The 57671-nt window shown below is 71.3% G+C and carries 39 protein-coding genes and 2 pseudogenes; 31 read left to right on the top strand and 10 right to left on the bottom strand.

Features of this window, described 5'->3' with window-relative positions:
• Window positions 1-5 precede the first annotated feature (5 nt).
• Window positions 6-758, top strand: a complete 753-nt coding sequence (locus tag IH68_RS0140340; protein WP_030946135.1) for a molybdopterin-dependent oxidoreductase — start codon at window positions 6-8, stop codon at window positions 756-758.
• The gene (locus IH68_RS0140335; RefSeq protein ID WP_030946134.1) at window positions 742-1368 is read left to right on the top strand and encodes a cytochrome b/b6 domain-containing protein; all 627 of its coding nucleotides are present in this window, start codon (window positions 742-744) and stop codon (window positions 1366-1368) included. Before IH68_RS0140340 ends, IH68_RS0140335 begins: the two co-directional genes overlap by 17 nt.
• Here IH68_RS0140335 and IH68_RS0140330 read toward each other — a convergent pair.
• The 5 genes from IH68_RS0140330 to IH68_RS0140310 form a co-directional block, all read right to left on the bottom strand.
• Window positions 1306-2448, bottom strand: a complete 1143-nt coding sequence (locus IH68_RS0140330; RefSeq protein WP_159403809.1) for a hypothetical protein — start codon at window positions 2446-2448, stop codon at window positions 1306-1308. The genes IH68_RS0140335 and IH68_RS0140330 overlap by 63 nt on opposite strands.
• Window positions 2449-2557: 109 nt before the next feature.
• A complete protein-coding gene (locus IH68_RS0140325) occupies window positions 2558-3586 on the bottom strand; it encodes an L-idonate 5-dehydrogenase (protein ID WP_030946130.1) in 1029 nt (342 codons plus the stop codon).
• 14 nt (window positions 3587-3600) lie between these two features.
• Window positions 3601-4359, bottom strand: coding sequence for an SDR family oxidoreductase (locus tag IH68_RS0140320; protein WP_030946128.1), 759 nt, complete (start codon window positions 4357-4359; stop codon window positions 3601-3603).
• A 10-nt stretch (window positions 4360-4369) separates the two neighbouring features.
• Window positions 4370-5767, bottom strand: coding sequence for a GntP family permease (locus tag IH68_RS0140315; protein WP_030946123.1), 1398 nt, complete (start codon window positions 5765-5767; stop codon window positions 4370-4372).
• Window positions 5768-5818: 51 nt separating this feature from the next.
• Window positions 5819-6346, bottom strand: coding sequence for a gluconokinase (locus tag IH68_RS0140310; RefSeq protein WP_030946121.1), 528 nt, complete (start codon window positions 6344-6346; stop codon window positions 5819-5821).
• 149 nt (window positions 6347-6495) lie between these two features.
• Between IH68_RS0140310 and IH68_RS0140305 the strand changes: the two genes are divergently transcribed.
• Entirely contained in the window at window positions 6496-7197 is a 702-nt protein-coding gene (locus IH68_RS0140305) for a FadR/GntR family transcriptional regulator (protein ID WP_030946119.1), read from the top strand.
• Between the two features lie 11 nt (window positions 7198-7208).
• On the opposite strand, the gene IH68_RS54220 is transcribed toward IH68_RS0140305, so the two are convergent.
• Window positions 7209-7634 carry a YchJ family protein gene (locus IH68_RS54220; protein ID WP_078912834.1) on the bottom strand — a complete coding sequence of 142 codons (426 nt, stop codon included), beginning with the start codon at window positions 7632-7634 and terminating at the stop codon, window positions 7209-7211.
• A 374-nt stretch (window positions 7635-8008) separates the two neighbouring features.
• Here IH68_RS54220 and IH68_RS0140295 point away from each other — a divergent pair, with 374 nt between their 5' ends.
• Genes IH68_RS0140295 through IH68_RS0140200 form a run of 20 tightly spaced genes read left to right on the top strand, consistent with a single transcriptional unit; the run spans window position 8009 to window position 38029 of the window.
• Window positions 8009-9871, top strand: coding sequence for a phage tail sheath subtilisin-like domain-containing protein (locus tag IH68_RS0140295; RefSeq protein ID WP_030946114.1), 1863 nt, complete (start codon window positions 8009-8011; stop codon window positions 9869-9871).
• Between the two features lie 34 nt (window positions 9872-9905).
• Window positions 9906-10430 carry a phage tail protein gene (locus tag IH68_RS0140290; RefSeq protein WP_004003113.1) on the top strand — a complete coding sequence of 175 codons (525 nt, stop codon included), beginning with the start codon at window positions 9906-9908 and terminating at the stop codon, window positions 10428-10430.
• A 32-nt stretch (window positions 10431-10462) separates the two neighbouring features.
• Complete coding sequence (locus IH68_RS0140285; protein WP_030946107.1) at window positions 10463-11191, top strand: hypothetical protein; 729 nt, start codon at window positions 10463-10465, stop codon at window positions 11189-11191.
• Complete coding sequence (locus IH68_RS0140280) at window positions 11184-11912, top strand: hypothetical protein (protein ID WP_030946102.1); 729 nt, start codon at window positions 11184-11186, stop codon at window positions 11910-11912. The genes IH68_RS0140285 and IH68_RS0140280 overlap by 8 nt, the downstream gene beginning before the upstream one ends.
• A gap of 49 nt (window positions 11913-11961) precedes the next feature.
• Window positions 11962-12837, top strand: coding sequence for a DUF4255 domain-containing protein (locus tag IH68_RS0140275; RefSeq protein ID WP_030946100.1), 876 nt, complete (start codon window positions 11962-11964; stop codon window positions 12835-12837).
• Window positions 12838-12869: 32 nt separating this feature from the next.
• Window positions 12870-15032: an ATP-binding protein gene (locus tag IH68_RS0140270; protein ID WP_037886084.1), complete on the top strand. Its 2163-nt coding sequence runs from the start codon at window positions 12870-12872 to the stop codon at window positions 15030-15032.
• Window positions 15023-15319: a hypothetical protein gene (locus IH68_RS0140265; RefSeq protein WP_030946095.1), complete on the top strand. Its 297-nt coding sequence runs from the start codon at window positions 15023-15025 to the stop codon at window positions 15317-15319. The genes IH68_RS0140270 and IH68_RS0140265 overlap by 10 nt, the downstream gene beginning before the upstream one ends.
• Window positions 15316-21744, top strand: coding sequence for an eCIS core domain-containing protein (locus IH68_RS0140260; protein ID WP_030946092.1), 6429 nt, complete (start codon window positions 15316-15318; stop codon window positions 21742-21744). Before IH68_RS0140265 ends, IH68_RS0140260 begins: the two co-directional genes overlap by 4 nt.
• On the top strand, window positions 21731-22951 hold the full coding sequence (locus IH68_RS0140255) for a hypothetical protein (protein ID WP_159403808.1): 1221 nt from the start codon (window positions 21731-21733) through the stop codon (window positions 22949-22951). Before IH68_RS0140260 ends, IH68_RS0140255 begins: the two co-directional genes overlap by 14 nt.
• A 19-nt stretch (window positions 22952-22970) precedes the next feature.
• A complete protein-coding gene (locus IH68_RS0140250) occupies window positions 22971-23657 on the top strand; it encodes a hypothetical protein (RefSeq protein ID WP_030946086.1) in 687 nt (228 codons plus the stop codon).
• Window positions 23658-23667: 10 nt separating this feature from the next.
• Window positions 23668-24021 (top strand): hypothetical protein, encoded by a 354-nt coding sequence (locus IH68_RS0140245; protein ID WP_030946083.1) that lies wholly within the window; start codon window positions 23668-23670, stop codon window positions 24019-24021.
• A complete protein-coding gene (locus IH68_RS0140240) occupies window positions 24014-25153 on the top strand; it encodes a hypothetical protein (RefSeq protein WP_030946081.1) in 1140 nt (379 codons plus the stop codon). Before IH68_RS0140245 ends, IH68_RS0140240 begins: the two co-directional genes overlap by 8 nt.
• A 44-nt stretch (window positions 25154-25197) precedes the next feature.
• Window positions 25198-25734 (top strand): phage baseplate assembly protein V, encoded by a 537-nt coding sequence (locus IH68_RS0140235; RefSeq protein WP_030946080.1) that lies wholly within the window; start codon window positions 25198-25200, stop codon window positions 25732-25734.
• 21 nt (window positions 25735-25755) lie between these two features.
• Window positions 25756-26091 carry a hypothetical protein gene (locus tag IH68_RS0140230; RefSeq protein WP_030946078.1) on the top strand — a complete coding sequence of 112 codons (336 nt, stop codon included), beginning with the start codon at window positions 25756-25758 and terminating at the stop codon, window positions 26089-26091.
• On the top strand, window positions 26088-26477 hold the full coding sequence (locus IH68_RS0140225) for a GPW/gp25 family protein (RefSeq protein WP_030946074.1): 390 nt from the start codon (window positions 26088-26090) through the stop codon (window positions 26475-26477). The genes IH68_RS0140230 and IH68_RS0140225 overlap by 4 nt, the downstream gene beginning before the upstream one ends.
• Entirely contained in the window at window positions 26474-29590 is a 3117-nt protein-coding gene (locus IH68_RS0140220) for a putative baseplate assembly protein (RefSeq protein WP_030946072.1), read from the top strand. Before IH68_RS0140225 ends, IH68_RS0140220 begins: the two co-directional genes overlap by 4 nt.
• Window positions 29587-33366: a putative baseplate assembly protein gene (locus IH68_RS0140215; RefSeq protein ID WP_030946069.1), complete on the top strand. Its 3780-nt coding sequence runs from the start codon at window positions 29587-29589 to the stop codon at window positions 33364-33366. The genes IH68_RS0140220 and IH68_RS0140215 overlap by 4 nt, the downstream gene beginning before the upstream one ends.
• Window positions 33366-35528 (top strand): hypothetical protein, encoded by a 2163-nt coding sequence (locus tag IH68_RS0140210; protein WP_030946067.1) that lies wholly within the window; start codon window positions 33366-33368, stop codon window positions 35526-35528. The genes IH68_RS0140215 and IH68_RS0140210 overlap by 1 nt, the downstream gene beginning before the upstream one ends.
• 54 nt (window positions 35529-35582) lie before the next feature.
• A complete protein-coding gene (locus tag IH68_RS0140205; RefSeq protein WP_030946064.1) occupies window positions 35583-37136 on the top strand; it encodes a DUF6519 domain-containing protein in 1554 nt (517 codons plus the stop codon).
• Window positions 37136-38029, top strand: a complete 894-nt coding sequence (locus tag IH68_RS0140200) for a peptidoglycan-binding protein (protein WP_030946063.1) — start codon at window positions 37136-37138, stop codon at window positions 38027-38029. The genes IH68_RS0140205 and IH68_RS0140200 overlap by 1 nt, the downstream gene beginning before the upstream one ends.
• Window positions 38030-38047: 18 nt before the next feature.
• On the opposite strand, the gene IH68_RS0140195 is transcribed toward IH68_RS0140200, so the two are convergent.
• Both IH68_RS0140195 and IH68_RS0140190 read right to left on the bottom strand, forming a co-directional pair.
• Entirely contained in the window at window positions 38048-39418 is a 1371-nt protein-coding gene (locus tag IH68_RS0140195; RefSeq protein WP_030946059.1) for a M1 family metallopeptidase, read from the bottom strand.
• 77 nt (window positions 39419-39495) lie between these two features.
• Window positions 39496-43362, bottom strand: a complete 3867-nt coding sequence (locus tag IH68_RS0140190; protein WP_030946056.1) for a Pls/PosA family non-ribosomal peptide synthetase — start codon at window positions 43360-43362, stop codon at window positions 39496-39498.
• A 585-nt stretch (window positions 43363-43947) separates the two neighbouring features.
• Between IH68_RS0140190 and IH68_RS56710 the strand changes: the two genes are divergently transcribed.
• From IH68_RS56710 to IH68_RS59970, 4 genes and pseudogenes are all read left to right on the top strand, one after another.
• Window positions 43948-44427, top strand: coding sequence for a hypothetical protein (locus IH68_RS56710; protein ID WP_030946053.1), 480 nt, complete (start codon window positions 43948-43950; stop codon window positions 44425-44427).
• Between the two features lies 1 nt (window position 44428).
• A complete protein-coding gene (locus tag IH68_RS0140180; RefSeq protein WP_030946050.1) occupies window positions 44429-48424 on the top strand; it encodes a TIR domain-containing protein in 3996 nt (1331 codons plus the stop codon).
• Window positions 48325-48795: pseudogene (locus IH68_RS59975) on the top strand (DUF4231 domain-containing protein); the annotation flags it as partial. The gene IH68_RS0140180 and the pseudogene IH68_RS59975, both read left to right, overlap by 100 nt.
• Before the next feature lie 113 nt (window positions 48796-48908).
• Window positions 48909-49193, top strand: a pseudogene (locus tag IH68_RS59970) (DUF4231 domain-containing protein); the annotation flags it as partial.
• A 153-nt stretch (window positions 49194-49346) separates the two neighbouring features.
• Here the strand turns inward: IH68_RS59970 and IH68_RS0140170 are convergent.
• Entirely contained in the window at window positions 49347-50915 is a 1569-nt protein-coding gene (locus tag IH68_RS0140170) for an MFS transporter (protein WP_051833973.1), read from the bottom strand.
• Window positions 50912-51331: a hypothetical protein gene (locus IH68_RS58625; protein ID WP_030946045.1), complete on the bottom strand. Its 420-nt coding sequence runs from the start codon at window positions 51329-51331 to the stop codon at window positions 50912-50914. The genes IH68_RS0140170 and IH68_RS58625 overlap by 4 nt, the downstream gene beginning before the upstream one ends.
• 405 nt (window positions 51332-51736) lie before the next feature.
• On the opposite strand from IH68_RS58625, the gene IH68_RS0140160 reads away from it, so the two are divergent.
• The 4 genes from IH68_RS0140160 to IH68_RS0140145 all read left to right on the top strand — a co-directional run.
• Window positions 51737-53029 (top strand): NAD(P)/FAD-dependent oxidoreductase, encoded by a 1293-nt coding sequence (locus tag IH68_RS0140160; protein ID WP_037886064.1) that lies wholly within the window; start codon window positions 51737-51739, stop codon window positions 53027-53029.
• Window positions 53030-53062: 33 nt separating this feature from the next.
• Complete coding sequence (locus tag IH68_RS0140155; protein WP_030946039.1) at window positions 53063-53329, top strand: acyl carrier protein; 267 nt, start codon at window positions 53063-53065, stop codon at window positions 53327-53329.
• Entirely contained in the window at window positions 53313-54224 is a 912-nt protein-coding gene (locus tag IH68_RS0140150; protein ID WP_051833972.1) for a thioesterase domain-containing protein, read from the top strand. Before IH68_RS0140155 ends, IH68_RS0140150 begins: the two co-directional genes overlap by 17 nt.
• Before the next feature lie 70 nt (window positions 54225-54294).
• On the top strand, window positions 54295-57671 hold a 3377-nt coding region (locus IH68_RS0140145), incomplete at its 3' end, for a type I polyketide synthase (RefSeq protein ID WP_234341754.1).

Raw genomic sequence — 57671 nt, 5'->3', positions numbered from 1 at the left:
GATACGTGAACTCCGAACCACCCGAGGAGCCGGGCACACCGCAGCCGCCTCCGGAGCGCGGCACTCCGGTCGGCCGCCGTGTCCTGCTCGGCACCATCGGCCTGGGCGCCCTCGGCGTGCTCGCCGCGCCCACCCTGCAGCGCGCCCTGGAGGGCTTCCTCGGCGCGGCCGCCGACAAGGACCCCACCGGCCTGACCGGCCTGCTCCCCAACGGCGGCGGCTTCCGCTACTACTCGGTCGCCTCCTCCGTACCGCACAAGAACGCCACGAACTACCGCCTCACCGTCGACGGCCTCGTCGACCGCCCGAAGACCTACACCCTTGACGACCTGCGTGCCCTGCCGCAGACCCGGCTGGTCAAGGACGTCCAGTGCGTCACCGGCTGGCGGGTCCCGGGCACGCCCTTCGAGGGGGTGCGGCTGTCCCGGCTGCTGGACGCCGCGGGAGTGCGCTCCACGGCCGGGGCGGTCCGCTTCTCCTGCTTCGACGGCACGTACACCGAGAGCCTCACCCTCGACCAGGCCCGCCGCTCCGACGTCCTGGTCGCGCTGCGCATGCAGGACAAGAACATCGGCCACGACCACGGAGGCCCGGTCCGCCTCTACGTGGCGCCCATGTACTTCTACAAGTCCGCCAAGTGGCTGTCCGGCATCACCGTCACCGAGCACGTGAAGCCGGGCTACTGGGAGGACCGCGGCTACGACGTCGACGCCTGGGTCGGCCATTCGAACGGGCGGGACGATGAGCCTACGAGCTGAGGCGCACACGCCGCCGGTCAACGAGATCCGCCGGTTCGGGCCCGTCCAGCGCTGGGTGCACCGCACGACGGCCGCGCTGATGGGCGTGTGCGTGGTGACCGCGGCCTTCCTCTACATCCCGCAGTTCGCCGAACTCGTCGGCCGCCGCGAGCTGGTGGTCCGCGTCCACGAGTGCGCCGGGCTCGCCCTGCCGGTGCCCGTCCTGGTGGGCCTGGTCTCCCGCCACTTCCGCGCCGACCTGGGGCATCTGAACCGCTTCGGCCCGCACGACAGGGTCTGGCTGCGGGCGGCTCTTCGCCGGGACAAGCGGCGGTCCTCGCGTCCGGCGGCGAAGTTCAACGCGGGGCAGAAGGTCTACGCGGCCTGGATCGCGGGGGCGTCCCTGGTGATGCTGGGCACGGGGCTGGTCATGTGGTTCACCCATCTCACGCCGCTGATGTGGCGCACCAGCGCGACGTTCGTCCATGACTGGCTGGCCCTGACGATCGGGATCGTGCTCGCCGGGCACATCGGTATGGCGATCGCGGATCCGGAGGCCCGCGGCGGGCTACGGACCGGGAGGGTGAGCCGGGAGTGGGCCGAGCGGGAGCATCCCTTGTGGCGTCCCTGAGGGTGCCTCCGGCGAGGGCGAGGGGGCTGCGGCGGGTGCCGCCACCGTGAAGGCGTCTTTGAGCTGTGCCTCGGTGTTTCCGTAGCGGACGACTACGTCGACGGTGCGTTCGTCTGCGGCGCCATCGTGGCTGGTCGCGCAGTTCCCCGCGCCCCTGGAAGCCGCTGCCTGCCCGCACAGTGCGTTGCTGAGGTCGTCCAGGGGTGGTACCACGGCGGTCAGCACCAGCAGGTCCCCCGTCTGTGACCGCAGTACGGGCGGCCCGGCCGTCTGCTGGCCGCCGATGAACACGCTCCCGAACCGCAGCAGTTCGGCGGGGTCGAAGAAGGTGTCCCGTAGGTCGATGGTGATCGTGTCGCCCGGTTGTGCCTTGCCGTCGCCGCCCGTGTCCACGCCTGCGATGCGGTAGGCGCAGGCGGGGGTGCCGCCCGAGGTGGGCTTCAGCTGCACGGTGGTGCCTGGGTGTCGGCGGTGGAAGTCCAGGAGGCCGCCGAGCACGGCGTAGGTGGCGCGCCCCTTGCAGGTGTCTGCCTTGTCCGCCAGGGAGGCGTACTCCTTGGCCGCCATGGCCCAGCTGCCGCCCCTGCCCTGCACGGCCAGACAGGCGGTCGCGAGGGCGCGGAGCAGTCGCCACTCCGGATCCGCGGAGACCGTGGGGATCACCTTGAGAGCGGCCCCGCACTGGCCCGTGTCGCGGAGTCGGTCGTAGACGCTCGACGGGTCCGGTACGGCGTCGGCGTTCGGCGAGACGGGGCCCGGAGGCAGCCAAGTGGGGCTCAGGAGGGGCCTGTTGCCTGCGGAAGGACTGGGGGAGGCGCTGCCCGCGGGCGGCGTGGTGGTGGCGGTGTGGCGCGGGCCGCTCGGCAGTGCGGTGCCGCTCGCCTCCCCCGCAGGTGACTGCCGAGGAGTGGGCGTCGCGTGGGACCGGGCGCCGTTCGACGGCCCCGCGGTCGCGATCGAGCTGCCCTCGCCCGGGCTGTCCGGCGTACCACTCCCGTCACCGGTGAAGGCCGCGACGGCCACCGCCACCGCTCCGACCACGAGCAGCCCCGAGATACGCATCCCGAGGGAAACCGCCATGCCGCCCCCCGACCCCCCGCGCCCCTGGAGGCCGTGTCCAGGGATCCCCTCATCATCGGGCCCACCCCGGCGCCGGGGAAGCCGACTCGGGTTGATCCTTGGGGAAAATTCAGGATCGGAAGTCCAGCAGCACCTTGCAGGAACGGCTCCGGTCCGCGGCCAGCGCGAACGCCGACTCCGCCTCCCGGACGGGGACCACCGCGTTGACCAGCGTGTCGAAGGCGGGCTCGGCGGCGAGCAGCCACAGCGCCTCGTCGAACTCCGTGTCGAAGCGGAACGCTCCCCGCAGCTCGATCTCCCGGCTCACGACCAGGTTCCCGGCAAACGGACTCGGTCCCGGCGGCAGCATCCCGAGCTGCACGACGACCCCGCCCCGCCGCACCAGACGCAGACAGGTGTCGAGCCCCGCGGCCACCCCGGACGCCTCCACGGCCACATCCACCTCGGACAGCCGACCGGCATCTTCCGGATCGTCGGCCCGTACGAGGGTGTCGGCGCCCGCACGACGCGCGTACTCCAGGGCCGCCGGGAGGAGGTCGGTGACCGTCACCCGCGCGGCGCCCGCCGCCTTCGCCGCCGCGACCACGAGGCAGCCGATGGGCCCGGCGCCGGTGACCAGGACGTGCCTGCCGCGCACGTCCCCGGCCCGGCGGACCGCGTGCAGGGCGACGGAGAGCGGCTCGGCGAGGGCGGCCCGCCGCAGGCCGAGCCCCTCCGGCAGCGGCCTCAACTGCTCGGCCGGTACGACGACTTGGGCGGCGAACCCGCCCTGCACGTGCGGGAAGCGGGCCGCGCTGCCGAGGTAGCGGGTGTCCCGGCAGACGTTGCGGCGTCCCTCCAGACATTCCGGGCACATGTCGCAGGGAGTAGCGGGGTGCACCGCAACCGCCGTGCCCACTGCCGGGCCCGATGCGGCCGGGGAGCCGTATGCGACGACCGTCCCGACCACCTCGTGGCCCAGCAGCATCGGCTCCTTCAGGTGGAAGTCGCCGACCCCGCCGTGTTTCCAGTAGTGCAGGTCGGAGCCGCAGACGCCGCCGTAGCGGACGGCGACCAGCGCCTGGCCGGGGCCGGGCTCGGGCACCGGCAGCTCCTCGACGCGCAGGTCGTCCTGGCCGTGGATCACACAACCGAGCATCTGAGCAGCCCCTTTCACAGCACGCTCGTCATGCCGCCGTCGACGTACAGCACCTGCCCGCTGACGAAGTCCGCGGCGGGCGAGGCGAGGAACAGCACGCCGCCCACCAGGTCCTCCGTGCGGCCCCAGCGGCCGGCCGGGGTGCGGCGGCGCACCCAGGCGCTGAACTCCTCGTCCTCGACGAGGGGCTGGGTCAGTTCCGTCTCGATGTAGCCGGGGCCGAGGCCGTTGACCTGCACGCCGTGCGGGCCCCAGTCGGCGCACATGCCCTTGGTGAGCATCTTCAGGGCGCCCTTGGTGGCCGCGTAGGGCGCGATGCCGGGGCGGACCACCTCGCTCTGCAGCGAGCAGATGTTCACGATCTTGCCGTGGCCGCGTTCCGTCATCCGGCGGGCCGCCTCGCGGCCGACCAGGAACGCGCTGGTGAGGTTGGTGTTGAGGATGCGGTGCCAGTCGCTGTCCGTGAACTGAAGGAGCGGGGCGCGCAGTTGCATCCCGGCGTTGTTGACCAGGATGTCCAGCGGGCCGACCCGCTCCTCGACATCCGCTGTGCCTGCGGCCACCGACGGGCCGTCGGTCACGTCGAACACGGCCGTGTGCACGTCGCCGGGCAGCTCCGCGGCCGCTTTGGTGAGGCGGTCCGCGTCGCGACCGTTGAGGACCACCGTGCAGCCGGCCTCCGCCAGGCCCCGGGCCAGGGCGAGCCCGATGCCGCGGCTGGAGCCGGTGACCAGGGCCCTGCGGCCGCTGATGTCGAAGAGCGGGTGACTCATTTCCGTACCCCTAGATGACCAGCGAGAGGAGGAGGACCAGACCGCCCGCGACCACCGAGATGATCGTCTCCATGACGGACCAGGTCTTGATGGTCTGGCCGACGTTCAGGCCGAAGTACTCCTTGACCAGCCAGAATCCGGCGTCGTTGACATGGCTGAAGAAGAGCGAGCCGGCGCCGATGGCCAGGACGAGCAGGGCGGTGTGCGTGGTCGACATGTCGGCCGCGAGCGGGGCCACCAGGCCGGCCGCCGAGACCGTCGCCACCGTCGCCGAACCGGTCGCGAGGCGAATGCCCACCGCGATCAGCCAGGCCAGCAGCAGCGCCGGGATCGACCAGTCCTTGGAGATGTCCAGGATCATCTGGCCCGCGCCGGTGTCGATCAGCGTCTGCTTGAAGCCGCCGCCCGCGCCGACGATCAGCAGGATGCCGGCGATGGGCGCGAGGCCCTTCTCGACCAGCGGAGTCAGCCGCTCCCTGCCGAAGCCCGCGGGCCGCAGCAGCGTGAAGATGCCGACGAGCACGGCGGCGAGCAGGGCGATCAGCGGGGAGCCGATGACGTCGAAGACGCGCTGGGTGAGGTTCGTGGGGTCGTCGATCACTATGTCGACCAGCGCCTTGGAGAGCATCAGGACGACCGGGAGGAGGATCGTGGCCAGCGTGGGGCCGAAGCCGGGGCGCTTCTCCAGCTCCTCGGAGGCGCGCTGGGGGATCATGCGGTCCGGGGCCGGGACGTCCACCCAGCGGGCCGCGTACCGGGAGAACAGCGGACCGGCGATGATCACCGTCGGGATGGCGACCAGGACGCCGAGGGCCAGCGTGACGCCCAGGTTGGCCTTGACCGCGTCGATCGCGACCAGCGGGCCGGGGTGCGGCGGGACCAGACCGTGCATCACGGACAGGCCTGCGAGGGCCGGGATGCCGATGCGCATCAGGGAGTAGTTGCCGCGCTTGGCGACCATCAGCACGACCGGGATCAGCAGGACGACGCCGACCTCGAAGAACAGCGGCAGTCCGATCACCGAGGCGATCAGCACCATCGCCCACGGCATCGCCCGGCCGCCCGCCTTCGCGAGGATCGTGTCGACGATCTGGTCGGCCCCGCCGGAGTCGGCAAGCATCTTGCCGAGGATCGCGCCGAGCGCGATCAGCACGCCCACGCCGGCGACCGTGGTGCCGAGTCCGGTGGTGAAGCTGGTGATCGCCTTGTCGAGCGGCGCTCCGGCGATCGCACCGAGGGCCAGCGAGCCGATGGTCAGGGACAGAAAGGCGTGCAGCTTGAACTTGGTGATGAGCAGGACGATGACGGCAATGCCCGCCAGAACGGCGAGGCCCAGCTGAGCGTGGCCGGCCGAGGTGATCGGCGCCGGTGCGTCCGCTGCCAGCATCTCAACGCTGAGTCTGGTCACGGGAGTTCCCTTGCAGGTACGGGGATGGGGAGGGAGTGCGGGGGGTGGGTGTTACGCGGCCGGGTGGGGCAGGGCGTCCAGCGCCTTCACGGCCCGGGCGGTGATCTCCTCGGGGCTCCCGGTGACGTCCACCGCGACGCCCGCCTCGTCCGGCTGGAGCGGCTGGAGCGTGGCGAACTGGGAGTCGAGCAGCGCCGTGGGCATGAAGTGACCCTGCCGGTGCGACATCCGGTCCTCGATGAGGGCCCGGTCGCCCGTCAGGTGCACGAAGACGACACCGGGGGCGGCGGCCCTGAGCCGGTCGCGGTACGACCGCTTCAGCGCCGAGCTGCTGACCACCCCGCCGAGCCCGGCCCGCCCGTGCGCCCAGGCACCGATGGCGTCGAGCCAGGGCCACCGGTCCTCGTCGTCGAGCGGGACGCCGGCCGACATCTTGTCGATGTTGGCCTGCGGGTGGAAGTCGTCGCCCTCGGCGTACGGAACGCCGAGCCGGGCCGCGAGCAGGGGACCGATGGTGGTCTTACCGGTGCCCGCCACGCCCATGACCACGACGACATGGGGGGTGCGCAGCTGCTGCATGGTGCTCTCACTGTCTTCTTCGACATCTGGACGCCGACCGTTCAACCGACGCCGACGACACTGAAACCGATTAGGTACGACGAATTCAAGACCCTGTGACATATAAGTCTGACTTTTTGTTCCCGTGACCCGCCCCGTACGCTGAGTGCATGACCACTCCGGGCCGGGGTCTGCACGGCCATGTACTGGACTCCCTCGGCCCCGCGATCACTGCGGGCGAGTACCCGCCGGGCAGCGTTCTGCGCACCGACGAGCTCGCCCAGCGCTTCGACGTGTCACGCTCGGTGATGCGCGAGGCGGTCCGGGTGCTCGAATCCATGCACCTGGTCGAGTCGCGCCGGCGGGTCGGCGTCACCGTGCGCCCGAAGGCCGAGTGGAACGTCTACGACCCGCAGGTCATCCGTTGGCGGCTGGCCGGCGCCGACCGCCCCCACCAGCTGCGCTCGCTGACCGTCCTGCGCTCGGCCGTCGAGCCGGTCGCCGCGGGCCTCGCCGCCAGAAACGCGTCCGCCGAGCAGTGCGCCGAACTCACCGAGCGCGCGATCGGTATGGTCGCCAACTCCCGCGGCCACAAGCTGGAGGATTACCTCGTCCACGACATGGCCTTCCACCGGGTGATCCTCGTGGCGTCCGGCAACGAGATGTTCGCCAGGCTCGGTGACGTCGTCGCCGAGGTCCTCGCGGGGCGCACCCACCACGAGGTCATGTTCGAGGACCCCGACCCGGCCGCCGTCACCCTGCACGTCCAGGTCGCCGAGGCGGTCCGCGAGGGCGATGCGGCCCGCGCGGAGAAGCTGACCCGGGAGATCACGGTGGGCGCCCTGCAGGAGCTCGACATCCTGGCGCCCTAGCCCCGCGCCGCCTACGCCTCGGGGAAGTCCCCGTCGACGTACACCCATGCCCCGTCGACCCGCTCGAACCGGCTGCGCTCGTGCAGTGAACCGCCCTTGAACGAGGCGCGGAAGGTCACGGTGCCGGTGGAGTGGAAGGCCGAGCCGTCGGTCGTCTCCAGGATCTCCAGGCCCGTCCAGCGCATGCCCGGGTCGAAGTCGACCTGTGCGGGGCGCGTTCGCGGGTGCCAGGTCCGCAGCAGGTAGGCCTCGTCGCGCTTGACGAAAGCGCTGTAGCGCGAACGCATCAGTGTCTCGGCGGTCGGGGCCGCGGTCTCACCCCGGTGGAATCGGCCACAGCACTTTTCGTACGCCTCCGCAAGACCGCAAGGGCAGGAGGGGTTGTGAACTGGGGCGGAGTCGTGCTGCCGCCGGGATTGCGAGGTACGTCGGGACATGCGCTCCATTCTGCTGCACCACGGGCTGTGTGAAATCTGTGAAGCGCCTGTTCCGACACGCGCACATCCGGTGCGAGTTGTGCACGCCCGCCTTCATCGAACCTCCTTTCGGACTGGCGTGAACCCGCCTTGTTGACTCAACCCCCAACTCACCATGGTGGGCACAGCACTTGAGCATCAGGAGTCACAAGCGTGCGTGCTTGACCCGGGCGGCCGTCCGTCCGGGGCATTGACGGGGGAAGCTGAAACGGGGTGTGCGGACCGGCGCGGCAAGGGCGCGTCGGGGGACTGCTGCGCGCCGCCGTGCCCGAACCTCTCCCCTCTGCCGCCTCTTGGTGCCTTTCACCGGTGCCTGAGAAGGGATAGGAGGGGGAATGCCGACGAATGCCGCGGCCGCCAGGCCGACGTATCCGGGCGTCTACGTCGAAGAGCTTCCCAGCAGCACCCGCACCATCTCCGCCGTGACCACTTCGGTGACCGCATTCGTGGGGCACACCCGTCGCGGCCTGCTGAACGAGCCGGTGCGCGTCACCGGATTCGCCGACTTCGAGCGGCGCTTCGGCGGGCTGAGCGCGCAGAGCCCGCTCGCCTACGCCGTCCACCAGTTCTTCGGCAACGGCGGCTCCGTCGCCGTGATCGTCCGGGTCGCCAAGGCCGGCAGCGGCAAGGCCGCCTGTGTCGTCCTGGAGTCCACCGAGGGCCACAGCGAGAGCCGTGTCCTGGAGGTCCACGCCAAGGAACCCGGCGTGTGGGGCAATGGCCTGCGCGTCGCCGTCGACTACGACACCCCGGACTGCGAAGCCACCTTCAACCTGCGGGTCTACGACGCCAAGGGCGACGCCCGCGAGAGCTTCACCGGCCTGTCCATGGACGCCGGCAGCGGAACCTACGCGCCCACCGTGATCAACGCGGGCTCCCGGCTGATCCGGGTCGAGGCCGTCGGCGAGGGCCGCCCCGACCCGTCCGGCACCGTCTCCAAGCCGTTCGGCCACGAACTGCCCGACCTGGCCGTCGACCTGACGGTGAAGATCGGTGACGTGGAGCGCGAGTTCAAGCTCTACGACCCCGACTGCGACGGCGAAGCCCCGTCCTCCGTGGCCGAGTTGGCACTGCTCCTGGAGCGCAAGCTGCGGGCGCTGCCCGACGCACCCGGCAAGCACGCCTTCGCGGGCGTCGAGGTCACCGCCTTCGGCCGCCGTATCCAGGTGGTCGCCGGTTCCACGGACCCCGAGGACGTCGTCCGCTTCCTCGGCGAGTGCGCCAACGACCTGGGCCTGGAGGCCTCGGTCAACCCGCCGGTGTTCCCGCTGGAGGGCGGCGAGGACGGCGAGGCCCCCGGCCCGCGCGACCTCATCGGCTCCGAGGCCGGCAAGACCGGCATCCAGGCGCTGCGCGGGGTGGCCGACGTCAACCTGCTCGCGCTGCCGGAGCTGGCCTCGTACGAGAAGACCGATGACGCGCTCACCGTCGTGTCCGCAGCTCAGCGGCTGTGCGAGGAGCGGCGGATCTTCCTGCTGGTCGACGCGCCCAGCACCTGGGTGAGCGTGGACAGCGCCCGCGCCGGGCTGTCCGCCTTCGACCCGGTGCGCGGCAACCACGCCGGCCTGTACTTCCCGCACATCCAGCTCACCGACCCGCTCACCGGGCGGCTGCGCGCCTTCCCGCCGTCCGGCGCGGTCGCCGGGGTCATCGCGCGCACCGACTCCGAGCGCGGGGTCTGGAAGGCACCGGCCGGTACGGAGGCGCAGCTCGTCGGAGTGCACTCGCTGACCGTCGACCTGACGGACCGTGAGACCGGGCTGCTCAACCCGCTCGGGGTCAACTGCCTGCGCACCTTCCCGGTCACCGGACCGCTGGTGTGGGGAGCGCGCACGCTGCAGGGCTCCGACGCCCTCGACAGCGCCTGGAAGTACGTGCCTGTGCGGCGGCTCGCGCTGCATGTGGAGGAGAGCCTCCAACGCGGCCTGCAGTGGGTCGTGTTCGAGCCCAACGACGAGAGCCTGTGGCAGCAGATCCGGCTGTCCGCCTCCTCGTATCTGCACACGCTCTTCCGCCAGGGCGCCTTCAAGGGCAGCACCCCGCGCGAGGCGTACTTCGTCAAGTGCGACAGCGAGACCACGACGGACGAGGACGTCGCGAACGGCGTCGTCAACGTGCTCGTCGGGATCGCGCCGGTGCGGCCGGCCGAGTTCGTGGTCGTCAGGATCCAGCAGACGTCCGGGCAGTTCGCTCTCTAGCGGCCCGTCAATCTCGGAGAGCTGAAGGAAATCGATGGCTGAGTTCACGGTCAACGCGCATCGCTTCGACCCCTACAAGAACTTCAAGTTCCTGGTCCTGTGGGACGGTCGGACGGTCGCCGGCATCAGCAAGATCAGTCCGCTGAAGCGGACCACGGAGGTCGTCAAGCACCGTCACGGCGGCGACCCCTCCTCCCCGCGCAAGTCGCCGGGCCGCTCCGAGTTCGAGGGCATCACCCTCGAGCGCGGGGTCACCCACGACCCCGAGTTCGACCGCTGGGCCAACAAGGTCTGGCAGGTCGGCGCGGGTCTCGGCTCCGAGGTGTCCCTCGCGGACTTCCGCAAGGACATCGTGATCCAGGTCCTCAACGAGGCCGGTCAGGTCGCCGTCTCGCACAAGCTCTACCGGACCTGGCCCAGCGAGTACCAGGTCCTCGGCGAGCTGGACGCCAACGCCAACGCGGTGGCCATCCAGTCGCTGAAGCTCGAGTGCGAGGGCTGGGAGCGGGACTACGAGGTGCCCGAGCCGGAGGAGCCCTCGTTCCTCAACCCGGCGTGACCAAGGGGTAGTCGGGGGAAACGGGGAGGGACATGGCGATCACCGGGGCGGCCGAACTGCTGGCCGCCTGGGAGGCCGGGCTCGGCCAGGCACCGGTCGGACGGGCGCTGCTGCTGCACCGCACGGCACGGCCCGACGTCGACACCGGGAGGCTGCCGCAGCTTCCGGTGGGCGAGCGCGAGGCGGACCTGTTCGCGCTGCGCCGGGCGCTGTTCGGCGAGCGCATGCAGGTACGGCTGGAGTGCGCGGCGTGCGGGGCGGACATGGAGTTCGACCTGGACGCCGGGCAGCTCGCCGGGTCGCTGGGCGGCCTGGGCGAGTCGGTCGTACGGGTCCAACAGGACGGCTGGGACGTCGAGTTCAGGCTGCCCGGGGTCGCCGACCTGCAGGCCGCGGCCCGGGCGGCCGACCCGCGTACGGCGCTGCTCGCCCGGTGTCTGGTCTCGGCGACCCGCGACGGGACAGCCGTAGCGGCGGGGGAGTTGCCCGTGCCGGTGCAGCGCCGGATCGCCGAGGCCGTCGAGGCGGCCGACCCGGGCGCCGACCTGGTGATCGACGTCGCCTGCCCGGAGTGCGGCGAGGCCACCCGGGCCGAACTCGACATCGCCTCCTACCTGTGGACCGAACTGGACGCCTGGGCACGGGACGTGCTCCTCGACGTCCACCTGCTCGCCACCGCCTACGGCTGGAGCGAGCCGGAGATCCTGGCGCTCAGCCCGACGCGTCGCCGCTACTACCTGGAGCTGTGTGCCGATGTCTGACACCCAGGGTGCGCCGGACTCCCCCGACTTCCTCGACCGGCTGCTCGCACGGCACACGGCCCCGCGACCGGCCGCGGTGCGGGTACGGCCCCGGCTGCCCGGCCCGTTCGAGCGGGTCGAGGCGGTACGGGCCGCCGCACCCCCGCCGGAGGAGGACACGCTGCTGTGGCCCGCGACCACGCCGGCCGCCGTCGCACCGCCGGATGCGCAGCGTCCGTCGGCCACTGGGACGCGCACGCACACGGAACGGGAGCGGACCGTCGTACGCACCGAACGGGAACCCGTCGCACCGGCCCCGCAGTCGTCCGGGCCGGCCCGCGCCGAGGCACCCCTGCTGCGTCCCGTCGCGCCCGTCGCGCCGGGGCTGCGGCCGCTGCCCGAGGCCGGGCGGCGCGCGGCCGGGCGGGGGCGTGCAGAGCCAGGAGCGTCACAGACCGCGGTGTCCGTGCCCATCCCCCCGGGCACGGAAGCCGCCCCCCAGGCCGTGTCGGCGGCGCTGCGACCCAGCGCCGCCGACACGGCGGCAGCACGCGACGCCGTACGGCAGGCAGCGGCCCGTCGGCCGTCCAAACCCACCGAGCAGGTGGTGCAGGTGCAGATCGGACGGCTGGAGGTGACCGCAGCCAGTGCCGCGGACGGCGCCGGGCAGCGGCGGAAGGCGGCGGAGCGGCCCGGGACGGCCCTGAGCCTCGCGGACTACCTGGCACGGGGGCGCGAGTGAGCCGCCACGCACACAGCAGCAGGACGAGAGGAACCGAGGAACTGACGTCATGAGCAACGCACTTGCCATCGCCCATGTCACCCAGGCTCTCGCCCTGCTGATCGAGAACAACGTGGGGCCCGAGTTCGGCGAGGCCGTCAAGGTCGAGCCGCGCAAGCCGCCCGCCGACCCGCAGCTGGAACAGCCCACGATCTCCGTGTTCCTCTTCCAGGTCACGCCCAACACCTCGCAGCGCAACAACGACCTGCCGACCCGCGCCGCCGACGGCACGCTGGTCAAGCGGCCCGCCGCGGCACTCGACCTGCACTACCTGATCAGCGCGTACGGCGACGAGCGGGAGCTGGTCGGGCAGCGGCTGATCGGCTCCGTGGTGCGCACCCTGCACGAGATCCCCGTCCTCCCGAAGGACGTCATCGAACAGGCCGGAGAGCGGCCGTACCTGGCGGGCAGCGACCTTGCCGAGGCGGCGCAGCGGGTGCGGTTCACACCGACGGTGATGGATGTCGACGAGACGTCGAAGCTGTGGGGGATGCTCTACCAGACCCCGTACACGCTGTCGGTGGTCTACCAGGCGACGCTCGTCCTCATCGACGGCCGCGAGAGCCCGGTGCCGGGCAGGCCGGTCGAACGGCCCCAGGTGCGGGTGCTGCCGTTCGGGGCGCCGGGGGCTCCGGTCCCTCCGGGGGCGGAGCCGCGGGTGGAGGGGCCGTCAAGTGACGCCCCCTCCAAGGAAATCGTGAAGGCGGAAACCGAGGTCGCGGCCGCTCCGTCCGCCAAGAAACCGGCGAAGGCCCCGGCGAAGGCCGTCACCAAAACCGCCGCCAAGGCTCCCGCCCGTACGCGCAAGGCGGCACCCCGTGTCACCAAGTCGGCGCAGCCCGAAACCCGGAACGCGGACCGCGGCGACGACGGCACGGAGAACTGAACGACATGGAAGCGGCGGGGGCAGGTGACGACATGGGGATGACCGAGCAGGGCGCACAGGCGGGCAGGCCGACGCTGACCGCGGAGATCCGACGCGTCCTGTCCCGCGTCGACGCACACGCGACGCGCTCCGCGGCCGGGGCTCGGGGTGCCGCCGGGGCGTCCGCGGGCTCGGGCGGGTCCGGCGCCGGGGCTTTCGCGCCGGGCGAGGGTGCTGCTGGCTCTGGTGAGTGGGCTGTCGAGGAGTCGGCGCAGGCGGCGCGCTCCGCGGCGGGGGCTCGGGGTGCCGCCAGGGCTTCTGCGGGCTCGGACGGGGCTTTCGCGCCCACGGGCGGGGCTGCTGCCGAGGCGGTCGTGGCCCCCGGTGAGTCCGCCGAAGCTGCCCTTGCCCCCCTCCCCGGCCCCGGCACCGCCCCCCTCGACGCCCTGGTCGCCTGCTTCAGCTTCACCTCCTTCGAGCGCGACCTCGTACTCCTTGCCGCCGCCCACGAGTTGGAGCCCACTGCCGCCGCCCGGTGTGCCGCGGCCTGCGGCGACCCGGAGCGGGCGTACCCGACCTTCTCCCTCGCCCTGGCCGCCCTCGCGGAGCCGCACTGGAGCGCGCTCACGCCGGTCGCGCCGCTGAGGCGGTGGCGGATCGTCGAGCTGGACGACGAGTCACGGCTGACGACGTCCCGGCTGCGGCTGGACGAGCGGATTCTGCACTTCCTGCTGGGCTCGCCCTATCTGGACGCCCGGCTGCACGGGCAGTTGCGCCGCACCCCGGTGCCGAAAACGCTGACACCGTCGTACGACCTGGCGGCCACCCGGCTCGCCGAGGGCTGGACGAACGCGACCGAGGCACCGCTGGTCGAGATCACCGGCGGCGATCTGCGCAGCCGGGCCGACATCTCGGCGGCCGCGGCGGCCCGGGCGGGCCTCGGCCTGTATTCCATGAGCGCCGAGGACGTCCCGTCCGACCCGGCCGACCGCGACCGGCTGGCCCGGCTGTGGCAGCGCGAGGCGATCCTGCTGCCCGCCGCGCTGCTCGTCGAGGCGGGCGAACTGGACCGCGACCAGCGGGCGGCGACGGAGTCGTTCCTGGCCGGGGCGGCCGTACCGGTGGTGGTGTCGAGCGAGGACCCGCTGCGCTCGGAGCGCTCGTACGGGGCCCGGGTGGTCGTTCCGCGGCTGGACGACGACGAACAACTCGGCCTGTGGGCGGGCGCTTTCGAGGAGATCGGCCTGGGCGAGGGTGAACTCCGCTCGCTCGTCGCCCAGTTCCAGCTGCCCCCGCACGTCGTGCGGGCCGCGGCCGCCGCCGTGCACCGTCGGCTGCCGCACGAGGACGAGCTGGACGCCGGTGAACTCGCCTGGCGGGCCGGGCTCGACGAGGCGCGGATCGGCATGGACGAACTCGGGCGGAGGATCGCCCCGCAGGCCGGCTGGGAGGACCTCGTGCTGCACGAGCGGCAGACCAGCGTGCTGCGGGAGATCGTCGCGCACGTCCGGCAGCGGGCAACCGTCCACCAGGAGTGGGGATTCGCCGCCACCCTGCGCCGCGGACTCGGCGTCACCGCGATGTTCGCGGGCGGCTCCGGCACCGGCAAGACCCTGGCCGCCGAGGTCATGGCGAAGGAACTCGGCCTCGACCTGTTCGTGATCGACCTCTCGCAGGTCGTCAGCAAGTACATCGGCGAGACCGAGAAGAACCTCCGCCGGGTCTTCGACGCCGCCGAACGCGGCGGCGCGCTGCTCCTGTTCGACGAGGCCGACGCCCTGTTCGGCAAACGCAGCGAGGTCAAGGACAGCCACGACCGGTACGCCAACCTCGAGGTCAGCTATCTGCTGATGCGCATGGAGGCCTACCGGGGCCTGGCCATCCTCACCACCAACATGAAGAACGCCCTCGACACGGCGTTCCTGCGGCGCATCCGCTTCGTCGTCGACTTCCCCTTCCCCGCCGAGCACGAGCGCGCCGAGATCTGGCGACGGGTGCTGCCGGCGCAGGCCCCGGTCAAGGACATCGACCCCGCGCTGCTCGCCCAGCTCACCGTCGCCGGCGGTTCGATCCGCAACATCGCCCTGTCCGGGGCCTTCCTCGCCGCCGAGGAGGGCGACCGGCTGCAGATGCGGCACATGCTCGCCGCCGCCCGCACCGAGTATCTGAAGCTGGAGCGCTCGCTGACGCCCACGGAGGTCCGCGGATGGGTGTGAATTCCTCGCGGGACCGGGAGCCCTCGGCGATCCGGATCGAGGTCGGCGAGCTGGTGCTCGACGGCTTCCGGGCCGACCCCGAACGCGTCTCGGCAGCCTTCGAGAGCGAGCTGACGCGCCTCGTACGGCAGCACGGTGTGCCGCTGGCCGCGGAAGGCCCCCTCGCCGTGGACGCGCTGTCCGGTCTGCCGCCGCTGCCCGCAGGGCTCTCCGCGCGGCGCCTGGGCCAGGAGCTGGCGCGTGCCGTGCACGAGGGGCTGAGCGGGCACGGGGAGGTGAGCCGATGAGTTCCCAGACGCAGGACTCCCGTTCGGAGCAGGCCGCCGAACAGCGGCGCCGCAAGCGCAAGGAGAAGGCCGCCAAGTCCCGTACGCCCGAGCCGAAGAACATCGTCAGCGGCGCCGGACAGCCCCTCGACCCCGGCCTCAGACGCGAGCTGGAGGAGCAGCTCGGGCACGACCTCGGCCGGGTACGGCTGCACACCGGCCGGGACGCCGGGCAGCTGACCGAGCTGCTGGGCGCGGACGCGGTCGCCGTAGGCCAGGACGTCTTCTTCCGCGAGGGTGCCTTCCGGCCCGGCACCGACGAGGGCCGCCGGCTGCTCACCCACGAACTCCAGCACACGGTGCAGAACCCGCACGGACTCGGCGCCCTGCGGGCCGGCCGCGAGCTCGGCGCCGTGAGCCTGCCGCAGCAGGCCATCGAGCGGGAGGCGGAGCAGACCGCGCAGCAACTCGTGGGGCCCGACCCGGAGTCCGCCCCGCAGGTCGAGGAGGGGCAGGCCACCCCCGGCTGGCTGCGCTACGCCACCGTCGACGCCGACCGGATGCGTGCCGAGGCCGTCGACCCGGCAACCCTCGTGGACCGCCTCGCGGGCAACGTACTGCGCTCCCTGCGCGGGGATCCCACCGACGCCTCCGGCCGCGTACGACTCCAACTGGCCCGAATGTCGGAGGAGTTGGAGGGCGCGGTCGTCGAGCGGCTGGAGAACCGGCTGCTGACACCCGAGTACGACCGCCTGCTGGAGATCGCCGACCAGGCCCGCCCCGGTCCGGTCGAACTCCAGCCCAGCGAGGCACCGCTGCCCGAGGTCGACCTCTTCGAGGAACTCGGCGTCGAGCGCGTCCAGTGGCAGAAGAAGCAGGAGTCCGAGCGCGGTTCGGGTGACAGGCGTGCCGCCGACGCCCGCGAGGAGCAGAAGGACGCCAGGGCTCGCGACGAGAAGAGCGGCAGCGACCGCAGCCGGGCCGGCGCGGACGCCGCCACCGAGGAGCAGGACGCCGCGCAGCGCACCGAGCAGGAGGACGAGCGCAACGCCTCCCGGCAGCAGGCCAAGGAGGAGGAACAGCAGAAGGACGAACAGGGCGCCGCCGACCGCAAGCGCACCGACCAGGCCGCCGACCGGCGCACCCAGGGACAGCAGCAGGGTGCCGAACAGGCCAAGGAGGAGCGCAAGGAACAGCGCGAACGCGAGGAGGCCGACCCGCAGCAGGCGAGTGCGCCCGGCGCAGACAAGCGCAAGCAGCGGGACGACCAGACGCAGCCGGGCGCCGGCTCCAGGAACGAGCAGCCGGACCCGAAGCAGAAGGCACAGCCCGGACCCGTACGCCCCGAGAAGGTCGACGAACGCGCCGAACAGCCCGACTCCGCGCTGTCCGAGCACGGCCTCAACGAGAAGGACGAGGACGGCGGCGCCGAGGCCGAACCCCGCGAGGAGGAGCGGCCGCTCGGCCTCGAAGCGGGCGCCGACCAGGAGGTCGCGGGCGGCGAGGACGAGGGCGGCCGGACGCCGGGCGCGGAGCAGGAGCCCGCGCTCAGGCCGGAGGACTACCTGCCCGACGCCGACCTCGACCTCTCCGCGGTACCGACCGCGGACAAACTCGAACCGGGCGCCGCCGAGCCGTCGTTGCCCTCCTTCCCGACCCCTCCGCCGACGAAGGCCGAGAAGACAGAGCAGGAGCGGGAGAAGCGGGACCAGGAGGCGGACGAGGACGGCGCCGGACCCGAGCCGAAGGCGCCCGGCCAGGACGTGGGCCCGGTCGAGGGCGAGGCCCCGCAGCCCGAGAACGGGCCCGCCGCGCAGGCCCAGGACCGCGGTACCAAGGACCTCCAGGAGACCGAGAAGCCCCTCGACCAGGAGGTCGGCCAGGACCCCGCGACCCAGGACAAGGAACGGCCCGAGCCCGAGGCCGAGAAGCCCGATCCGGAGCAGCAGCAGGAGAAGGAGCAGAACAAGGACCCGGAGTCCGGCGAGGGATCCCAGGCCGACGAGGACGAGAAGCCGGACGCCGAGGACGCGGAGGCGGAGAGGAGCGAGCAGCGGGAGCGTACGGCTGCGGAGTCCCGTACGGCCGCCGGGTCCCCGTCGGCCGCGGCGCCCACGGTGGTGAGCCCGGTGGCGGCGGCCGTGTCCAGGCCCGCGGGTGCGCAGACGCCCAAGACCCCCGTCGAGGACCGTGAACCCTCGCCCGCTGCCCGGCGCGGTGCCGAACCGCCGCGGTCCGAGCGCGAGGCGCCGGCGGCCAAGAGCAGGGTGCCCAAGGAGACCGGGCCCGGCGCCGCGCCGCGCGGTCCCGTGGGTGCAGCCGAGAAGACCGGTCCGACGACCGCAGCCGGACCCGGTGCCGCGCCCTCCGTCACGCAGGCGGCGGTGAGCCCGGCCGCCGAGCAGACCGACGGGCCCGGCCAGACCGCGGCGACGGACGCGCCCCGGCCCGAGGCGTCGCTGGAGAAGGACGGCGGCGGCTGCGCGCCGCCCGCACCCGCGCCCGAGAAGGACGAGGGCGGACAGGGCAGTTGCGGTGGCGGCGGCGAGGCCGCGCCCGAAGAGAAGCAGCAGGACCCGCCGGACGTCTCGGGGCAGGACCCCAAGGCTGCCGTGCAGACCGTCAGCAAGCTGGCGCCGGACCAGGCGGCCGCCGCCATGCCCGGGGTCGACAAGGCCGCGGACAAGAAGATCGGTGAGGAGCAGAAGCGGCTCGATGCGGCCCCGCCGACACGGGAACGGCCTTCGGGGGCGCCGCAGACGCGTTCGGCGCCGCCCGAGGCGGCCCCCGAGGCGGCCCAGGTCACCGGCAAGGTGGAGCGGATCGGCCCGGAGGACCAGGGCGACAAGCAGAAGGCCAAGGGCGGCGACAAGGCCGAGGGCAGGCAGCCCACCGACGACGTGGCGCCGCCCCCGGCCCCTGCCGTGCCCGACAAGGGGCTGAGCGAGGCCGAGGCGAAGAACGTCGAGGCCGCGGCCGACGCGATCCCCACCACGGACCCGGAACTCGAGAACAAGACGGTCGGCCCGGCGCCCAAGATCCGCCTTGAGGGCGCCAGCGACCCGACGCGCACCGACGACCAGGCCAAGGCGCTCAAGGACAAGCAGTCCGACCTGCAGACGACGGGTCGTGAGGACGCGGCGAAGCCGCTCGGCGAGGACCAGATCTTCCCGAACGCGCCCCGCGAAGAGCTCCGGGGCAAGGCCTCCGGCGGCGCGGGCGGCGGCAAGGCGGGCGCCCTTGAGGCCACACCCGCACCGAAGGCCGGCGTCGGCGCCGTCGCCAAGCAGGAGAAGGGCACCGAGATCACCGGGGCCGCCGGCAAGGCGCAGGGCGACCTCGGCGCCAAGGAGAAGGAACACCAGCAGAGCGAGCAGCAGGCCAAGCAGGACAAGCAGGCCGAGATCGACCGCGAGGTCGAGCGCAACACCGCGCAGCAGACGGCGGAACGCGGCCGGGTCGCCCAGGAGACTCAGAAGCAGCGGCAGGACTGGCGGGACGAGCAGGACAAGAAGATCGAGGACGCGGACAAACAGTCCGACGACGAGCACGGCAAGAAGAACAAGGAGATCGTCAAGGCCCGCGACGACAAGGACAAGGAGGTCGGCGAGCGCAAGGACAAGGACAACGCCTCGATCGACACCGAGCGCGAGAACGCCGAGAAGGAGGCCCGGAAGAAGAAGGAGGAGAAGAAGCCCTCCGGAGGCCTGCTCGGCTGGATCGCCGACAAGGTCGCCGACTTCTTCAAGGGCCTGCTCGCCGCGGTCACCGCGGTCTTCGACGCCGCCCGCAAGGCCGTCAACGGGATCATCGACAAGTTCAAGGACTGGGCCAACCAGGCCATCGACTTCGTACGGGACCTGGCCGTCAAGGCGATCAACGCGCTGGCCGATGTCCTGATCGCCATCGGGGACACGCTCCTGGCGGCCTTCCCCGAACTGCGGGACAGGTTCCGCAAGGCGATCGAGGGCCTTCGGGACGCGGCGATCGCGACGGTCAACAAGCTGGCGGACGGCCTGAAGAAGGCGGTCAACACGCTGCTGGACGCGTTGGCGGCGGGCCTGAACAAGCTCCTGGACGTGCTCGAAGCCGGGATCAAGGCGGTGATCAAGGCCTACCAGGCGATCATCGTGGGCGCGATCAAGTTCGCGCAGGCGGCGATCGAGGCGCTGGGCAAATTCGCGGCGCTGGTGGCGGACATCGCGCCGGACCCGGGCGGCTGGATCTCCAAGGCGGGCAGCGCGGCGAAGACCGGCATCACCGATCACCTCTGGGGCGCCATCAAGGTGGCGGTCAAGGGCTGGTTCGACACCAAGGTCGAGGGCATCCTCGGCCTCGGCAAGGCGGTCATCGACGTCCTCGTCAAGGGCTGCGTGTCGATCAAACAGATCGGCAAGATGGCGTGGGACGCGATCATCGCTTCGCTCCCGATGATGATCGCGACGCTCGTCATCGAAAAGGTCGTCTCGATGATCGTCCCGGCGGCGGGCGCGATCCTCACCATCATCCAGGGCCTGATGGCGGCCTGGTCGACGGTCAGCTCGATCCTGTCGGCCTTCGGGAAGTTCTGGGCCTACCTGAAGGCGGTCAAGGCGGGCCCGGCGGCGTGCCTGTTCGCAGAGGCCGTCGCAGCCGGAGTGGTCGCGCTCCTGGACTTCATCACCAACTTCCTGCTCCAGAAGCTGTCTTCAGCAACAAAGGGCGTCGGCAAGCGCCTCAAGGGCATGGCCCAGAAGATCATGGACGGCCTGAAGAAGGTCGGGGGCGGAGCGAAGAAGGCGGCGGGGTCGGCGGTCAACTCGGCGCGGGGGGCGATGCGGAAGGCCAGGCAGGCACTGTCCCGTGAGGGCACCGAGCCGAGGCCGAAGGGCCGGCCGTCGCCGGAGCCGAAGGCGCCGATGAGGCCAAAGGATCACGCTACGCCCAAGGGGCCGGCCAAGAAGCCGGAGGCGGCGGAGACGAAGCCGAAGGAGAAGTCGCCCGAGGAGAAACAGGGTCCCGCCAAGGACCGCACCCCGGACAAGAAAGAGGCACCGGCCAAGGACAAAACTCCAGAGTCCGCCCCGAAGAAGAAGCAGAAGGAGATCGAGGGCCCCAAGCCGACCAAGCCCAAGAAGCCCAAGTCTCCTGTGGGCAAGGCCCTCTCGAAGGCCAAGGGTGCGGTCAAGTCGGCGCTCAAGAAGGTCGGCAACGCGGCGAAGACCCTGGGCCGGAAGCTGAAGAAGTCGAAGCTGGGCAAGGCGCTCAAGAACGGCGCGTCGAAGCTCCGGAACTACTTCAAGCGGAAGAAAGACCAGTTCCGCGACCACAAGAGGCGGCAGCAGGAGCAGAAGAGGCGCAAACAGGACCAGCGGAAGAAGGACGAGAAGTCCAAGGAGTCGAAGGAGGCGCGGCTCGACAAAGCCGTGGCCCGCATCCGGCCGCTCCTCCAGCGCATCATGACTCCGGGCGTGCCCCGCCCTGTCATGAATGCAACGCTGGCCGGCCTTCGCATGTGGTACAGGCTCACGGGACTGCTCCTCGAGGGCACCGACCACGGCGACATCACGGCCGTGCTCAACCCGAGGAAGCGAGCGCTTCCGTACCACAGCTGGGACAGCCTCACCGAACCGCCGCACGTCACCAGGGCACGCACCTCGGCGCGCCGCAAGGAGACGGAAGACGCCCAGCACAACCGGGACACTCAGCAGCAGTCGGCCCGGGCCGGGCAACCGGACGCGGCGCAGGGCTCCCCGGCCACGGCGACTCGCCCCACCTCGCTCTCCCCGGAGCTGGCGCGCATCATCGCCGCGCCCCGGCCGACGAAGGAGGGAGGGCGGCGCAGCGCCCGCGCCGGTGCCGGCGACGTCACCAAGGGGGAGAGCCTGACCTTCAAGCAGGGCACGAAGCGCAGCAGGACCGGCGATGAGCTGACGCCGGACCACATTCCCTCGGGCGCCGCCCTGCTCCTCGCGGCACAGCGCAAGTTCGTCGCCGAGCAGGAAGCCGCTGAGAACAGGAGATTCACCGACAAGGAAATCGAAGACCTGTTGGTGAAGCACGAGTACATCAAACTCAATGCGGAAGGAAAATTCGACAGGGCGACGGAGTCGAACAAGCTCTACGACGAGGGGCAGACACTGGTGGTCGAGGAGGAGGAGCACGTCTACGAGAAGTCCGATCCGATCGGTGGTTCGCGAACCTTCATGGCAAGGAACAGCCCGAAAAAGATCGTGCTTGATTCCAAGGATCTGACGACGGCAGTAGAGGACGACTACCGTCACTACTTGGTCGGCTGGCATGCCAAGGGAAAGCTGCTCAAGAGCCAGGTCTACGACATGATCTGGCATTACAAGCGGCTGGCCGACCGGGACGACAGCAGGACCGGAACGGACGTGCACTACTCTCGCGACATCGATAACTTGCTGTTGTACTACTGGGAGAAGGCAAAGAATGACACCGACTGAACGCGTCGAGGAAATTGCCTTCGACCCTGACCGCACCGTGGCGGACAGAGCGCAAAGCATCGCCGAATACTTCTCCGCACAGGGCGACGAGGGGCCGGAGCAGGCCGCTGTCTGTCTTCTGGAGACTACCGACGAGGCAGTGGCCGAGTATGTTGCGGAATATCTTGAGCTCGTCCCCGACGCACGCGAAGCGAAGACCCGAGCCGCCGAGCGACTGCGCGGTGCGGGACCGCTCGTGCGGTCGGCGGCCAGGCTCGTCCCCTGGCTTCCGGAGTCTGTGACCGACGCGTTCACCGACGACTATCTCGCAGCGCCGGATCCGGAATCCCCGCTGTCTTCGGTCATCTTCAACATCGGTGTCTACCACCCTGACCGCCTGCGCCGCTACGCCGACCGGCTCGGCACCCCTCTCCATCAGCTCAGCCTCCTGTCCGGTGCCCCCGACGGGCAGGCGGACTCCCTGCTGCACGACTGGCACAAGACCCATGACCGGGAGGACCTGATCGCTCTCGCCCTGATCAGGACACCCCACGCCGCCGACCTGATCGCCTCCGTACGCGACGAGGTCGACACCCCTGAGGAGTGGGAGTGGCTGATGCCGCTCGCGGGCCGTCTGCCCGACACCGGAACCCCGGCGGGATTCCCACCGGCTTTCATGGGGTTCGTCACCGACCGGGGTGCGAGCCCGCACACGATGGGTGGACGGTACGCACAGGAGGTTCCCCTGTGCGTGCGGTGTGGCGCACCTGCCGACAGGCTGCTCACCCTCTCCACCGATGACCTGCCGTACACGCTCAGCGGCGATCCCTCGTTCTTCTGGTTCTCGTGCGACTGCGACGAAGTCGACATCCTGTACGTGCAGTTCACGGCAGAGGGCACGCGCGCCTACTACCAGCCGCAGGGGCCCTCCGCGGAGATGTCACGCGTCGTTCCCGGCGAACGGTCCATGACGCTGGAACCGCACCCCAACCAGCTCGGTGTGAGCCGGCCCGCCGTCACCGGCAGATCGCGACATCAGGTCGGCGGGCTGCCGCGCTGGCCCTCACCGGAAACCCACCCCCTCTGCCCGGGGTGTGGAAACTTCATGCCCTTCCTGGCCGCTGTGGACAGCGGCCCGACTCCCTTCGGCCCGATGGGCTTCGCCGGCTCGCTCTTCGGCTTCTGGTGCGACCGTTGCTCGATCTCGGCCACACGGACGCAGACCTGACCTTCTGGAAGGAGGAACAATGACCCGCTACGCAGACATCCCCAAGCCCATCCGATCCGGAATAGTCGTCGTCGACCCCGACCGCGGCACCCCCCAACGCGTCATCGTGCTGCAGTTCAACCCCGACACCCTGGAGCGCAGCATCGCGCCCCAGTCCGCCGGTGACAGCGGTGACGGGGGGAGCGGCGGAAAGGGCAGCGGGGACCGGAACGAGGCGCTTCGGCTCAAGGGTCCCGCCGAGGAGACCTGGAAGTTCACCGCCGAGATCGACGCCACCGATCAGCTGGAGATCGCCGCGCCCGACGGGATTCATCCGCAGCTCGCCACGCTCGAGATGCTCGTGCAGCCCACCACCGCCCAACTGCGCGCCGCCAGTCGGCTCGCGCAGAACGGGACCATCGAGATCAGCCCGATCGAGATGCCGCTCACGCTGTTCACGTGGGGGAGCAAGCGGGTCATGCCCGTGCGGCTCACCGAGCTCTCCGTCAACGAGTCCGCCTTCGACGTGAATCTCAATCCGATTCGGGCCTCGCTGAGCATCGGCATGAAGATCCTCACCGTCAGTGATCTGCCGGCCGGGCACCGCGGTGCCGATCTCTACATGGCCCACCTCGCACAGAAGGAGCGGCTCGCCGCAGCCGCGCGCGGCGGGAGTCTCGGGGCCCTCGGGCTGCCGGGTGCCGACGTACTGAGTGGAAGGGGCTGAGCCACAGCTCATGGCTGACATCGAGTCTTACGAGAGTGCCCTGGACGCGATACCGGGGTCCCACCCGTACCCGCGCACCAGCCGCTACCACGACGCCGAAATCGGCATACATGTCCAGGAAGACGGAACCGAAGTCCGTTACGCCAAGCGCCGGTTGCTGCCCCCTCTCGACGCCCAGGAGACCCAGGAGCATGTCGTGGGGGCAGGCGAGCGACCCGACCTGCTCGCCCAGCGCTACTTCGGCGACCCCGGCCAGTGGTGGCGGATAGCCGACGCCAACCCCGTACTCGATCCACGGGAGCTGACCGACGAGGCCGGGCGGGTCGTCGACATTCCCGAGCCGGGGGGACACCGGCGTGTCTGAGCAGCCCGTGGGGCAGGGCCCCGTCCACATCACGCTCCTCATGGGGCCGAAGCTCGTGAAGCCCGTGCCGGCCGAGGTGACCGAGGCGCTGCTGTCCGCGCAGATCACCGCCACCGCGGGGGAGAGGAGCGGCTTCCAGCTCGCTTTCGACCTCACCAAGACCGGGATCATCAACCAGCGGCTGCTGCCCGAGGGGTTCTTCGATCCGAAGACGCGGCTCATCGTCACCGTCAGCGTCCGCGGTACCACCGACGTGCTCTTCGACGGGCTCGTCGTGCGTCAGGAGGTCGGTGCGAGCAATCAGCCCGGGCACTCCACCCTCACCGTCACCGGCGAGGACCTGACCCTGCTGATGGACCTCGAGGAGCGCACCGCCCGGTACCCCAATCTGCCGCCCTCCGAGCGGGTGCTCAGCATCCTCCGCCGGTACTCCGACTACGGCATACGGCCCGACGTCTACGCCGAGAAGATCGCCCAGCCGCCGCACCAGGACCTGCGGGTGCACTACCAGACCGGTACCGACCTCCAGTACGTCACCGATCTCGCCCGCGCCAACGGCTACACCTTCTATCTCGACCCCGGGCCCAATCCCGGCCAGTCCTCGGCCCGTTGGGGCCCCGAGGTCCGTCTCGGCATCCGTCAGCACGCCCTGAACGTGAACATGGACAGCAATACCACCGTCGACCAGCTGACCTTCGCGTACGACGGGACAGCGAGAGAAGAGCCGCAGGCCCGTTGGCAGGATCCGGGGACCCGGGTGTCCACCCTCCTTCCCCAGCCGCCGATCAGTCCGCTGCGCCCGCCCCTCGGGCGCCGGCCCACCCCGGCCCTCAAGCGCAAGACCCTCTCCGGCACCGCCAAACAGCAGCGCGAGCAGGCCGAGGCCGAGCTCCTCGCCCGGGCCGCCGTATCGGCGGACGTCGTCTCCGGGTCGGGATCGCTCGACGTCAACCGGCACGGCTACATCCTGCAGCCCCGCCAGCTGGTCGGTGTGCGCGGCTCGGGACGGGCGTACGACGGCGACTACTACGTCAAGTCCGTCACCCACAACCTGCGCCCGGGGTCCTTCCAGCAGAACTTCACCCTCTCCAGGGAGGGGCTGGAGGCCCGCAGCGACTACGTCCGGCCGTAACACCGAAGACGCCCCAACGACCCACCCACCAGGAGCAGTTCAGCATGGCGGCACCCAACAATCGCTACCTCGGCAAGTTCCGCGGCCGGGTCGTGGACAACAACGACCCGCTGCGCATCGGCCGTATCACCGTCGAGGTCCCGGACGTCCTCGGTGACGAGCCGTCCACCTGGGCGTTGCCCTGCCTGCCGTTCACCGGGCCGGAGTCCGGGCAGTTCGTGGTGCCGGCGCCGGGGGCCGGTGTGTGGGTGGAGTTCGAGCAGGGGGATCCCAGCTTCCCGGTGTGGACCGGGTGCTGGTACGGGACCGCCGAGGAACTGCCGCCCGACGCGCGGCGCGCGCTGCAGGCGAACTCGCCCAGCAAACCGGTCGTCGTGCAGACACCGGGCGCGCACAAGATCGTCATGAGCGACACCGCAGGGGCCGAGCAGGGGATTCTGCTGCAGGCCCAGGGCGGTGCCTACATCCGCATCACCAAGGAAGTCGTGGTCATCGCGAACGGCGCAGGCGCCGAGATCCTGCTGCAAGGCGATCACGTGACCATCAACCAGGGCCAGTTGACCGTTCAGTCGAAGCGCTAGCAACACGGGGGAGAAGAGAAGTTGTCCGGGAGTCTGCTCGACGCGAGCGCCGTGATCGGCTGCCCGCACGGCGGCCGTGTCACCGCCGCCACCACACCTTCCGGCGGCGTACGCATCGGGGGTGCCGCCGTCGCCACGGGCGCGCACAGCTACGTCGTCACCGGCTGCCCGCACACCGTCGCCAGGGTGCCCTCGCCTTGCGTGTCGGTCCGCTGGACCGCCGACGCCAGCGGCGTCACCGTCGACGGCGCGCCCGTGCTGCTCGACACCTCCGCAGCCCAGTGCTTCAGCGCGGCCTTCGTGCCGCAGGGACCGCCCGTGGTCCAGGCCGCACAGCGAAAGGTCACCGTCCGATGAGTCGCGCCACACGCCAACACCCGCGCACCGACCTCGCGTTCCCCTTCCGGGCCGACCGCCGCGGCCGCACCGCCCACGCCGGCCACGCCGCGCATGTCCACGACCTGATCGAGCAGCTGCTGTTCACCAGCCCGGGGGAGCGTGTCATGCGCCCCGACTTCGGCTGCGGCCTCCTCGACCTGGTGTTCGCGCCCAACAGCCCCGAGCTGGTCAGCACCCTCGAACTCTCCGTACAGGCCTCGCTCCAGCGCTGGCTCGGCGACCTCATCGACGTCGTGGCCCTGGACGTCGTCAGCGACGAGAACGCCGTACGCGTCCACCTGTCGTACGTCCTGCGGGCCACCGGAGCCCGGACGGACGACGTCTTCGAAGGGAGGGCGGCATGAGCACCGGCACGACCACCTCCCGCCGCGCCAAGGTAAGAGCCGCTCAACTCAACGGAGTCGACGCGGTGGAGGTCAGTGACGACGGGCTGCTGCTCACCGTCACCTTCCTCGGCAAGGCCCCGCACGGCCTCGGCCCCGAGAACGTCCGGATCGACGGCGGCCGCCGCATCACCGGCATCAACGCCGTCGACGTCAGCGTCGAGCGCGAGGAGGACCCGGAGCTCGACGACCGGCTGTACGTCACCCTCGACCGGGCCGGCGACACCTCGCGGTACGTGTTCGCGCTCGTCGAGACCGACCCGTACGGCCGCCCGGGAACGGAGCCCTTCCGGGGCTTCGACCAGCGCTACCACCGCGCCTCCTTCTCCTTCCGGCCCGACTGCCCGACCCCCTTCGACTGCAAGGACGAGGAGCCGGATCCGGACGGCTTCCCCGCCGCGCCCGTCGTCGACTACACCGCCCGCGACTACGACACCATCCGCAAGCTGCTCCTGGACCGGCTCGCGCTCACCACCCCCGACTGGGTCGAGCGCAACCCCGCCGACCTGGGCGTCACGCTCGTCGAGCTGCTCGCGTACACCGGTGACCAGATCAGCTACCAGCAGGACGCGGTGGCCACCGAGGCCCATCTCGACACCGCGCGCCGCCGGGTCTCCGTACGGCGGCACGTCCGGCTCATCGACTACGCGATGCACGACGGCTGCACGGCGCGCGCCTACGTCACTGTGCGGACCGCCGGCGACACCACACTCGCGCCGGGCACCTTCCGCTTCGCCTCCGTCGACGTCCGCACCCTCGACCCCCACGACCGGCCCGAACCGGGCACGGTGATCGACGAGAACGACCTCGGCGACCTGGACGAGCGCGGTTCGGTCGAGGTCTTCGAACCGGTCGTCGCCGCCGACCCGCTGGAGCTGAAGGTCGCGCACAACGCGATACGCCTGTGGACCTGGGGCGGCGAGGTGTGCACCCTGCCGAAGGGCGCGACCTCCGCCACCCTGCGCGACGAGTGGGACGACCCCGAGACCTGTCGCGACCGTCAACTGGCCCTCCGGCCGGGTGACTTGCTGGTCCTGGAGGAGGTCAAGGGCCCGCGCACCGGCACCCCCGGCGACCAGGACCCGAGCCACCGGCAGGCCGTGCGCCTCACCTCCGTCACCCCGGGCATCGACCGCATCGAGGACCAGCCGGTCCTGGAGATCACCTGGGCCGCCGAGGACGCCCTGCGCTTCCCGTTCTGCCTCACCACACGCGGCGGCCGCGACTGCCTGCCCGTCGAGGACGTGACCCTGGCCCGCGGCAACGTCGTCCTCGTCGACCACGGCCGCACCCTCACCGGACTCCCGCAGACGGCCACCGTGCCGCCCGAGCCTGCCGTCGTCGCCCCCTGCGCCCCGCCCGCCTTCGGCTGCTACGACCGCGAGGAGGGCAACGCCACTGCTCGGCTGATCAACTCCCTCACCGACAGGACGGAGAGCGCCGAGGCCCTCGTGCCCGACGACGTCCGCGAGCTGTTCGAGGTGGTCGGCGAGGCGGCGACCGTACGCGCCGGGATCGGGCTGGAGCGCGCCGGCCAGCGGCACGAGCGGGTGGTGCCCGGCACGGCGTACGCCCAGGCGGCCGCCCTGCGCACCCTGCTCGCGCAGTCCGTCTACCCGGGCATCGTGCCGCGCTTCCGGCCCGTCCTCGGGCGTACACCCGTCGTACAGGCCGTGGCCTTCCCCGACCCTCAGGCCGTGGCCGCCGGGCAGGCCGCGCGGATCGCCGCGATCCCGGCAGCTGTCCGCCGGCGGCTCGTCGAGCTGTGGCGCAGCGCCCGCGACCGCGACGGGCTCGCGGAGGAGGAGATCGACGAACTCACCGTCATCTACGGGCTGAAGGTCATCGAGCGGTTCGAGCTCCGCACCCATCCCGTCCGCGCTCTGCGGGAACTCCTGCACAGGAACGACGAGTTGCTCGACACGAAGCTGCGGCGGGTGGCCGTCCTCGCCTCCCGGGCCCGCGCGGGCGCCGTCCTCGACGGGCACATCGCCTGGGAGATCGCACACAGCTGGGGCCCGGCGTACGCAGCCGGACTGCACCCCGACGAGCCGGTGCTGCGCGGTTCCGCAACCGCCGCGCTCGCACAGGACCCGCGCCGCGCCCTGCCCTCCGTACGCGTCGAGGACGGCGACGTCACCTGGCTGCCCCGCCGCGACCTGCTGCACAGCGGTCCCCGCGACCGGCACTTCGTCGGCGAGCTGGAGGACGACGGCCGTCTCGCCCTGCGCTTCGGTGACGGGCGGCACGGCGCGAAGCCGAAGCCGGGCGCCCGCCTCGCCCTGCACTACCGGCTCGGCGGCGGCCTCGCCGGCAACGTCGGCGCCGAGGCCATCAACCACCTGGTCATCCAGAGCGACTGCGCACAGCCGCCTGCCGCCGTCGTCCGCAACCCGCTGCCCGCCACCGGCGGCGCCGAGCCCGAACCGGTCGAGCAGGCACGGCAGCTGGCCCCGCTCGACCTGCGCCGCACCCGACTGCGCGCGATCACCGCCGAGGACTACGCGGCCCTCGCCGCCCAGCTCTCCGGCGTGCAGCGCGCCGCCGCCGACATCCGCTGGACCGGCAGCGTCCAGGAGGCCCACATCGCGATCGACGCGTACGGCAGCGCCGACCCGTCGGCCGAGCTGCTCGCGCAGGTCGAGCAGTCCCTGGAGGCGTACCGGCGCATCGGCCACGACCTCGTGGTCGGCCCCGCCCGCCTGGTACCGCTCGACATCGCGCTCACCGTGTGCGCCAAACCCGGCCACCAGCACGGGCAGATCCTCGCCGAGCTGTACCGCGTGCTCGGCAGCGGCCGTCTCGCCGACGGGCGGCTCGGGTTCTTCCACCCGGACGCGCTGACCTTCGGCGAACCCGTGCGGCTCAGCCGACTGGTCGCCGTCGCCGCGGCCGTACCGGGCGTCGAGAGCGTCCAGGTCACCCGGCTGCGGCGGCTGTTCGAACAGGACCGAGGAGAGAGGGAGGACGGCGTGCTGCGGCTCGGCCCGCTGGAGATCGCCACCTGCGACAACGACCCGGACCGGCCGGAGAACGGCCTGCTGGCGATATCCCTGGGAGGTGCGGCCCGATGACCGCCACCGATGAGTGCACCTGCGGCTGCGGCGGCCACGACGAGCGCCTCGCGCCCGCCCCGCTGCACAACCCGCCCGGGCGCACCGCCCTCGACTACCGCGTCGGAGAGTACGGCTCGTTCCTGGCCGCCCTGCTCGACCGGCTCGCCTCACCGGCGTACCCGGCCCTGGAGGGGCTCACGGTCCGCACCACGGACGACCCGGCGATCGGGCTTCTCGACGCCGCCGCCGTCCTCGGTGACCTGCTCACCTTCCACTCGGAGCGGATCGCCGACGAGGCGTATGTCCGTACGGCGAACGAGCACCGGTCGCTGGTGCTGCTGGGGCGGCTGGTCGGACACCGGCCGCGGCCCGGTGTCGCCGCGGCCACGCATCTCGCGTACACCCTCGAACGTGATCCGCGCGCGGAGACACTGCCCGTCGTGATCCCGCGCGGGGCGCGCGCCCACAGCGTGCCCGCCTCCGCCGACGAGGAGTCGGTGACGTTCGAGACCAGCCGCGACCTCAGCGCCCGCTGGGACTTCAATGAGCTGACGGTGCGGAGGCGTCGGCCGTCGTTGGTGACGCCCGAGGACCTGGAGCGCCGCTCCGAGCTGTTCGTCGAGGGCACCGCGAACTCGTTGCAGACCGGCGACCAGTTGCTCTTCGTTTTCGGTGAGCAGGCGGGTGGGGAGCGGAAGTTGCTGCCCGTCGCGGGCGTGCGGGTTGACCGGGACGAGGACGTCACGGCGATCTCGCTGCCGAAGTCGGCGCCGCCGACGCTGAAGGAACTTGTCGAGGAGGTGCGGCGGTGGACCGCCCTGCCCTCCGCTCCCGGCGAGCCGGGGGATGAGCCGCCGACGCCCGAGGTGCCGAATCCTCGGCCTGTCAGCCGCCTCATCGAGGACTTCGATGATCAGGTCCTTGCGCCGCTGCGGGCGGCTTTGGACGGGGTGAAAACCCCGGAGAGCCTCGCTGCGGTGCTCGCGGAGCCCGTCGCACGGCTCGGTGAGGCGCAGGTGTTGGCCGAACCGTGGGACGAGGTTTCGGCATGGTTCGAGCAGTTGCAGGCCGTGTTGGCCGAACTTGCCGAGCGGGCTCTGGAGTTGGCTCCTTCGCAGAGTGCCGAAGGGGGTGCCGAGAAGGGTTTTCGTGCGTCTGCGGCGCCGTTGGGGTTGGTCGCGCCCACGCGGCGGAAGCCGCAAGTTCAACACAGCCCCGCGCCCCTAAAAGAAACTTCGCGCGCCGCCGCCTTTCATGCCCTGGCGACTGTCCTGCCGGCTCTGCGGGCGCAGGCCACCACCTCGCCCACCGGACCCGGCGCCCAGCTCCCCGGCACGGACACCGCTCGCCTCCTACGCGCCCTCAATCCCGGACTCGGCAGCCTCTACCCGGCCTGGCGCAAAGCTGCCGCCCCCGGCACCCCCCAGCTTCTGCGCGCCCTGCTCGCCATGCGCGTCACCGCAGCCCCCTTCGGTTCCACCGCCCCGCTCAAGCCCGTTCAGGACGACCAGGGGCGGGTCATCCGGAGTGCCGACTGGCCGCTCACGGGGGCTGTGCTGACCGGGATGCGCGTCGTCTACGACACCGCGGGCAAGGCCCCGGTCCGGGCGGAGTTCCAGTATGTCGAGGGGAACAGCTCCGATCAGCGGGCCGTGACGCTGCCGCTCGCTCAGCAGGTCAACTTCGGGCTCGGCCCCGGGCACGTCGACCTCTCCAGCGGCTCCGGCCAGGAGCCCGCCGTCAGCATCCACCTCCGCGACGGTCTCCCCGAGCGCACCCTGACGGTGTCCCGGCCTGGTGACGACGGCCTGGTCCATGTCGGCATCACCAACGGGACGGCGCAGGACGTACCCTTGCGGCCCGGCAACCCCGTCCAGTTCACCCACGGTGAGTACGAGGTGAGCCTGCGTTACACGGTGGGCAGCGCCGAGCCGAACGTCGAGGTCGTCATCGCCAGCAAGCCGGCGCCGGTCAACCGCCGTGTGCTGCAGCTCGACAGCGTGCACACGAGCATCACCGTAGGCAGCTGGGTTGCCATCCGGCGTCCCGCCAAGGGCGCTCAGGACGGCATTCCCGGGGACGCCAAGCTCGCCTTCGTCACCACCCAGGTCGTGGCGGCGCGTACGGCCGCGTACTCCAACTACGGCATCACCGGCCGCGGCACCGAACTCACCCTCGCCGACCCGTGGCTGGACGAGTTCGACGTGCTGCTGTCGCACATCCGCGACACCACCGTGTACGCGGGGGGCGAGCCGCTGCGCCTGGCGGACGAACCGCTCGGCGAGGACGTGCACGGCAACGAGATCGAACTCGCCGAGCTGTACGACGGACTGCGTCCCGGGCGTCTGCTCGTCGTCAGCGGTCAGCGCAGCGACATTCCCGGGACGACCGGGGTGACCGCCACCGAGGTCGTCGCGATCGCCGCCGCCGATCCGGCCGTGGACCCGCAGCTGCCCGGCGACCGCGTCCACACCCGTCTGACCCTGACCACCCACCTCGCCCACCGCTACCGCCGTGAGACGGTCCGCATCCTGGGCAACGTGGTCGAGGCCACCCATGGTGAGAGCCGGGAGGAGGCCATCGGCAGCGGTGACTCGGACCGCGTGGGCCAGACGTTCGCGCTCTGGCAGTCCCCGCTGACCTGGCTCGCCGACGACAACCCCCTCGGCGCCACCCCGGTCCTGGAGGTCCGGGTCGACGGCGTCCTATGGCACGAAGTGGACAGCCTGGCCGGACGCGGCCCTCGCGACCGGGTCTACATCACCGGCACCGCCTCCGACGGCCGTACGACGGTCACCTTCGGCGACGGCGTGCACGGTGCCCGCCTGCCCAGCGGCCACGAGAACGTCCACGCCCGCTACCGCTTCGGCACCGGCAAGGCGGCGAATGTCCCGGCGGACCGGATCACCCAGCCCCTCACCCGCCCGCTCGGCGTCACCGCGGTCACCAACCCCCGCCCGGCGACGGGCGGCGCGGACGCCGACGGACCCGGCCTGACCCGCCGTACGATCCCCCTCGCCGTCTCCGCCCTCGACCGGCTCGTCTCCCCGGCCGACTACGAGGACTTCGCCCGCTCCCGGGCCGGCATCGGCCGGGCCGCCGCGCGCGAACTCTTCGACGGGCGGCGGCGCGTGCTGCACGTGACCGTCGCGGGTACGGACGACGTGCCGCTCGACGGCGACTCGGACACCCTGCGCGCCCTGCGCGGGGCGCTCACCGAGTACGGCGACGGCAACCTCACCGTCCGCGTGGACGTGCGCGAACTGGTGCTCCTGCTCGTCGCGGCCAAGGTGAAGGTGGCCCCGGACTACGCGTGGGAGTACGTCGAGCCGCGGCTGCGGGCGGCACTGCTGCGTCGACTCGGTTACGAGGGAAGGGAGTTGGGGCAGCCCGCCCGGCTCTCCGACCTCCTTGCCACGGCCCACACCGTGCCCGGCGTCGACTATGTGGATGTCGACGTCTTCACCGGCGTCCCCGCCTCCATCACCCCCAAGGAACTCGCCGCGCTGCTCAAGGACCCCGGTGCACCCCGTTCGAGCGTGCCCGCGCACCCGGCGTCGTACGACGAGAAGATCCACACCGTCCGTGACACGCACGGCGAGACCCTGTCGTCCGTCTGCCACCACTACGGCATCCCGCTCGCCGAACTCCTGCGTCTCAACCCCGACATCACCGACACACAGCGCCTGAAGAAGGGCCGGTCGGTATTCGTCTTCCGCGGCATCCGCCCCGCCCAGCTGGCCCTGTTGTCCCCGCGGGCCGCGGACACCCTCATCCTCACGGAGGTCAAGTGATGGCCGCGCATTCGACGGACGTCCAGTTCGACACGGTCGCCCCGGCGGCCTCTCGCGAGCCCGACGGCCTCGCCGCCCTGCTGCCCCGCTGGCACCTCCTGCGCGACGCCGAGGAGGGTGAGCCGCTGCGCGCCCTCCTCGCGGTGATCGCCGAGCAGCTCGACCGGGTCCGCGACGGCGTGGAACAGGGCTACGAGGACCTGTTCGTGGAGACGGCGGCTCCCTGGGTGCTGCCCTACCTCGGCGATCTCGTCGGTTACCGAACCCTGCCGGGCTACGAGCGCGTGCTCACCACCGGTCTGCACGAGGGCGGACGTGCCGCGCTCGCCGAGGCCATCGCGCCGCGCGCGGACGTGGCGGCCACGGTCGCCAACCGGCGCCGCAAGGGCACGCTGCACCTGCTGGAGGAGATCTCCGAGCAGGTCGCCGGCTATCCCGCCCGCGCCGTCGAGCTGTCGCGGCTCGTCGCCCACAACCAGTCGGTGAAGCTGTACCGGGACACCGGCCGCGGGCGCCTCCTCGACCTCCGGGACGGCTCGGCCCTCGCGCTCCAGGGCGGTCCCTTCGACACCGCGGCCCGCACGGTCGACGTCCGCCGCGCCAACTCCTCTCGCAGGCAGGGCGGTTGGAGCCCGGCCGGAGTCGCCCTCTTCGTCTGGCGGCTCAAGGCGTACCCGTTGACGTCCTCCCCGGCGTACTGCATCGACCGCGCCCGCAGCCTGTACACCTTCTCGATCCTGGGCAACGACAGCCCCTTGGTCACCAAACCGGTCCCGGAGCCGTCTCCCACGCACATCGCCACCGTCGACAACGTCCCGGCCTTCATCACCCGCCGTCTGCTCCACGACCGGCTGCTGGACTACTACGGCCCCGGCAAGAGCTTCGTCATCCGGCGCGACGGCGAGGACAAGCCCGTACCGCCGTCCGACATCGTGGTCGCGGACCTGTCCGACTGGCGTTACCGGCCGAAGCGCGGGCAGATCGCCGTCGACCCGGAGCTCGGGCGGATCGCGTTCGGGTCGCGGTCGGCGCCCCGGCAGGGCGTGTGGGTGGACCACCACTACGCGTACGGCGCCGACATGGGCGGCGGCGAGTACGAGCGGCCCGACCGCGTGGACCGGCCGGATGCGACCTTCTACCGGGTCGGCCCGGGGCAGCCGTACCGCCAGATCATGGACGCCTACCGGGCCTGGCAGCACGACCGCCGGGCCGGCGACGCCGGCCCCGACGGCATCATCGAGATCACGCACAGCGGCGCCTACCAGGAGCAGCTGGACTTCGACCTCGACCCGGGCGACCGGCTGGAGCTGCGCGCGGCCGAGGGCACCCGGCCGGTGATCCGGCTGCTCGACTGGTACAGCAACCGGCCCGACGCCCTCAACATCCGGGCCGTGGAGGACGATTGCGCTCCGCATGAGCGGCCCCGGATCGTCCTCGACGGGCTGCTGGTCGCCGGGCGCGGCATCAACGTCACCGGCCCGATGGGTGCCGTCGTCGTACGGCACAGCACCCTCGTACCCGGCTGGTCCCTGGAGCCCGAGTGCGAGCCGCACTCGCCCGAGGAGCCCAGCATCGTCCTGGACCGCACCACGGCCTGCCTGCAGATCGAGCACAGCATCCTCGGCACCATCGAGGTCATCGGCGACGAGGTCGGCGAGGACCCCCTCGACATCCACCTCCGCGACAGCATCCTGGACGCCACCGGACACGACCGCGAGGCCCTGTCCGCCCCGGACTGCCGCCACGCCCACGCCGTGCTGCACGTGCACCGCACGACCGTCATCGGCGAAGTCCACACCCATGCGGTGGAGTTCGCCGAGAACTCGGTCTTCACCGGCAGGCTCCACGTGGCCCGGCGAGGCATCGGCTGCCTGCGCCACTCGTACGTCCCCGCCGGCTCGCGCACTCCCCGACGGCACCGCTGCCAGCCCGACCTCACCCCGGGCGTACGGCCGTTGTTCGCCTCGATCCGCTACGGGACGCCCTGGTACGGGCAGTTGGCCGACCGATGCCCCGAGGAGATCCGGCGCGGCGCGGACGACGGTGCCGAGATGGGCGCCTTCCACGACCTGTACCGGCCGCAGCGCGAGGACGGTCTGCGGGCACGGCTCGCGGAGTACACGCCCGCGGGCGCGGACGCCGGGATCTTCTTCGTGACCTGAGCAGTGCCGCCGTACGACCCACCCGCAGAATCCTGAACCAGGGGGACCCCCTTCATGCACGCTGATCTCTCCCGTCTCACCTTCCGGCCGGAGCGGCACTACTCCGCGGTCGTCGCCCAGCAGGGCCGCGTCCAGCTCGACGCCGACGCCAACGAGCAGACCGCGATCCAGCTCCACCAGGCCCGCACCCTCGCCGCCGACCTGATCGGCCGCTACGGCGGGCCGCGCGACGCGGCGGGCCGGGACATCGCGGGCTTCCGCATCGATTACGTGGGCGGCAAGCTCGACATCGACACCCTCCACATCCAGGGCGGCCACTACTACGTCGACGGCATCCTGGTCGACGCGACCCGCCCGGCGCCCGGTGAGCCCGTACCCGACGAGGAGGGGGACGAGGACACGCCGGCCCCGCCGCCGTACTGGACGTACTGGGACCAGCCCGACGCCTTCCGCGACCCGGAGCGCGACCGGCTGCCCTCGCCCGCGCAGGTGCCGTTCGTGGTCTACCTGAACGTGTGGGAGCGGTCGGTGAACGCGGCCGAGGACCCTGCGCTGCGCGAGGTCGCCCTGGGTGCCGCGATGCCGGACACCGCGGCCCGGGTGAAGGTGGTCTGGCAGGTACTGCCGCTCTCCCTCGCCGAGCTGGCGATCGAGAACACCGACCTGTCGAAGGACGTCGTCCGCGCGGCCTTCGACAAGTGGGCGCAGAAGCAGTCCCTGTCCTCGGGCCGCCTGGCCGCCCGCAGCGAGCGGCCCGACCACGCCGACGAGGACCCGTGCCTGGTCAGGCCCGACGCCCGCTACCGCGGAACGGAGAACCAGCTCTACCGCGTCGAGGTGCACACGGGCGGCGAGGCGAAGGACGCCACCTTCAAGTGGTCCCGGGAGAACGGTTCCGTCGTCTTCCCGGTCGACGAACTCGACGGCACGTGGGTGCAGTTGGCATCCCTCGGCCACGACGACAAGCTGGACCTGGACGTCGGCGACTTCGTCGAGTTCACCGATACGGCGTATTCCTCGCGCCTGGAGGCCCTGCCCCTGCTGCGAGTCGAGGAACTGGACCTGCCCGGCCGCCGGGTCCGGCTGTCCGCCGAGCCCGAGCCGGGTGTAGGACGGCGGCCCGAGCTGAACCCGTTCCTGCGCCGCTGGGACCACCAGGAGGGGGCCCGCCGCAAGGGGCGTTCCACCTCCCTGAAGGGCGGCGCGGTGCCGCTGACCGAGGGCGAGTGGCTGCCCCTGGAGGACGGCGTCGAGGTGTACTTCGCCAAGGGCGGCGGCTACCGCACCGGCGACCACTGGCTGATCCCCGCGCGCACCGCCACCGGCAGCGTCGAGTGGCCGACCGACCCGGCGCGCCGCCCGCTGTTGCAGCGACCCGCCGGCATCACCCGCCACCTCGCCCCGCTCGCCCTCGTCAAGGGCGAGGAGGGCGCCGTCGACCTGCGCCTCGGCTTCCGCCCGCTGGCCAGCAGCATGCCCGCCGCGGACGAGGCGGCGCTCGCCGCGGAGGCACAGGCACGCCGTGAGGAACTGGCGGCCGAGGACCCCTCGCACGGGAGGTCGCAGACCACCGCGGAAGCGGAGGCAGCCGTGGACGGAGACGAGTGATGGCCACACCCATGAGCGCGTCCAAGCTGGTCGAGATCCTGCGCGCCGAAGGCGTCACGGTGATCGAGGTGCGCAACTGGCGCACCCACAACCGCAACACGAAGGGCCCCTGGGGCCCGGTCAACGGCGTGATGATCCACCACACCGTCACCTCGGGCACCGACCACTCCGTGAACATCTGCTACGACGGCTACCCCGCCCTGCCCGGTCCCCTCTGTCACGGCGTCATCGACAAGCAGGGCCATGTCCACCTCGTCGGCAACGGCCGCGCCAACCACGCAGGCCTCGGCGACCACGACGTGCTGCGCGCCGTCGTCAACGAGTCGAGACTGCCGCACGACAACGAGGCGGACACCGACGGCAACCGGCACTTCTACGGCTTCGAGTGCATCAACCTCGGCGACGGCAGGGACCCTTGGCCCGAGGCCCAGAAGGAGGCCATCGAGAAGGTGTCCGCCGCGATCTGCCGCCACCACGGCTGGAGCGCCGCGTCGGTCATCGGCCACAAGGAGTGGCAGCCGGGCAAGGTGGACCCGCGCGGCTTCACCATGGACGGCATGCGCAGGCGGATCGCCGAGCGACTGGCCGGCCAGGGCGGCGGGGGCGGCACTGAGCCCGACCCGAAGCCCACCCCGTCCAAGCCGTCGCACGCACCCTTCCCGGGCGCCGGCTTCTTCCACGACGGACAGAAGTCCCCGGTGATCACGGCCATGGGCAGGCGCCTGGTCGCCGAGGGCTGCGGTCACTACGAGGAGGGGCCGAGCCCCGAGTGGACCGACGCCGACCGCGAGTCCTACCGGGCCTGGCAGCGCAAGCTCGGCTTCAAGGGCAGGGACGCGGACGGCATTCCGGGCAAGGTCAGCTGGGACAAGCTGAAGGTGCCGGCAACCTGACTTCGGTGACCCGCCCGCCTACGCCGACTCGGCGTTGGTGGGCGGGTGTGCCGGACGCGCCGGGATCTGCGTGGGCAGGGGCGGCAGCGCCGAGCCGTACACCCAGGCGGCGAACAGGTCGTCCAACGGCTCGTCCGCGAACCGGTTGACATGGGCCGTGAACGTCGCGGTCGTCACCGCCCCGCCCCGGTGCAGCCCCGTCCAGCCGCGCAGCATCCGGAAGAAGGCCACGTCGCCCATCGCGCAGCGCACCGCGTGCACGGTCAGGCCGCCGCGCTCGTAGAGCCGGTCGTCGAACATCGACTTGCGGCCGGGGTCGGCCAGCCGGAGATCCTGCGGCTGTGAGGACAGCAACCGGTGTGCGGCGGCGGCGAGTTGCTGAGCGCTGCGCCCGCCCGAGCGCTCCGACCACAGCCACTCGGAGTACTTGGCGAGGCCCTCGTTCAGCCATATGTGCCGCCAGTCGGCGATGGACACGCTGTTGCCGAACCACTGGTGCGCCAGCTCGTGCGCGACCAGCCGCTCCGAACCCCGCGCCCCGTCCACGTGGTTGGCGCCGAACAGCGACAACCCCTGTGCCTCGACGGGGACATCGAGTTCCTCGTCGGTCACCACGACCGCGTACTCGTCGAACGGGTACGGCCCGAACAGCTCCTGGAACAGGTCCATCATCTGGGGCTGCCGCGCGAAGTCCCGTGAGAACTCGGGCAGCAGATGCGCCGGGATGTGTCCGTGCTGCGGCACTCCGCCCGGCCCCGGGTCGCCGAGCAGCACCGTCTGGTACTTGCCGATCGCCAGCCCCACCAGATAGCTCGACGTGGGCGCCGGCTGCTCGTACACCCAGGTCGTCGTGGACGCCTTGGTCGTACGGGTCAGCAGTCGGCCGCCCGCCACCACCGCGTACGCGGACGGCGTGGTGATCGAGATCTGGTAGGCGGCCTTGTCGGCGGGCCGGTCGTTGCACGGGTACCAGGACGGCGCCCCGATCGGCTGGCTCGCCACCAGCGCCCCGTCCTCCAGCTCCTCCCAGCCGAGCCCGCCCCAGGGGCTGGGGACCGGCTTGGGGTTGCCCGACCAGTGGACCTCGACGGTGAACGCGGCTCCGGCCCGGACCGGCTTGGCCGGGCGGATGCGCAGGCGGCCGCCGCGGTGCGTGTAGTGCGGCTGGCGGCCGTCGACCCGGACCCGGCCGATCTTGAACTCGGAGAGGTTGAGGGTGAATTCGGTCAGTGGCGACCGGCCCGCGATGGCGTTGATCCGGGCCGCGCCCGCAAGGCGGTTCGGGCCCGGGCGGTAGTCCAGCGTGAGCTCGTACCGGTGCACCCGGTAACGGGGGTCACCGTGTTCCGGGAAGTACGGGTCCGAACCCGCCGTCTGCTGAACTGCCACTGCCGTTTCTGCTCCCTGCGCGTTCGTGCCACTCCGATCCGCCGGTACACCGCTCACCGACTCGGAGTGGCCCGCGCTCAGGGACGCCATGCCTCGATCGGGTTGCCCAGCCAACGGGTGTCGTCCGGGACGGACTCCGCGGCCATGACGAGCGACGCGGGACCCAGCGTGGTGCGGGCCCCGATCGTGCTGCCGGGCAGCACGATCCCGCCAGGGCCCAGCGTGGCGCCCTCACGGAGTACAACAGTATCCGTCCGCAAGATCCGGTCGTGGAAGAGGTGCGTCTGCAGGACGCACCCGCGGTTCACGGTGGCCGCGTCCTCCAGGGTCACCAGGTCGGTCTCGGGCAGCCAGTAGCTCTCCACCCACACGCCCTTGCCGATCTTGGCGCCCAGACCGCGCAGCCACGCGGTCATCAGCGGCGTCCCGGGCACCGAACCGGCCAGCCAGGGCACGGCCACGACCTCGACGAACGTGTCCGCGAGCTCGTTGCGCCACACGAAGCCGCTCCACAGCGGGTGCTCCCCGGTGCGGTGCCGGCCGACGAGCAGCCACTTGGCGACGAACGACACCACAGCGGCCGCGGCACCCGTGGTGAGCAGCACCAGACCGGACAGCAGGGGAGCCCAGGGCCCGAGCAGGCACAGCGCCGCCACCGTCAGCACGGCCAGCGCCGCGGAGCAGAACACCGGCACGATCCGGAACAGCTCGACCAGCCCGCGTGCCCACAGCAGCCGGGCCGGCGGGTCGTACGTCAGGCTCTGGTCGCCCGTCTCGGCGCTCCGCGGCAGCTTCACCGGCGGCAGCCCCAGATAGGAGCTGCCCTTCTTCGCCTTCTTCGGGGTGGCGGACAGTACGCCGACCAGCCCGCCGTCCGGCACGCTCCGCCCCGGCGCGGTCATCCCCGAGTTCCCGAGGAACGCCCGCCGCCCGATCTCCGCGCGCCCGATCCGCATCCAGCCGCCACCGAGCTCGTACGGCGCGGTCAACGTGTCGTCGGCCAGGAACGCGCCCTCGCCGACCGTCGTCAGGCTCGGCAGCGCGAGCACCGTCGACACCTCGGCACCCCGCCCGATGCGCATCCCGAGCAGCCGCAGCCACACCGGCGTGACCAGCCCGGCGTACAGCGGGAACAGCGTCTCCCGGGAGCGGTCCATCAGCTGCGTGACCGTCCAGGCCTGCCAGCCGATGCGGCTGTGCGTGGGGTGCGTGCCCTCGCGCAGGCCGAGGCTCAGCAGCCTTACGCCGATGAGGATCAGCAGCGCGTACGCCAGCCCGAACGCCAGCGTGGCGGGGACGAGGGCGAGCGCGGCACCGCGCAGGGGCGCGTCCGCGTCGATGAAGGCGTACGCCACGAGGAACGCGGCGCCGCCCGCCAGCAGCGGCAGCGCGGAGAGCACGAGGCCGGTCAGGCCGTACATCACGCGCCAGTACGTGCCGCGCTGCGGGCGCTCCTTGGGCCAGTTGCGCTTGGCCTTGCCGAGCTTGACCGCGGGCGCGCCCGCCCAGCGCTGACCGGTGGGGATCTGGCCGGTGACGGCCGAGCCGGGGGCCACCTCGGCGCGCTTGCCGACGCGGGCGCCCGGGAAGAGCATGCTGCGGGTGCCGACGGTGGCGTGCGCACCCACCTTGACCTGGCCGATCTCCAGACGGTCGCCGTCCAGCCACCATCCCGACAGGTCGACCTCGGACTCGACGGCGGCGCCCCGGCCCAGCTTGAGCAGGCCGGTGACCGGCGGCAGCGAGTGCAGGTCGACGTCCTGGCCGATCTTGGCGCCCAGCGCCCGTGCGTACCGCTCCAGCCAGGAGCCGGTCAGCGAGGTCGCCCCGCTGAACTCGGCCAGCCGCTCGGCGGTCCACAGGCGCAGGTGGAGGCTGCCGCCGCGCGGATAGCGGCCGGGTTCGACGCCCCGGAGCAGCAGTCGCGCGCCGCCCGCGGCGATCGCGAGCCTGCCGGGCGGGCTGAACAGCAGCATCGCGCCGGCCGCGATCAGCCACCAGGGTGCGGTCGGCAGCCAGGAGTAGGCGGGCAGCAGGTTCCCGGCCGCGGCCAGGGCCACCGTCCAGCGCAGGCCGAGCAGGGTGAACAGCGGCAGGAGCAGCAGCAGCTGGATCACCTTGGCGCGGGTCGGCACCGGGGCGATCGTGCGCCGGCCGCCGTCGTCCTGCGCCGACTTCTCCAGGTGGCGGGCCAGCTTGCGCAGGGTGGGCTGCTGGTAGATGTCGAGGACGGCGGCGCTCGGGTAGCGGGTGCGCAGCTTCGTCGTCAGCTGGGCTGCGGCCAGGCTGCTGCCGCCGATCGCGAAGAAGTCGTCGCGGGCACTGCTGACCGGGATGCCGAGGACTTCCGTCCACTGCTCGGCCAGCCATGCCTCGGTGCCGTAGAGCTGCTCGGCCGGACCGCCGGTCTCCAGGCCCTCCAGGGGCCAGGGCAGCGCGTTGCGGTCCACCTTGCCGCTGGTGCGGGTCGGGAGGTCCTCCACGGGCGCCAGCAGCGGCACGAGGGCGGCGGGCAGCTCGGCGCGCAGCTTCTCGACGGCGGCCGCCTGGTCCCAGCCGTCCTGGGTGACGATGTAGCCGACGAGGAGCTGGTTGCCGCTGCGCGCGGTACGCACCGCGGCTGCCGCACCCGCGACACCGGGCAGCGCCTGCAGTGCCGCGTCCACCTCGCCGAGCTCGATGCGGCGCCCGCCGAGCTTGATCTGCTCGTCGGCCCGCCCGAGGAAGACCAGCCCCTCCGGCTCGGCCTTCACCAGGTCGCCGCTGCGGTAGGCCCGCTCCCAGCCCAGGGACTGAAGCGGCGCGTACTTCTCCGCGTCCTTCTCGGCGTCGAGATACCGCGCGAGTCCGACGCCGCCGATCACCAGCTGACCGCTGCCGCCCATCGGCACGAGCTCCCCGGCCTCGTCGACGACGGCCAGCTCCCAGCCGTCGAGCGGCAGCCCGATACGGATCGGCTCCTCACCGGACATGAGCGAGGCACACGCGACGACGGTGGCCTCGGTCGGCCCGTAGGTGTTCCAGACCTCGCGCCCCTCCGTCACCAGCCGCTGCACCAGCTCGGGCGGACAGGCCTCCCCGCCGAAGATCAGCAGACGGACGTCGTTGAGGGTCTCGGGCTCCCACAGGGCGGCGAGCGTCGGGACCGTGGACACCACGGTGATCTCCTGCTCGACCAGCCAGGGGCCCAGGTCGGCGCCGCTGCGGACCTGCGACCGGGGTACGGGCACCAGACAGGCGCCGTAGCGCCACGCCAGCCACATCTCCTCGCAGGACGCGTCGAAGGCGACCGACAGGCCCGCCATGACCCTGTCACCGGGGCCGATCGGGTCGTCGGTGAGGAACAGCGCGGCCTCGGCGTCCACGAACGCGGCGGCACTGCGGTGGCTGACCGCGACGCCCTTGGGCTTCCCGGTGGAACCGGACGTGAAGATGATCCACGCGTCGTGCTCGACACCGGGCCGGGCGGCGGGGACGTCGCTGCGCCCGGTGACGGTGAGTGCATGCTCCGCGCCGATGACGGCGCGGACGTCCGCCTCGCCGAAGACCAGCTCGGCCCGCTCGTCCGGGTCCTCGGCGTCCACGGGAACGTATGCGGCACCGGCGGCCAGGACGGCCAGGATGGCGACGTAGAGGTCGTTGGTGCCGGAGGGAACCCGGACGCCCACGCGGTCGCCGAGGCCGACGCCGGCGGCGGCGAGCCCGCGCCGCAGCTGCTCCACCTCGGCGGCCAGCGCACGGTAGGTGAGCCGCGTCGTGCCGTCGTCCAGGGCGAGCTCGTCCGGGTACGACCGCACAGATGCGTCGAAGATGTCGACGAGCGTGCGCGGAGAGGCCGCCTGACCTCCCGAAAAACGCGCCGTGTCGCCGAACTGCTGGTGGATCTCAGCGCTGAGCTCATCGTCGAGCAGGCCGAGAGCGTTGCTCTCGTGTATGGCTGCCATCGGTCCTCGCGTCTCGATCCCGGAAGCCTCCGGGGCGCTGGCGGGCCCGCAGGTCTGCCTGGGGTTGTCCTCCTCCAGCTTCCGTAACAAGCCGGAAATTTTAGTACGACGTTAGGTTCGGGGCAGCCGATCGGCCACTCGGGAGGGCTGTTGGGGCGGTCGGGCAGGCCGCGCATGGCCTGTGACCTGGCGATATGCACGTCGAGAGAGATGGGCCACACGGACGGTGACGGGCATCGGGCGGACGGGGGTGTGGAGTTGGGGTTTCGAGTTGGGGCGTGGGTGGGTTCGAGTGGCACTCCCGCAACGAAACAGAAAGCATTTATTCCGGGTTGACGGCAAATATTCGGGCCGAGTAATCTCGGGGCGCTTGAATTGGGTCTATTCGGCTCGTCTGCACGCGCAGCTCGTGAACGAGTTCGAATTCTGGCGCTGGAGGCACTCGGAGGGGGGCCTGGGGCCTGCCGTGAAACTTTGGCGCGTTGAAGCGAGGTGCTGACCTCAACTCTTCATTACGTCCCGAGAGGGATTGAATTGTTAATCAACCGCTTACGGAGGCGAAACTCCGTTCTCCTGGGGCTGCTGGTGACCGCGCTGGTCGGAGCCTTGGTGTTCATGACCGCGGCGGATGCGTCCGCGAAGCGTAAGAAACCGAAGAAGAACGAATCGTTCGCGTCCTTCGTTGCGGACTACATCCCGTCTGATCGATTCGACTGCTACTACGTCGAAAAAGCAGGTCGCCTGACCATCGAGGATTGGGTGTGTCGGGCAGGGCCCAATGGTGAGCCGAAGTTCTTCTCCCAGATGGTGGAGCGGAACGCTGACGTGGGCAGCGGATGGGACGACAAGGGCTGGAAATATCTCGCGGCGCCGTCCAGTTTCACCTGCGCGCTGAAGTCCGGCGCCACCGCGCGGGAGACCAAGGACTATGTGTGCACCTACAAGGACAACAACAAGGTGCGGCACGCGGACCTGGACAAGACCGTCCTGGCGACGTCGGACCAGGGCGAGAAGTGGTACCTGCAACGCCTGCCCTACCCGACGGCGTCAACTCCCGCGCCCTGACATGGGATATCTCTTCATCAGCCACAGCAGCCAGGACCGTGCCGTGGCACAGAGGCTGGCCGGCTGGCTCAAGTCGGTCGGATTCGAGGGCCTGTTTCTCGACGTCGATCCCGACGCGGGTATTCCGGCCGGCCACCTCTGGGAACGTGAGCTGTACACACAGCTCGCACGGGCCGACGCCGTGATCTACCTGGCGAGCGCAGCCTCGGCCGAATCCCACTGGTGTTTCGCCGAGTTGACTCATGCCCGCCGGGCGGGGCGGCCCGTGGTCCCCGTACGGCTCGACGATGCGCCACGTCCCGGGATCCTCGACGATGTGCAGTGGGTCGACCTGAGGCAGGAAGAACCCGTTTTCGCCCGGATCCTGGAAGGCCTCAGGCGTGCTGGAGTCACCACCACCGCCTCCTTCGCCCGTGATCCGACCCGGCCTCCCTATCCGGGGCTCAAGGCGTTCTCGGCCGACGACGCAGCCGTGTTCTTCGGGCGGGAGAAGGAGACCACACGGCTTCTCCAACTGCTGGACCCGGTCATGCGCTACGCCGGCGGCCGCTTCGTGGCGGTCGTCGGCCCGTCCGGCAGTGGCAAGTCGTCCCTGGTGCACGCCGGCGTCCTGCCCCGGCTCCGACGGCAGGCCAACCGATGGGTGGTCGTACCGCCGTTCCAGCCCGGGATGCGCCCCACCGCCACGCTCGTCGCCGAACTGGGACGCGCCTTCGCGGATCAGGGTGATCCACGCTCCGGCGAGGATCTCTCACGGACCCTGGCACAAGGGTCCCAAGGCCTCGCGGAACTGTGTACCGAACTCGCCCGGCCCGCCCCTGCGGCCGGCGAACCCCGGAGCGTGCTCGTCGTCATCGACCAGGCAGAGCAACTCCTCAGCCGTACCGGGATCGCCGAGCAGCATTCCTTCATCCGGCTCTTGGACGATGCCCTCGGGCCGGACAGCCCGCTGTGGGTGTTGGCGACCGTGCGCTCGGAGTTCCTGACCACGAGCCCCGAACGGGCCGGAATCACTGAGGCGATCGACGACACCCTTGTCGTCCAGCCACTCAGCCAGAACCGGCTGTCCGAGGTCATCGAACGCCCGGCTCAGCAAGCCGGGCTCACTTTCGAGGCCGGTCTCGTCACCCGCATGGTGGCGGAGACGACCGGGGGTGACGCGTTGCCCCTGCTGGCCTACACCCTGAGCGAGATCTACGTCCGAGTGGGCAGCGGTGGCACCGTGCGCCTCGCCGACTACGAACGGCTCGGCGGCGTCGTAGGCGCGTTACGGGGCAGTGCGGACGGCATCCGCCGGGAACTGGACGAGCGAGGCAGAGCGGGCACCGTACTGCCGACCCTGCTCAAGTTCGCCGCGGTGGAGGGTGATCGGCCCCCGACCGGCAGACGCGTGCGCTATGACGCCCTCGAAGCGGCCGAACGGGACGTGGTGGACGCCTTTGTGGAGGCCCGGTTGCTCGTCCGCGACGGCGGCGTAGGGGAAGGCACGTCGGTCGAGGTGGCTCATGAGGCCCTGCTGCGTCAATGGGACCCACTGCGCCGGAGCATCGAGGAGTCCCGCAACGTTCTGCGCATGCGCTCCGACCTGGAACGGCTTGCGGCCGACTGGGAACGTGGGGAGCAGGACGAGTCGTATCTGCTGCGCGGAGGCAGGCTGGAGACGTTCGACGACTGGTCCACCAGGCACCCCGGCGAACTCGGGCCTCTGGAACGTCAGTTCCTGGCCTCCAGCCGAGCACACGCGGTGAACGAGCTCGCGGCGGCGAAGCGCTCCAATCGCCGTCTGCGGGGATTGGCTGCCGGACTGGCCGTGCTGCTGGTGCTGACCGTTCTCGCCACTGCGCTGGCCTACGTCAGCAACGCCCGCGCGCAGTCCCGTGCCCGGCTGGCCCTGGCCGGAAAGCTCAGCTCGGAGTCGGACCAGTTGGTCGGCGCCGCGCCGGATGTCGCCATTCTGGTGGGCTTGCAGAGTCTGAGTGCGGCTCACGGCGACCGGCCCAGGCCCCAGCCGCCCTCAGGGCTGATCACGGGGCTGTCCAGGTTCACCCACGCGTCGACCCTCCTGCCTCATCCCGACCAGGTCCAGGGTGCGGCCTTCAGCCCCGATGGCCGACTGCTCGCCACCTGCGGCTGGGATCGCACCGTACGCCTGTGGAATGCGACCACCGGAACTCCGGTGGGCAAAACCATGACGGGCCATCAAGGTGCCGTCATGGACGTCGAGTTCGACCCGACAGGCCGGTTGCTCGCCACCGGCAGCCTGGATGGCACGCTACGTGTGTGGGACGTGACGACCCGGCGGCAGCTGTCCGTCGTGAGAGGAGACGCGGACGGAGTGCGAGATGTCGCCTTCGACCGTGGCGGACGAGTCCTGGCCTCGGGAGGCCTGGACGGCACGGTCAGGCTGTGGGATGTACGCGGCATGCGCCTGCGGGCCGTCCTCAAAGGACACGAAGACGGCGTGACCGGCCTGGCCTTCAGCCCGGACGGTCGCCGACTCGCCACCTCCAGCTGGGACACGACCGCCCGACTGTGGAGCGTCGGGCCGGGCACCCCGCATCTGCTGCGGACTTTTCGAGGGCACAGCGACCGGCTGAGGCGGGTCGCCTTCGGGCCCGACGGCAGAAGCATCGCCACGGTGAGCGCTGACGGAATCGCCCAGGTGTGGGACACGACCAGTGGCAAGCCACGGAGATGGCACATCGACGCGCACGGGCGCGACCTCTGGGCGGTCACCTTCAGCCCCGATGGCCGACTGCTCGCCACCGCGGGCGACGACAGCACGGTCCGGCTGTACGACGCCCGGACCGGAACACAGCAGGGCCTGCCGATCACCGGGCACACGAACCTCGTCAACCAGGTGGTGTTCAGCCCGGACGGCAGGAAAATCGCCACGACCAGCTGGGACCGCACCGCCCGGATCTGGCAGGTCGTCCCGACATACTCGATCAGTCAACCCTTCTTCGGTCACCAAGGCGACGTCAACGGCGTCGAGTTGAGCCCCGACGGGCGATTCCTCGCCACTGCGGGCGAGGACGGCACCGTGCGCCTGTGGCGCGTCGGCACCATCACATCCGCGGCCCGTACTCTGCGTGGCCATCAAGGCGCGGTCTACCGGGCGGTCTTCAGCCCCGACGGCAGCCTGCTCGCCACCGCGGGTGAGGACGACACCATTCGTTTGTGGGGTCTGCGGTCCGGCAGACCTCGCCTTCGGATCATCGCCGCGCACCACGAGGGAGTGATGGATGTCGCGTTCAGCCCTGACAGCGGTCTCCTCGCCACCGCGGGCGCCGACGCCAAGATCCGCTTGTGGTCGGTCGACAGCGGGCATGGAGTCGGCGCGCCGCTGAGCGGGCACGGCGAAGTGGTGAACGGCGTCGCCTTCAGCCCTGACGGCCGTCTGCTGGCCACGGTAAGTGACGACCAGACCGTTCGGCTCTGGGACGTGGCCAGGCGCGCCGTCGTCGGCGCCCCGCTCAAGGGCCACACCAACGCGATTCAGGAGGTGGCCTTCAGCCCGGACGGCAAGCTGCTCGCGACGGCGAGCCTCGACCACACGGTGCGGATGTGGGACGTGGCGGCCCACCGGCAGCACGACAAGGCGCTCACCGGCTTCACCGCCGGAGTGGAGGACGTCGCCTTCAGCCCCGACGGGCGCCTGCTCGCCGGCGCCGGGGACGACGGCACCGTACGCATGTGGGACGTGCGCACGGAACGCCCGTCCGGTCTCGTGCTCACGGGCCACCGGGGCGAGGTGTACTCCGTGGCGTTCAGTCCCGACGGCGGGTCCGTCGCCTCGGGCGGCGCCGACGACACCGCACGCGTCTGGAACCCGGGCTTCAAGTCCTGGCTCGAGTACGGGTGCAGGCTCGTCCACCGCAACCTCACCGCAGCCGAGTGGCAGGAGTTCGTGCCGGGACGGCGCTACGAACGTACCTGCCCCGCCCTGCCGTCAGGGCAGGGTGCCCCGCCTCACGCTCCCGCTGCCGGCTATTGACATGGCGACCCAACGAGCGGGCGAGCCCGCCGCACAGTGGGCCTGGGACCAGCAGCTGCGTCTGGTCCCAGGCGGCGGACCGGGCCAAGGTCGGCATCGACCGGGCGCGGGCCTTGAGTCTCGCGCTCGGTCTCGCCGCCGCGGTTCTCGGTACCGCGGCGCTTCTCGGTACGGCCTCCCAGACCATCGGCCGGCACACGGGCCTGGGCAAGGCACTTGCCTTCGGTGCCGCCTGCGCCACCGGCCTGGTGCCGATCGTCGCCCGGTACCCCGGACCCGGCGCCGTACGCGACTGGACACGCCTACGAGTGACCAGCGAGTCCTTCAAGAGCGAAACCCGCGTCCGGCTTGCGGGGGTGACGCCGTATCGGGGGCCGGATGCCCGACTCGCCCTGCAGAAGCGCCTCAGGCAACTGCGTGAGGAGGCCGCGCATCTTCTCCCCGGCACCGTGGGCATTGCCCCCGTCCAGCGGCGGCCGCCGCGGTGTCGGACGGCGATACGTACATCACCCTCTGCGTGCGGCCGCAGATCACCGGCTCCCACCTGTCCCGGGCGCGGGCCATGGGCCGCCGTATCGCCCTCGTGCGCCGGGCGGAGGCCGGGCCGGGAGCACTCGGAGTGCTGCTGGGTGCTCCGGCCGGGACGTTCGAGGTGGGGCAGGCGGCTGCGTGGGTGGCCGTCGCCACCACCGCCGGCGCGGCGATCACCGCACACGGCATGGCCGCCAACTACAGCCATCAGCAGGCGCAATTCACCTTCACGGCCGCTGACCTGGAGGGGACGTCGAGTGGTGGTATGCCGACGCCACGCCGCCGGTCCGGCAGCCGAGGGCGACTTCATCACCCACTGCGAGCGGGTGATCTCGGTGCTGAACGACACCCGGATGGCGAAATGGACCTCGCAGTAGCAGCCGAAACGGTGTCACTCTCGTGTTGTGGCCGCCTTCGGGAGGCGACGGGCCAGCAGCGTCCAGGCCAGGACCGCCGCGCCGAACGACACCCCCGCCACCACCCACAGCGCACTGTGCACGCCCGCTGTGAACGCGTCCCCGACCGCGCCCGTGACCTGCGGTGACGAGCGGCCGGTGGACCTGCCGCCGCTGCGGGCCACCGAGACGACCTGGTCGATCACCGGCGCCGGCAGATGGTGTGCGGCGAGGCGGTCGGGGAGGGTGCCGAGGAAGCGGACGGCGAGGACGGCGCCGAGTATCGCCGTCGCCAGGACCGAGCCGACCTGACGGAAGGCCGTCACGGCCGAGGAGGCCGCGCTCATCTGCGGGCCCTCGACCACCTCGAAGGCGGCCGCCGTGGACGGGGCGACCACCAGGCCGCTGCCCAGCCCGGCGAGCACCAGTCCCAGCGCGGTGACCGCATAGGAACCGTCCGGCTGCTGGCCCAGCAGGACCAGAGCGGCGGCCGTGGTGACGAGCGAGCCCGCCGCCAGCAGCCGGCCCGCGCGGACCCGTCCCGCCAGGCGCTGCGCCGTGGCCGTCGCCGCGACGAACGCGAGCATCGCGGGCAGCAGCCGTATGCCCGTGTCCAAGGGGCCGAAGGCGCGGACCCGTTGGAGGAAGAGCACCTCGAGGAAGACCACACCGACGAACACGAACAGGGCGGCCGCCGCGACGCACAACGCCGCCGTGTAGCGGGCGTTGGCCATCATGCGGACGTCCAGCATCGGCACCGCCCTGCGGCGCTCGGTGAGGACCAGCGCCGTGAGGGAGACCGCGGCCACCGCGAGCACGGTGACCACCACCGGGTCGTCGTAGCCGGAACGGCCGCCCACTGCTATGCCGTAGACCAGCGTGGACAGGCCGAGCACGGCCCAGAACTGGCCGGGCAGGTCGAGGGGCCGGTCCGGTACCCGGGACTCGGCGACCGCGCGCAGCGTCACCGCGATGGTGATCACCGCGAGTGGTGTGTTCACCAGGTAGACCGCCCGCCAGTTCCACGTCTGCAGCAGGGTGCCGCCCAGCAACGGACCGACGGCCAGACCGACGCCCGAGACCGACACCCACACGGCTATGTAACGCAGCATGCGCGGCAGGTCGACGAAGAAGGTGGTCGTGATCAGGGCGAGGGAGGTGGGCAGGACCAGGGCGCCGCCCAGTCCGCTGATGCCGCGCCCTATCAGGACCTGCGGATAGCTCTGTGCCGACGCCACCACCAGTGAGCCCGCCGCGATCAGGACCGTGCCGGTGAGGAACACCCGGCGTCGCCCGAACCGTTCGCCCAGCGCCCCGCCCGACAGGACGCAGGCCGCGACCACGAGCGTGTACGTGCTGGACACCCAGCTCAGGTCGGCGGGCGCCACCTGCATGTCGACCTGGAGCGCCCGCAGTGTGGAGATGGCCGCGGTCACCTCGATGAACGACATGAACAGGCCGAGACAGGCGGCCAGCAGGACCAGGCGGCCGTGCGGGACAACTGGCGTGGGCGGTGCGCCTGTTGTCAGTGACGTGCCCGTGTTCAGCGGAGCTCCCGCGCTCATGTCGCCTGTGCTTCCCGCTCGGCCTGCTCGGCCAGCCGTCGCTGCGCCTCGTCCCAGGTGATCGGCAGCTGCTCGCGCTCGGTGTTCCAGAACACGAACACCGAGCCCTTCATCCCGGGACGCAGCCCGCGCACGCTCCGCGCGTGCGGATCGGTCCCGGAGAAGGCGTTCAGCGCCTCCTGGTCGCGCCACGCCGACAGCGTCCAGAACGTCCTCTTCAGCGGCTCCGCCTTCAGCGAGGCGCCCAGCAGCCCCGGCGAGCGGCGGACCTGCTGGAATATCACCAGGGACAGCAGGAAGAACCTGGGCACGCCCAGCAGCGAGCGCAGCTCCAGCCGGGAGGCCATGACCAGCGGCGGCCCGGCGGGCTCGGTGCCGTCCTTGGCGGAGCCGGGCATCCAGGGAATCGTCGGCATGAAAGGTCTCCTCGGCTGAGCGGTCGGGAAGGCCGTGCAGGAGCAGGCGGTCAGTTCAGTCGGTCATTCATAAGAGTCCGTGAACGCCGCATTCCGTACACCCCCGCAGGGGTGAATGCGGCCGCACTGCGTGCAGTTGTGCCCACGGCGCCCGTAGCGCAGTCACGCCCACGGAGCCCCGTACGACCGGATCCGGACAGTCCGCAACGCTCTCCATCGGAGCCTTCGATAGCGGAAATCCGGGCGCCGATGGGCCGATTGACCCCGTTTTCCGGCCCGGCCTACGGTGCTTGTGCGCCGTCCGCCGAGCAACTCGCGGACCGCGACCCCTTTCAGAGGTATCAGCCCTCTGCGCCTCACCGTGACCGTTCCCGAGAACTGTTCGAGCCGAGGTGCAGCCCTGCCATGACCACCCGTGTCGCTGTCGTCGGAGCCGGGATCTCCGGACTCTCCGCCGCCCACCACCTGCCGGACGACGTCGAAGTCACCGTGTACGAGAGCCAGGACCGCCCCGGCGGCCACGCCCACACCGTGGAGGTCGACGAGGGCGGCCGCACCATCGGCGTCGACACGGCCTTCGTGGTCTTCAACGCACGCACCTACCCCGAACTCACCGCCTTCTTCGAGCAGCTCGGCGCGCGGGCCCTCGACCACACCGGCGGCTTCGACTTCTTCGACCTCGACCGCGGACTCGACTACGGAACCGCCGAGTTCGAACTCTCCGAGGACGAGATCGCCGCCCGCTACCCGGCCGACTTCCTTCCCCTGTGGCGGGACGCCGAACGCTTCCACCGCGAGGCCCCGAAGGACTTCCTGCGCAAACGCACCGACCTCTCCCTCGGCGACTACCTGGACCGCGGCGGCTACAGCGACGCCTTCAAGTACGGCTACGTCGTCCTGCTCGCCACCGCGGTCTGGTCGGTGCCCGCCGAGCTGATCTGGGAGATGCCCGCGACCACGGTGATCGCCTTCTTCATGTCCCACGACCCCGGCGGCCTCGGCGGCCGCTCGGTGGCCTGGAAGACCGTGTCGGGCGGCAGCATCGAGTACGTCCGCCGCGTCGTCGCAGGCGTCAACGGCAAGGTCCGCACCGGCGCCGAGGTGACCCGCGTACGGGAGGACGGGGACGGCGTCGTCGTCGGCACCGCCGCCGGCGAGGAGCGCTACGACTACGCCGTCCTCGCCGCGCACGCCGACCAGACCCTCGCCGTACTGGAGCAACCCACCCCGCTCCAGGCGGAGATCCTCGGCAAGGTCCGCTACAGCGCCACCCGGGCCATCCTGCACACCGACCCGTCGAGCATGCCGCCGAACCGGGACCGCTGGCAGAGCTGGAACTACGGACTGAAGACCGTGGACGGCCGCCCCCGCACCTGGGTCGCCTACTACATGAACTCCCTGCAGGGCTTCACCGCCGAGCAGGACTACTTCGTCACCCTCGACTCGCCGATCGTCCCGCGCGACGAACTCGTCGTCCGTGAACTGCCGTTCACCCACCCGGTCATCGACCTGGAGGTGCGCGCCATGCAGCGCACCATCTACGACGTCAACGCCCCCGGCGGCCGTATCAAGCTGGCCGGCTCCTACTTCCACGCGCCGCGCATCGGCGTCGACCTCATCGGCTCCCACGAGGCCGGATTCGTCTCCGGGCGCAAGGCGGCCGAAGCCGTCGCCCGCGAGATCAAGACCCGTCACTGAACCGCACAGCACGAACGGACAAGGGGAATCCCAATGCAGCGTGTCACCGCCGAAGAAGCCCGGGCCTGGCTGGTCGAGAAGCTCGCGATCCGGCTCGGGGTCGGCCAGGAGCAGATCGACGTCGAGCGCTACTTCGACGAGTTCGACCTCGACTCGACGGAGGCGCTGATCCTCGCGGGCGAGCTGGAGAAGTGGCTCGGATTCGAACTCGAGGCCACGGCGCTCTGGTACCACCCGACGATCGCCGCCCTGTCCGAGCATATCGCCGAGGAGAGCGACCGTCATGTCGCCGCGGCCTGACACGGCCACCCCGCGTCAACCGGGCGTTGCCCGTCCCCTGTTGACGACGCTCGCACCGGTGGATCCGGCCGCGCGACCGGTCGTCGCCGTCCATCCGGGTGCGCTGCCCGCCACCGCCTGGCAGACGGTCGCGGCACGGCTGCCCGAGGACCACGCACTGCATCTGTGCGACCTGGGGAACGTCCCGGAGTACTTCGCGGCGGCCCTCGTCCCGACCCTGTCCGTCATCGGCGTCCAGGAACTCGCCCACCGCTGCCTGGGGGAACTGACCGCCGCCGGACTCACCGACCGGCCGTTCACCCTCGCCGGCTGGTCCTTCGGGGGAGTGGTGGCCTACGAGATCGCCGCCCGTCTCGACGCCCAGGGGCTGGGTGACCGCGTCGAGGACCTCGTCGTCCTGGACTCGATCGCACCCGTACCCGCCTTCCAGCGGCCGGACGAACTGCTCCGACCGGACATGCTGCTCACCTGGTTCGCGATGTACCTGGGCGCCAAGCGCGGCCGCCGCCTCACGCTGGAGCCGACGGCCCTGGACGGTCTCGGCGAGGAGGACGGCCTGGCCGTCCTGCTCACCGCGGCGGTCGAACAGGGAGTGCTGCAGGACGGCACCGAACCGGCGGGACTGCGCAAGCTGTACACCGCGTTCCACACCGGACTCGTCCGCAACAACCGGTGCACGGCCGGGTATCTGCCCGCCCCGCTCGACCGCACGGTCACCGTCGTCAAACCGGAGCGCTCGCTCCTGCCCGACAGCCCCGACCTCGGCTGGAGCGGCCTCAGCGGCCGCCCGCTGCGGCAACTGGCCGTCCCCGGCGACCACTACACGATGCTCCACGAACCGGAGACCGCGGACGCCCTCGCCGCACTCCTCGCCACCGGTTCGCGAACCGGCTGAACCCCCCGACCACTTGACGCACCCGCCGCACACGACCCGCGCGACGCGCAAGCCCGAGAGGACCACCATCGTGCACTACTCACGTCTGGCCGAGACGCCGATCGCGATCGTCGGGTTGGCGGGCCTCTTCCCCAAGTCGCGCGACCTGCGCGAGTTCTGGCACAACATCGTGGATGCCGAGGACTGCATCGAGGACGTCCCCGAGAGCCACTGGAACACCGCTGACTACTACGACCCGGACCCTGCGGCCGAGGACAAGACATATGTCCGCCGCGGCGGGTTCCTCCCCGAAATCGCCTTCAACCCCATGGAGTTCGGGCTGCCGCCCAACACCCTGGAGGTCACCGACATCCTCCAGCTGCTGTCGCTCACGGTGGCGCGCGACGTGCTGCGCGACGCCGGCGCGGAGAACGGCAGCTGGTACGACGCCTCCCGCACGGGGGTCGTCCTCGGCATCACCGGCGCCAACTCCCTCACCCAGCCGCTTTCGGCACGTCTGCAGACCCCCGTGCTCAAGGAGGTCGTACGCAGTGTCGGCCTGAGCGAGGCGGACGCCGAGGAGATCGCGAGCCGGTTCAAGAAGGCGTACATCCCGTGGGAGGAGAACTCCTTCCCCGGCATGCTCGGCAACGTCGTCGCCGGCCGCATCGCCAACCGCTTCGACCTCGGCGGCACCAACTGCACCGTCGACGCCGCCTGCGCCAGCTCCCTCGCGGCCGTCAAACTCGCGGTGAGCGAACTCATCGAGGGCCGCGCCGACATGATGATCACCGGCGGCTGCGACGCCGAGAACACGATCCTCATGTACATGTGCTTCAGCAAGACCCCGGCGTTCTCGAAGACCCAGCAGATCCGCCCCTTCGACGAGTCCGCCGACGGCACGCTGATCGGCGAGGGCATCGGCATGCTCGCCCTCAAGCGCCTCGCCGACGCCGAACGCGACGGCGACCGCATCTACGCCGTCCTGCGCGGCATCGGCACCTCCAGCGACGGCCGCTTCAAGAGCATCTACGCCCCGCGCGCCGAGGGCCAGCAGCTCGCCCTCCGTCGCGCCTACGACGACGCCGGCGTCCCCGTCGACTCCATCGAACTGTTCGAGGCGCACGGCACGGGCACGGCCGTCGGCGACCACACCGAACTGTCCGCTCTCTCCTCCGTCGTCGCGGCCGGAAACGACGACCACGGCTACGCCGCCATCGGCAGCGTCAAGTCGCAGATCGGGCACACCAAGGCGGCCGCGGGCGCCGCGAGCCTCATCAAGCTCTCCCTCGCCCTGCACCAGAAGGTCCTCCCGCCGACCATCAACGTCGAGACACCGAGCGAGGCGGTCGACCCCACGAGCACACCGTTCTACGTCAACACCGAGGCGCGCCCCTGGGTGCTGGACCCGGAACGCGGCAAACGCCGAGCCGCCGTCTCCTCCTTCGGCTTCGGCGGCACCAACTTCCACATGGTGCTGGAGGAACACGAGGAAGGTCCTTCGGCGGCCAAATCCATCGGCCCGACGGCCCGTTGGGGCCTGTGGCACGCGGCAGGACCCGAAGCGCTCGCCCTGCGCATCGAGAACGGTGCGGCTCCGGACGAGTCCGGAGGGATCCCCGCGTCCGACGCCCGCATCGGGATCGTCGCCCGCAGCGACGACGAATTCACCGAACTGTGCGCCACGGCAGTGGAGTTGCTGCGCGCCCGCCCCGACGCGGACTCCTGGCAGCACCCCAAGGGCATCACCTACCGGCGCCAGGCCCTGCCCACGTCGGTCAAGACGGCGGCCGTGTTCGCCGGGCAGGGCAGCCAGTACGTCGGCATGGGGCGACGGGCCGCCGTCGCGCTGCCGCCCGTACGGGCCGCGTTCGACCGCGCCAACCGGCTGACCGAGGGCCCCGACACCCTCGCCCGCACGGTCTTCCCGCCGCCCGCCTTCACCGACACCGCCCGCAGCGAGCAGGAAACGGCCCTGCGCCGCACCGACTTCGCCCAGCCCGCCATCGGCGCGCTCGCCTCCGGCCAATACGCCTGGCTGAGCGAACTCGGCTTCCGCGCCGACGGCGTCATCGGCCACAGCTTCGGCGAACTCACCGCGCTCTGGGCGGCCGGGGCACTGGACGACGACCGGTTCGCGCAGCTGGCACGCGCCCGGGGCCGCGCCATGGCCCCGCCCGAGCAGGCCACCGCCGACTTCGACCCCGGCGCCATGGCCGCGATCCGCGCCTCCCTCTCCGACGTCCAGGGGCTGGTCGCCACATACCGCAATGTGGCCATCTGCAACATCAACGCCCCCGGCCAGATCGTCGTCGGCGGCCCCACGGACGAGATCGACCGCCTGGTCGCCGATGTCTCGGGCCGCCGTATCCCGGCCAAGCGGCTACCGGTCTCCGCCGCGTTCCACACGGGCTTCGTCGCCCATGCCGCGGACGCGTTCCGGCAGGCCGTGGAGTCGACGGGGCTGGGCGTCCCGACGGTTCCGGTGTACGCGAACACCCCCGGCTCTGCGTACGGCAGCGACACGGCGGCCAACCGCCGCACCCTCGTGGACCAGCTGCTCCAACCGGTCGACTTCGTCTCCGGCATCGAGAAGATGTACGCCGACGGATTCCGCGTCTTCGTCGAGTTCGGCCCCAAGCGGGTGCTGACGGATCTCATCGACCGCATCCTCGAAGGCCGCACCGACGTCGTGACCCTCGCGGCGGACGGCGGGCCCAGCAAGGACAGCGAGGTCTCGCTCAAGCGCGCGGCGATCGAACTCGCGGTCCTCGGGCTGCCCCTGACCGGCTTCGACGACCACGTCGAGCCGCGGGCCGAGCTGCCGGCGCGCAAGGGCATGAACATCCCGCTGCGCGGCATCAACTACGTGACACAGGAACGGCGTTCGGCGTATCGGGACGCCATTGCGCAGCCGTTGGCTCTGGCGGCGGGTACCGGTGGCTCCGACGGGGTCGAGGACGTCGTACGCGACGGGCTGGCCCTTCAGGCGGAGATCCTCACCGCCCACGCGGACACGGTGCACGCGTCGGTCCGGTCCCTGGAGGAGTCCGTACGGGCCGGAGGGCACCCCGACACGGATGCCGCGCTGCGGCTCATACGGGAGCAGAGCGCGACGATCGGAGCGGCGCACGAGCGGTCCACCCGGCTGCTGCTGGACGCGTTGCAGGGACAGGACGCGTTGCGAGGACAGGCGGAGACCGAACCCGGGCCGGCTCCCGAGCCCGAGCCCGAAACTGCTCTCGAGCCCGAGCCGGCTTTCGTGGCCCCGGCCGAACCGGAGCCCGTGACTGTCGCCGAGCCGGAGCCGGAGCCGGTTTCCGTCGTCGATTCGGCCATTGCCGCTGGGGTGATGGAGGCGTTGATGGCTGCGGTGGCGGAGAAGACGGGTTATCCGGTGGAGATGTTGGAGCCGGGTATGGATGTCGAGGCTGATTTGGGCATCGATTCGATCAAGCGGGTGCAGAT

It is taken from the genome of Streptomyces sp. NRRL S-646 (assembly GCF_000720765.1).
In the GTDB taxonomy this organism is placed as follows: Bacteria; Actinomycetota; Actinomycetes; order Streptomycetales; family Streptomycetaceae; genus Streptomyces.
The sequence above is the reverse complement of the archived record's forward strand: the minus strand, read 5'-3'. Positions and strand labels throughout refer to the sequence as shown.

What these genes read in the sequence shown, in the direction of transcription:
- IH68_RS0140190 (WP_030946056.1), bottom strand. Translation starts at nt 43,362, where the DNA reads ATGGCAGCCATACACGAGAGCAACGCTCTCGGCCTGCTCGACGATGAG.
- IH68_RS0140325 (WP_030946130.1), bottom strand. Translation starts at nt 3,586, where the DNA reads ATGCTCGGTTGTGTGATCCACGGCCAGGACGACCTGCGCGTCGAGGAG.
- IH68_RS54220 (WP_078912834.1), bottom strand. Translation starts at nt 7,634, where the DNA reads ATGTCCCGACGTACCTCGCAATCCCGGCGGCAGCACGACTCCGCCCCA.
- IH68_RS0140235 (WP_030946080.1), top strand. Translation starts at nt 25,198, where the DNA reads ATGGCGGCACCCAACAATCGCTACCTCGGCAAGTTCCGCGGCCGGGTC.
- IH68_RS0140265 (WP_030946095.1), top strand. Translation starts at nt 15,023, where the DNA reads ATGGGTGTGAATTCCTCGCGGGACCGGGAGCCCTCGGCGATCCGGATC.
- IH68_RS0140305 (WP_030946119.1), top strand. Translation starts at nt 6,496, where the DNA reads ATGACCACTCCGGGCCGGGGTCTGCACGGCCATGTACTGGACTCCCTC.
- IH68_RS0140210 (WP_030946067.1), top strand. Translation starts at nt 33,366, where the DNA reads ATGGCCGCGCATTCGACGGACGTCCAGTTCGACACGGTCGCCCCGGCG.
- IH68_RS0140290 (WP_004003113.1), top strand. Translation starts at nt 9,906, where the DNA reads ATGGCTGAGTTCACGGTCAACGCGCATCGCTTCGACCCCTACAAGAAC.
- IH68_RS0140220 (WP_030946072.1), top strand. Translation starts at nt 26,474, where the DNA reads ATGAGCACCGGCACGACCACCTCCCGCCGCGCCAAGGTAAGAGCCGCT.
- IH68_RS0140250 (WP_030946086.1), top strand. Translation starts at nt 22,971, where the DNA reads ATGACCCGCTACGCAGACATCCCCAAGCCCATCCGATCCGGAATAGTC.
- IH68_RS0140255 (WP_159403808.1), top strand. Translation starts at nt 21,731, where the DNA reads ATGACACCGACTGAACGCGTCGAGGAAATTGCCTTCGACCCTGACCGC.
- IH68_RS58625 (WP_030946045.1), bottom strand. Translation starts at nt 51,331, where the DNA reads ATGCCGACGATTCCCTGGATGCCCGGCTCCGCCAAGGACGGCACCGAG.
- IH68_RS0140205 (WP_030946064.1), top strand. Translation starts at nt 35,583, where the DNA reads ATGCACGCTGATCTCTCCCGTCTCACCTTCCGGCCGGAGCGGCACTAC.
- IH68_RS0140270 (WP_037886084.1), top strand. Translation starts at nt 12,870, where the DNA reads ATGGGGATGACCGAGCAGGGCGCACAGGCGGGCAGGCCGACGCTGACC.
- IH68_RS0140275 (WP_030946100.1), top strand. Translation starts at nt 11,962, where the DNA reads ATGAGCAACGCACTTGCCATCGCCCATGTCACCCAGGCTCTCGCCCTG.
- IH68_RS0140170 (WP_051833973.1), bottom strand. Translation starts at nt 50,915, where the DNA reads ATGAGCGCGGGAGCTCCGCTGAACACGGGCACGTCACTGACAACAGGC.
- IH68_RS0140285 (WP_030946107.1), top strand. Translation starts at nt 10,463, where the DNA reads ATGGCGATCACCGGGGCGGCCGAACTGCTGGCCGCCTGGGAGGCCGGG.
- IH68_RS0140335 (WP_030946134.1), top strand. Translation starts at nt 742, where the DNA reads ATGAGCCTACGAGCTGAGGCGCACACGCCGCCGGTCAACGAGATCCGC.
- IH68_RS0140150 (WP_051833972.1), top strand. Translation starts at nt 53,313, where the DNA reads ATGTCGCCGCGGCCTGACACGGCCACCCCGCGTCAACCGGGCGTTGCC.
- IH68_RS0140330 (WP_159403809.1), bottom strand. Translation starts at nt 2,448, where the DNA reads ATGGCGGTTTCCCTCGGGATGCGTATCTCGGGGCTGCTCGTGGTCGGA.
- IH68_RS0140160 (WP_037886064.1), top strand. Translation starts at nt 51,737, where the DNA reads ATGACCACCCGTGTCGCTGTCGTCGGAGCCGGGATCTCCGGACTCTCC.
- IH68_RS0140260 (WP_030946092.1), top strand. Translation starts at nt 15,316, where the DNA reads ATGAGTTCCCAGACGCAGGACTCCCGTTCGGAGCAGGCCGCCGAACAG.
- IH68_RS0140215 (WP_030946069.1), top strand. Translation starts at nt 29,587, where the DNA reads ATGACCGCCACCGATGAGTGCACCTGCGGCTGCGGCGGCCACGACGAG.
- IH68_RS0140280 (WP_030946102.1), top strand. Translation starts at nt 11,184, where the DNA reads ATGTCTGACACCCAGGGTGCGCCGGACTCCCCCGACTTCCTCGACCGG.
- IH68_RS0140320 (WP_030946128.1), bottom strand. Translation starts at nt 4,359, where the DNA reads ATGAGTCACCCGCTCTTCGACATCAGCGGCCGCAGGGCCCTGGTCACC.
- IH68_RS0140310 (WP_030946121.1), bottom strand. Translation starts at nt 6,346, where the DNA reads ATGCAGCAGCTGCGCACCCCCCATGTCGTCGTGGTCATGGGCGTGGCG.
- IH68_RS0140155 (WP_030946039.1), top strand. Translation starts at nt 53,063, where the DNA reads ATGCAGCGTGTCACCGCCGAAGAAGCCCGGGCCTGGCTGGTCGAGAAG.
- IH68_RS0140245 (WP_030946083.1), top strand. Translation starts at nt 23,668, where the DNA reads ATGGCTGACATCGAGTCTTACGAGAGTGCCCTGGACGCGATACCGGGG.
- IH68_RS0140180 (WP_030946050.1), top strand. Translation starts at nt 44,429, where the DNA reads ATGGGATATCTCTTCATCAGCCACAGCAGCCAGGACCGTGCCGTGGCA.
- IH68_RS0140295 (WP_030946114.1), top strand. Translation starts at nt 8,009, where the DNA reads ATGCCGACGAATGCCGCGGCCGCCAGGCCGACGTATCCGGGCGTCTAC.
- IH68_RS0140200 (WP_030946063.1), top strand. Translation starts at nt 37,136, where the DNA reads ATGGCCACACCCATGAGCGCGTCCAAGCTGGTCGAGATCCTGCGCGCC.
- IH68_RS0140225 (WP_030946074.1), top strand. Translation starts at nt 26,088, where the DNA reads ATGAGTCGCGCCACACGCCAACACCCGCGCACCGACCTCGCGTTCCCC.